This is a genomic window from Pseudomonas sp. TMW22080, assembly GCF_022496745.1.
Taxonomy (GTDB): Bacteria; Pseudomonadota; Gammaproteobacteria; order Pseudomonadales; family Pseudomonadaceae; genus Aquipseudomonas; species Aquipseudomonas bubulae.
Genome location: NZ_SCFF01000001.1, coordinates 457,519 through 515,189, shown reverse-complemented (window position 1 = coordinate 515,189; position 57,671 = coordinate 457,519). Strand labels below are relative to the sequence as shown.

Here is a 57,671-nt window from a genome sequence, read left to right as displayed (position 1 = left end):
GGTACGGGAACGGGCCACGTTGGCGCCGAAGGTCAACTGGTGCTCGCGGCCGCCCAGGCTGAAAGGCCCGCTGAACGAGAGGTCGCCATCCAGCTCGCGGGTCTTGCCTTTGTAGTTGGAGGCCAGCCCGGTATAGCCGGTGCCAGAGGCGCTGTTGGCATAGATGTAGAACATGTCGGTGTCTTCGCGATGCTCCATGGCGGTTACGGTCAGCGTGGACTTCCAGTCATTGGCGAAGTGGTGCTGCCACTCGGCGAAGGCGCGACTGGTGCGTACATCCCAGTACACCCAGGGCTGGGCAATGTTGGCACTGGTGGTGCTGTAGTGCAGGGCGTTGCCGCTGCTGTCGGTCAGCGGCAGGGAGCCCCAGCTGGCACCGTTGGCATTGCTTTTCTGGTCTTCATAACCGACGGTCAGCGTGTCGTCGTCACTCAGGTCGAAGGCGAGCATGCCACTGAAGATGTTCTTTTCCCGGGAATAACGATCCAGATAAGAGTTGCCCACTTCGTTGGCATAGATCACTCGCCCGCGCACATTGCCCGCATCGGTCAGCGGCCCGGAGACGTCGAGATCGACCCGGCGCTTGTCCCAGGAGCCGGCGCTGACGCTGACCTTGGCCTCAGGCTCATAGGTGGGGCGTTTGCGGATAAAGTTAACCGTGGCCGACGGGTTGCCAGTGCCGGTCATCAGGCCGTTGGCGCCGTGCAAGACATCAACCTGCTCGTAGGGTGCGGTGTCGATATCACCCACCAGCACGCCGCCGGTGAGCCCCATGCCCATGCCGTCGTACTGGAAGTTGGTGATGTCGAAACCGCGGGCAGTGAAGTAAGTCCGGTCGGTCTCGACCTTTTGCACGTTGACTCCGGGGGTACTGTCCAGCACATCGCGAATACTGTTGAGCTTGAAGTCGTCAAGTTGCTCGCGCTTGATGCTGGTGATGCCCTGGGGTGTTTGCCCGGCGGTGAGGTTCAATCGCGTCGTAGTGGCGGCGGGTTTGGCTTGATAGCCCGGTGGTGCATCTTCACTGTCGGCGGTGCCGGTGACGCTGGTGGAAGGCAGGTTCAAGGTGTATTCGTCGGCTGATGCCGAATTGAGCATGCCCAGTGCGACAAGTGTAAGGGCGGACGTCGGAAGGCTGAACAGTGAGCGCATGATCTGCGGATACTCCGGGCTGGAACTGCGTAAACGAGAATTAGTTACAAAGTTTTACATTTGTGCAAATGATAATCAATGCTCTTAACTATTCTTTACGCATTGTTGCAAAATCCTTGCTGCGGTCTTTTTATCGGGCACCTCGGCGCCTCGACCAAACGCCGCCTGCCGAGTATCTGCAAAATCTCGCCAACGGCTCTGCGTGAAGGCTATAAACTGTCAGCCTGTGTGGTTCCGGCTTGAAGCGTCGGAGCCGGTTCATCATCGATAGCGAGTAGTGCATTCATTAAATGAGCAACCCCACCTCTACCTCTAAAGCCAACTGGCAGCCTGTAATCGCGCTGGCGCTGGCCGCTTTTGTGTTCAATACCACCGAGTTTGTGCCGGTGGGGCTGCTGAGTGCGATTGGCGCAAGTTTTGACATGGCCACGGCCCGGGTCGGGCTGATGCTCACCATCTATGCCTGGGTGGTGTCACTGGCTTCCTTGCCGATCATGCTGGTGACGCGCAACGTTGAGCGGCGCAAGTTACTGCTGGTGCTGTTCGGGTTGTTTATCGCCAGTCATGTACTGTCGAGTCTGGCGACCAGCTTCGGCATTTTGTTGCTTAGCCGGATCGGCGTGGCGCTGTCCCATGCGCTGTTCTGGTCGATAACAGCCTCTCTGGCGGTGCGTCTGGCGCCTGAGGGCAAGCAGGTGCAAGCGCTGGGGTTGCTGGCCACCGGTACTTCGCTGGCGATGGTGATGGGGGTGCCCCTGGGCCGTTTGCTGGGCGAGGCCATGGGCTGGCGTACCACTTTTCTGGTGATCGCAGCGCTGGCGGTGTTGCTGGTGCTGTGGTTGGCGCGCACTTTGCCGTTGCTGCCAAGCCAGAATTCCGGCTCGCTCAGAAGCTTGCCGGTGCTGTTCAAGCGCCCTGCGCTGGTGGCGGTGTATCTGTTGACGGCGGTGGTGATCACGGCGCAATTTACCGCGTACAGCTATATCGAACCCTTTGTGCAGAACGTGGCGGGTATGAGCGGCGCTACAGTGACCCTGATCCTGCTGCTCTTCGGCGGTGCGGGGATTTTCGGTTCGCTGTGTTTTAGCTGGTTCCACAAATACAGCCCGCTGGGCTTCCTGCTGACCGCTGTGGGCCTGATCGCGCTGAGCCTGCTGTTGCTGTTGCCGGCCAGCAACTGGATTGAATCCCTGGGGGTGTTGAGCATCATTTGGGGGATGGCGATCATGGGCTTTGGCCTGGCGATGCAGTCCAAAGTACTGACCCTGGCGCCGGACGCGACGGATGTGGCGATGGCGATGTTTTCCGGTATCTACAATATCGGCATTGGCGGCGGGGCATTGCTGGGCAGTTCGGTGGGCAGCCATTTCGGTTTTGCCTGGATCGGGCTGGCAGGTGGTTCGCTGGCGGGGCTGGCGTTGGTGTTCTACGCCTGGACCATGTACCGGCTAAACCGCAGCGCCGCACAGGCCTGACATACCGGGGCTTTGGCGCAAGGCCAGAGCCCCGGCAGGTTTACACGATGATCAGCACCCTCCCGATCGCAGCCTCGTTCCACTCGTCAACGACTACAACATGGAGTAGGTGGCGAGGCAGAAGAGACAACCCCTGATCTCAGGATTCAAACCTTTGAATCCTGAGATCGGCAGAACCTGAACAAACACGCTGTCGAGATGCTCCAGGCCATAGAGTGCAGCCTGGAGTTACTTGTCAGCGGCCACAAAGTCCCGGTTTCAGGCTTGCACTTTGATTGGCACGGGTAATCACCGTGATGACCGCCAATGCCGCAATGACCAGTCCCGGTGAAGTCGCCAGCAGCACCCCGGTCGTTCCGGCCCCGGCGGCGAGGATCTGACCTGCTGCCAAGGGACCTGCAACCGAACCCAGGCGCCCGATAGCGACTGCAGCGCCGACGCCGGTTGCCCGTACGGCTGTCGGATACAGCGGCGGAGCCATTGCATAGAGCACCAACTGCGCCGCCATTACAAACAGGCCCACGGCAAAGCCTGCAGTGGCCACGGGCACAATCCCTACCGAAAAGCCGATCCCGGCCAGTGATGCGAGTAGCCCGGCATAGACGCCCAGAACCACCTTGATCGGGTTGCAGCGGTCCAGCAGCAGGCCACCGAGCAAGGAGCCCAAAGCACCGCCTATGTTGAACAGCATTTGCACCATGCCCGCTTGCGGCTTGGTAAAACCCTGGGCGAGCAGCAGTGTGGGCAGCCAGTTCAGCAACATGTACATCACGGTCAGGGTAAAGAAGTAACTGAGCCACAACGCCAGGGTCGAACGGCCACGACCTTCACCAAACAGTGCCTGACCCGTAGACACGCGCAAAGCCTGGCTGGCGTCCTGGCGGAAAACCCGGGACTCGGGCAGCAGGATGATCATCAGCGGCACGACAAGCAACGGGGCTAGCCCGCCGATGATAAAGGTGGTTTGCCAGTGGTCATGGGAGAACATCGCCACTACCGCTGCCATTGCGCCACCCAGTGGCACGCCGCAATACATGATGCTGATCGCTGTGCCACGACGGCGTTCGTCTACCGCTTCAGCACATAGGGCGATCAGGTTGGGCAGGGCAGCTCCCAGACCAAGGCCCGTCATGAATCGCACCAGCAGCAAGTGGTAGTAGCTGTCTACATAGGCGGTCAGCAGAGAGAAGACGCCAAACAGGATGACCGCGCCGATGAGGATCTTTTTACGGCCGACTCGATCGGCAATCCAGCCGCCGAAGAATGCACCGGGCAGCAGGCCGATGATCCCGACACTGAACACCCAGCCCATCATTTTCGGGTCCAGGTCAAAGGTTTGACGCAGGCCGGCGGCGGCAGTGCCCGCGGCTTGCAGGTCAAACCCTTCGATAAGCGCAACGATAAAGCACAAAGCGATTGTCAGCGTCGAACGATGCTGTGGAGTGTTCATGGACGAACCTCGTTATTGTTTTTGTAGGGGGGCTTTCAGCGAGCCAAATAAAGATTAACAAAGATAACTAAAAAAAGAAGCTGCGAAGGTATTTGCTAAAAAATCAGCTTAAACGTGTTTAAAACAGGCTTTTAGCCAGTGCGTGCCTGTAATTATCAAAAATAGATAAGAAACATAATGTTCGATTATCGATCATTTATGATTGACGTTGCTTTGACTTGTTTCCATTCTCTGGCCCAGGAAACGCCATGAGAGCGTTCTGGTTCTGTCAAAAACAACAATAAATGGACATTCAATATGCATACGCTCAACCAAGGCGCCCTGCGCTTGTTCCCGCTTTCGTGCATTGCCCTGTGCCTGCTCAGTACCCCTGTTTTGGCCCAGGGATTTATCGAAGACAGTCACGCCACCCTGACCTTGCGCAACTATTACATGGACCGTGATTACAAGGACGATGGCGCCAAGACCGCAGCGCGGGAATGGGCCCAGGGCTTCATTGCCAACATGGAGTCGGGCTTTACCGAGGGCACGGTCGGTTTCGGGCTGGATGTGCGTGGTCTGCTGGGGGTCAAGCTGGACTCTTCGCCTGACCGCAGCGGCACCGAACTGCTGCCGGTCAATAGTGACAAACAGGCTGCGGATGAGTACTCGCGACTGGCCTTCACCGGCAAGCTGCGTTTTAGCCAGACCACGCTCAAGACCGGTGATGTGTCGATTTTTCTGCCGTTTGCCTTTGCCAGCCCGTCGCGGCTTTTGCCCCAGACCTTTCGCGGGACCACCGTCAGCTCCAAAGAAATTGACGGTCTGACCTTCAACACCGGATATATCGACGCGATCAACAAACGTGACTCCACCAACTACCAGGCCATGACTATCGCGTCGCCCAATGGCCGATTCAAGGGCTCGGCTGAAACCTCGCACCTGGCTTACGGCGGTGGTGATTATCAGGTCAACAAGAACCTGAGCGTGCGCGCCTACCATGTCGAGGTGGCGGATTTGTACAAGCAAAGCACCCTGGCATTGCTGCACGATCTGCCCCTGGGTGATGGCGTGCTGACCACCGACCTGCGCAGTTTTTTCAGTGATGAGGCGGGCAGTGCCAAAGCAGGCAAGGTCGACAACATCAACGCATCGGCGCTGTTGGGGTATCGGCTGGGAGGGCATCGTTTAAGTGTGGGCTACATGCATTCCAGCGGTGATACGGCGACGCCTTACATCTCGGGTACAGAGTTGATGGGCATGAGCGAAATGACCATGAGTTCGGATTTTCTCAATGCCAAGGAGCGCACCTGGCAGGCTATTTACGACTACGACTTCACGGCGGTGGGGGTAGTGGGATTGAAAGGGCGGTTGCGTTATGTGCGCGGTGACAATATCGAACTGGCGTCCTTGAATGCGGATGATCGCAAGGAGCGCGAGTTTCAGATGGAGCTGGGGTACGTGATTCAGAGCGGGCCGCTGAAAAACCTGGGCCTTTTGGCGAGGAAGTCTATTTACCGCAATGACTTCCCGGCAGGTGCGGCCTTTCGCGACGAAAACCAGACCCGCTTCCTGGCCATCTATACCTTGCCGATTTGGTAGGGCCAATTGTCTAGTTGCTGGAGAGCCGTGCGAGGCCCTGCGCGTGTTGCGGTTTTGCGACCGCTTCACGCTCGAACGTAGCCTCGTTCTACTCGTCAACTGCTACGCAGTGGCATGAGTTGTGAAATACGTAGCAGCTGACGAGCCGTGCGAGGCTGCGTTCGGCAGCGCAGAAGTCGTGAAATCAGCTTTCACTATTGATCAGGCACTGCGCATGTTGCGGATTTGGTAGCTACAGCGCTGGGCTATTCCTGATACACCTTTTTCAGCAGGCGCAGCAGTTCTTCACGCTCGGCGCTATCCAGCGCCGAGGTCGCGTCGATGTCGCTTTGCGCAGCAATAGCCTTGAGCTCTTTGAGCAGGGCTTCGCCGGTCTTGCTCAGGAATATGCCGTAGGAGCGCTTGTCGGGTTTGCAACGAACCCGTACCGCCAACGCCCGACTCTCCAGCTTGTTCAACAATGGCACCACTTGCGGGGGCTCAATCGCCAGCGCCCGGGCCAGGTCCGCCTGCATCAGCCCGGGATGCTGGTCAATGATCGCCATTGCCGAAAACTGCGCCGGACGCAGGTCGTGGGTCGACAGCCGGCTGATCAGGTTGTGGAAAAGCTTGAGCTGGGCGCGGCGCATGGCATAGCCGATCAGTTCGTCCAGCGCGGTGTCCAGAGGAGCCTGTACGTCCGGGCTTTCAGGCATGGCCTCTTGGGCGACGACAGGGGTGGCTGGCTTGGCCATAAATAGAGGGGTCCTTGCTCGAATGAAGTTAATAAACGTATCTAGTTTGCCGCGGTTGCTGGTTGATAGCCATCGCTGCGTTATTTTACGAGCGTTTGCCGCAAAAAAAATTGGTTAATTTAATTAATGGTTAATTGACATAACTAATTATGCCGGTTAGTTTTCACTCATCTTCAAGCGAACAACAAGAGAGCAATCGCTATGAGCCAATACGAAGGCCGCTGGAAAACCGTCAAAGTCGAAATCGAAGACAGCATCGCCTGGGTGATACTCAATCGTCCGGAAAAACGCAATGCCATGAGCCCGACCCTGAACCGTGAAATGATCGACGTGCTGGAAACCCTCGAGCAGGACCCGCAGGCGGGTGTTTTGGTGTTGACCGGCGCGGGCGATGCCTGGACGGCGGGCATGGACTTGAAGGAGTACTTTCGCGAAGTGGACGCCGGCCCCGAGATTCTTCAGGAGAAAATCCGCCGTGAAGCGTCGCAGTGGCAATGGAAGTTGCTGCGCATGTACGCCAAGCCAACGATTGCCATGGTCAATGGCTGGTGCTTTGGTGGTGGTTTCAGCCCGCTGGTGGCGTGCGACCTGGCCATCTGCGCTGACGAGGCAACGTTCGGCCTGTCGGAAATCAACTGGGGCATTCCACCGGGCAACCTGGTCAGCAAGGCTATGGCAGACACCGTAGGCCATCGCCAGTCGCTGTACTACATCATGACCGGCAAGACCTTCGACGGGCGTAAAGCCGCCGAGATGGGCCTGGTCAATGAGAGCGTACCGCTGGCGCAGTTGCGTGAAGTCACCATTGAGCTGGCGCGCAATCTGCTGGAGAAAAACCCGGTTGTACTGCGTGCGGCCAAGCATGGCTTCAAGCGTTGCCGCGAACTGACCTGGGAGCAGAACGAAGATTATCTGTACGCCAAGCTCGACCAGTCGCGACTGCTGGATACCGAAGGCGGGCGTGAGCAGGGCATGAAGCAGTTCCTCGATGACAAGAGCATCAAGCCAGGCCTGCAAGCCTACAAGCGCTAATCTCGCTGTTCAGGGTGCGCCGGGCGCACCCTGTAAATGAATTCCCGATAACGACAATAAAGAGGAATCACCATGTTGGACGTGCCCCTGCTCATTGGCGGAAAGTCGTGCCCGGCCCGTGATGGTCGAACGTTCGAACGCTGCAACCCGGTGACGGGTGAGGTGGTGTCACGCGTGGCCGCCGCCACCCTGGAAGATGCCGATGCCGCAGTTGCCGCGGCTCAGGCTGCTTTTCCCGTTTGGGCCGCGTTGGCGCCCAATGAACGGCGTACCCGGTTGCTCGCTGCTGCCGAGTTGATGCAGGCACGGGCGAGCGAGTTTATCGAGGCAGCGGGTGAAACCGGGGCTATGGCCAACTGGTACGGGTTCAACGTCAAGCTGGCGGCCGGCATGCTTCGTGAAGCCGCCTCCATGACCACCCAGATCAACGGCGAAGTAATCCCCTCCGATGTGCCCGGCAGTTTTGCGATGGCCTTGCGCCAACCCTGTGGCGTCATCCTGGGCATCGCGCCCTGGAATGCCCCGGTGATTCTGGCAACCCGTGCTCTGGCCATGCCGCTGGCGTGCGGCAACACCGTGGTGCTCAAGGCTTCCGAGCTGAGCCCGGCCGTTCACCGGCTGATTGGCCAGGTATTGCAGGACGCGGGACTGGGCGATGGCGTGGTCAACGTGATCAGCAATGCTCCGGTAGATGCGCCGGCGATTGTAGAGCGACTGATCGCCAATCCGGCGGTGCGTCGGGTCAACTTTACCGGCTCAACCCACGTGGGGCGCATTGTTGCCGAGCTGGCAGCCCGTCACCTCAAACCGGCCCTTCTTGAGTTGGGGGGCAAGGCGCCGTTTCTGGTGCTGGATGACGCTGACCTTGACGCCGCAGTCGACGCCGCAGCCTTTGGCGCTTACTTCAATCAGGGCCAGATCTGCATGTCCACCGAGAGGCTGATCGTGGACAGCAAGGTGGCGGATGCCTTTATCGACAAGCTGGCAGCCAAGGTTGCCACCTTGCGCGCCGGTCATCCCCAGGCGGACGACTCGGTACTCGGCTCGCTGGTGGACGCCAGCGCCGGTGTGCGGATCAAGGCGCTGATCGACGATGCGGTCGGTAAAGGCGCGCGGCTGGTGGTGGGTGGTCAGGTCGAAGACAGCATCATGCAACCAACGTTGCTCGATGGTGTGACCCCGAGTATGCGCCTGTACCGCGAAGAGTCTTTTGGCCCGGTTGCCGTGCTACTGCGCGGGGACGGCGATGAGGCCTTGCTGAGTCTGGCCAACGATTCGGAGTTCGGTTTGTCGGCGGCGATTTTCAGTCGGGACACCGGGCGTGCCCTGGCACTGGCCCAGCGGGTCGAATCGGGCATTTGCCATATCAACGGCCCTACGGTCCACGATGAAGCGCAAATGCCCTTTGGTGGGGTCAAGTCCAGCGGTTACGGCAGTTTTGGCGGCAAGGCGTCGATCGAGCAATTCACCCAGTTGCGCTGGATCACCTTGCAGAACGGGCCGCGCCACTACCCGATCTGATTGTCTGCACAAGGCATAACAATAATAAGGAGTCATGCCTGCGCCATGCCGCTTAAGTGTCGGACGGGCCGCGCATGCCTTGTTGGAGGAGCATGACGTGAGTATCGAATTCAAATCCCCGGCCAAGTCCCCTACGTCCCCGGCACGTTATCGCGAGGTGGCCATCGGTCACCCGGCGGTCGAAGTGCTTGAGGTCGGCGGCATCTTGCACATGCGCTCCCTGGAAACCCTGGAGCCGATGCCCGAACGCTTGCTTGATCGCCTGGTGCACTGGGCGCAGGTCCGGCCCGAGCACACCTTTATCGCTGCACGGGACAGTGATGGCGAGTGGCGTCGCATCAGCTATGCCCAAATGCTGGAGGACGTTCGCGCCATTGCGCAAAGCCTGCTGGTGTATGGTCTGGGGGCAGAGCGTCCGCTGGCAATCCTGTCAGGCAACGATATTGAGCATTTGCAGATGGCGTTGGGGGCGATGTACGCCGGTATTCCTTACTGCCCGGTTTCACCTGCCTATTCGTTGCTGTCCCAGGATTTTGCCAAGTTGCGCCATGTCTGCGACCTGTTGCAGCCAGGCCTGATCTTTGTCAGCGATGCGGCGGTCTATCAACGTGCCGTGCACGCAGTATTGCCCGCAGGGACGCCATTGGTAGCGGTACGTGGCGAGATGGCGGGGCGGCCCCAGGTGAGCTTTGCCAGCTTGCTGGAGCAGGCGGGCGGCGCCGAGGCCCAGGCTGCGTTCATGGCGTCAGGCCCGGACACCATCGCCAAATTCCTCTTCACTTCAGGCTCTACCAAACTGCCCAAAGCGGTGATTACCACCCAACGCATGCTCTGTGCCAATCAGCAAATGCTGTTGCAGACCTTTCCGGTATTTGCCGAAGAGCCCCCGGTGCTGGTGGACTGGCTGCCCTGGAACCATACGTTTGGCGGCAGTCATAACCTCGGTATCGTTCTGTACAACGGCGGTACGCTGTACCTGGATGGCGGTAAACCAACGGCTCAGGGCTTTGCCGAAACCCTGCGCAATCTCAAGGAAATCTCGCCGACTGCCTACCTCACCGTGCCTAAGGGCTGGGAAGAGCTGGTCACTGCGCTGGAAACTGACAGCGACTTGCGGGCACGATTTTTTGCCCGCATCAAACTGTTCTTTTTCGCCGCAGCGGGCCTTTCGCAAAGTATCTGGGACCGGCTCGACCGGGTTGCCGAGCAACACTGTGGCGAGCGCATCCGCATGATGGCCGGGCTGGGCATGACCGAGGCTTCGCCTTCATGCACCTTCACCACCGGGCCGTTGTCGATGGCCGGTTATATCGGTCTGCCGGCGCCGGGCTGTGAGGTCCGGCTGGTGCCGGTGGACGGCAAGCTGGAGGGGCGCTTTCGTGGCCCGCACATCATGCCCGGTTACTGGCGCGCCCCCGAGCAGAGTGCCGAGGCGTTTGACGATGAGGGCTTTTACCGCTCAGGTGATGCCATCAAGCTGGCCGATCCTTGCAATCCGCAGTGGGGGTTGATGTTCGATGGACGACTGGCCGAGGACTTCAAATTGTCCTCCGGGGTATTTGTCAGCGTGGGGCCGCTGCGAAACCGGGCCGTGCTCGAGGGTTCGCCCTATGTTCAGGATCTGGTGATCGCAGCGCCGGATCGCGAGTGTCTGGGTGCGTTGGTATTTGCCCGTCTGTACGAGTGCCGACAGTTGTCGGGCTTGCCTGCGGACGCCAGCGATGCGCAGGTGTTGGCCAGTGAACCGGTACGCCAGTGGTTTGCTGACTGGTTGCAGCGGCTCAATCTCCAGGCCAGTGGCAATGCCAGTCGCCTGGAATGGATCGCGCTGCAGGATGAGGCCGCGTCGATCGATCGCGGTGAAATCACCGACAAGGGTTCGATCAATCAGCGTGCAGTGCTGCAATGGCGAGCGGCGCATGTGGAAGCACTTTATCGCGGGCAGGCGCCTTCGATCCTGCGTGCAGGCAAGCCGTCGTGAGCCCTGGAGGGCAGTACTCGGCATTCACCGATGTCGCCATTCTTGAGGCGGTTCGTACACCATGGGTCGACCTGGGTGGGGCATTGGCCCAGGTTTCACCGATCGATATGGGGATCAAGGTCGCCCGTGAAGTGCTGGCCCGTGCCGGGCTGGACGGGCAGGCAGTGGACTCGGTACTGGCGGGTTCAATGGCTCAGGCCAGTTTTGATGCGTACATGTTGCCGCGTCATATCGGCCTCTACAGCGGGGTGGCACAACAGGTGCCTGCCCTGGCGGTGCAGCGTATTTGCGCCACAGGGTTTGAACTGTTGCGCCAGGCTGCCGGGCAGTTGCATGACGGCATTGAACTGGCGCTGTGTGTGGGCACCGAGTCCATGTCCCGCAACCCGATTGCCGCCTACACCCATCGTGGTGGATTCCGCCTGGGGGCGCCGGTCGAGTTCAAGGATTTTCTCTGGGAAGCGCTGTACGACCCGGCTCCCGGCGTGGACATGATCGCCACGGCGGAAAACCTGGCCAAGGATTATGGCCTGAGCCGTGAGGCAGTGGACGGCTATGCCCTCAATAGTCACCAGCAGGCACTTCGCGCCCAGGCCAGCGGCTGGCTGGGGGATGAAATCGTCACCCTGCGCAATGAAGTGTTTGAGCTGGAGGGCTGTCAGCCGCGTGGTATCAGCCTGCCGCGTCGATGTGAGTCTGTCAGCCTCGACAGTCATCCGCGTGCCACCGACGCCGTGGCCCTTGCCAGGCTGGGAGCCATTCACCCAGATGGTGTGCAAACGGCGGGTAACAGTTGCGCAGTGGTGGATGGCGCCGCTGCCGCGCTGGTCGCCCGTGCATCGGCGGGGCAGCCGGGCCTGGCAAATTTGCTGGCGACGGCGGTGGTCGGTGTTGCGCCACAACGGATGGGTATCGGCCCGGTACCTGCGATCCAGTTGCTGCTCAAGCGCAGCGGTTTGGCGCTGGACGCGATTGATCTGTTTGAAATCAACGAGGCGCAGGGCGCACAGATTCTGGCAGTGGCACAGGCACTGGAACTGGACCGGCAAAAACTCAACTGCCGTGGCGGCTCCATTGCTCTGGGGCATCCCCTGGCTGCCACCGGCCTGCGCCTGGTGCTGACCCTGGCGCGGCAGCTGCGCGAGCAGAATCTGCGTTATGGCATTGCCGCTGCGTGTGTCGGGGGTGGGCAGGGCATGGCGGTACTGATCGAGAATCCGCATTTTTCCAAGATTTGAGGTTTTCCCATGTGGCAATACCAGGCACCGCTGCGCGACATGCAATTTGTCATTGAACACTGGCTCGAGGCCCCGCAGGCCTGGGCACAAACAGAGCGATTCCAGGATCTCGATCTGGCGCTGGCCCGCCAGGTGCTTGAAGAAGCCGGGCGGTTCAGCTCCCAGGTGCTTGCGCCGATCAACAGCAGTGGCGACCGCCAGGGGTGCAGCTTCGAAGCTGGCCGGGTGACAACGCCAGCTGGCTTTGTCGAGGCGTATGTTGCCTACACCGAAGGCGGGTGGTCAGCCCTGGCCTGCGATGAGGCCTACGGCGGTCAGGGCTTGCCACAGCTACTCGACGCGGCGCTGCAGGAGATGCTCTATGCCAGCAACCATGGCTGGGCCATGTACACCGGCATCGCCCACGGTGCCTATCTGTGCCTCAAGGCCCATGCCCCGCAGTGGATCAAGGCGCGTTATTTGCCGCAGATTGTCAGCGGTGAAGTCTTGCCCACCATGTGCCTGACCGAACCGCAGGCAGGCAGCGACGTCGGCCTGCTGCGCTGTCGTGCCGAACCGCAAGACGACGGCAGTTATCGGGTAAGCGGCAGCAAGCTGTTTATCTCTGGTGGCGATCATGACCTGAGCGCAAATATCCTGCATCTGGTGCTGGCACGATTGCCCGGTGCGCCTGCTGGCAGTCGGGGCATTTCGCTGTTTCTGGTGCCCAAGCTGCTGGACCACCATCAGGTCAACAGCGTGCGTTGCGACGGTATCGAACACAAGATGGGGATCAAGGGCAGCGCGACCTGTTCGCTGGTGTTCGAGCAGGCACAAGGCTGGCTGATTGGTGAGGCCAACCGAGGCTTGGCGGCGATGTTCGTGATGATGAACTCGGCGCGGCTGCATGTGGGGCTGCAGGGGTTGGGGCACGCCGAAGCGGCGTGGCAGAACGCTCGCGACTATGCCCTGGAACGCAAGCAGATGCGTGCGCCGGTTCGGCCTGCCGGGATCAGTGCTGACGCCGCCGACCCGATCCATTTTCACCCGGCCATGCGTCGTACCTTGCTGGAGTTGCGCGCCTGTACCGAGGGCATGCGGGCCGTGGGCTATTGGGTGGCGCATCTGCTCGATGAGGCAGAGCACCAAGGGAGCCAGGCTGACCGTCAGCACGCCCTGCAGCTGGCAGAAATGCTGACGCCAGTGATCAAGGCGTTTTTCACGGATCAGGGGTTTCGCCAGGCCAGCAACGCTTTGCAGGTGTTCGGCGGCTACGGCTATGTCAGCGAATTCGCTATCGAGCAAACCCTGCGCGACAGCCGTATTGCGATGATTTATGAGGGCAGCAACGAGATCCAGGCCAATGACTTGCTGTTGCGCAAAGTGCTGGGCGATGACGGTCGGGCGTTTGCCGCGTTGCTGGCGGTGATGCGCCAGGAGTCCGCGCTGGCCCTGGACGCCTCGGAGTGTGCCGGTTTTGCCGCTGAGCTGGAGCGACTGTGCGACAAGCTTGAAGCGGTGGTGGCTGCAGTTCGTGAGCGCGCTGGCGAGGACGTCGAGTATCCCTATCGGGTTGCCGGGGACTTTCTGCGGTTGTGCGGGGTGGCCCTGCTGGGGTTTGCCTGGGTACGAGGGGCGCGTGTGTCCCGTTTGCTGCCCGACAGCGACCCGGTACGGGCCAGTAAACTACAGACTGCGCAGTTCTTTTTTGCCTATGTATTGCCAGAAGCCGACTACCGCATTGCCTCCATCCGTGGCGCAATGGCGAGGCTGGCGTTTGTCGAGTGATACCCGGAACGCATGGCCTCAGTGGATCCAATAAGCGGTTTTAAGAGTGAGTAATAATGGGTTTCTGGCCAGAGAAGATTTCTGGCCACGAGATTGGTCGATAATCGCACCCTAAAGTTTAGCTGGTCCTGATGCGCTAACACATTGAATTCAAAAGATAAAAACAATTTATATGTGTTGGTTTCTGTATCTGATGGACCGAATTATTGAGATTCTGACAAACCCTCATATTGCCTGTGGATCCATTAACGGGTTGACTAGCGCCCTGGCGTTGGCTGGATTTCTTCCTGACCGTCGCCCATAAAAATTACAAAAAAGGGTCTCGTCATGAAAGGCTTATCCAGAGCACAGAACTGTCACAGTTCTGTCCGCTTTATGTCTGCGCGTACTGCCGTGTTTTGCGCTTGCCTTGCCCGGGTTGCTTGCGACAGGCAGGTGCAATGATGGATATCAATCTGAAAGCTCGCGTTGATAACGGTCCGATGGTGCGATTTCAATGGCTCGCCATCGGGATCTGCATTGTTTTGAACATGATCGATGGCTTTGATGTGCTGGTGATGGCGTTCACGGCGGCTTCGGTGTCGGCCGAGTGGGGCCTGAGTGGAGCGCAGATCGGCATGTTGCTCAGTGCCGGGTTGTTTGGCATGGCGGCGGGTTCACTGTTTCTCGCCCCCTGGGCGGATCGCATTGGTCGACGCCCATTGATCCTGTTGTGCCTGGTGGTCAGCGGCACGGGCATGCTGCTTTCGGCATTGAGCCAGACACCGGTGCAGTTGGCGTTTCTGCGCGGGCTTACGGGGCTGGGGATTGGCGGGATTCTGGCCAGCAGCAACGTGATTGCCAGCGAGTATGCCAGCAAGCGCTGGCGTGGCCTGGCAGTGAGTCTGCAATCCACCGGCTATGCCCTGGGCGCAACGCTGGGGGGGTTGCTGGCAGTCTGGTTGTTGACCCATTGGGGCTGGCGTTCGGTGTTTGTTTTCGGCGGGGTTGTGACCTTTGCGGTGATCCCGCTGGTGCTGTTGTGGCTGCCCGAGTCGCTGGACTTTTTGCTTGCGCGCCGCCCGGCCACGGCCTTGCAGCGTATCAATAGCCTGGCCCGGCGCCTGGGGCAGCCAGTCTTGAGCCAGATGCCTGCTGCAGTGGTGAATCCGGCGGGTCACAGTACCGGCCTGAGCAAACTTCTGGCGCCTGCCTTGCGCCGCACTACGCTGCTGATCTGGCTGTTGTTCTTCTTGGTAATGTTCGGCTTTTACTTTGTGATGAGCTGGACGCCAAAACTGCTGGTCTCGGCCGGGCTTTCGGCGCAACAGGGCATTACCGGTGGCGTGCTGTTGAGCGTTGGGGGGATCTTTGGCGCGGCGCTAATCGGCGGCTTGTCATCGCGCTGGCCGCTGACCCGGGTATTGTCGCTGTTCATGCTGATTACCGCGGGCTTGCTGGTGCTGTTTGTCGGCTCGGGGTCTTCGGTCATGGCCGCGTTGGGGCTTGGGTTGCTGATCGGGCTGTTTTCCAACGGCTGCGTTGCCGGGCTCTATGCATTGTCGCCAGTAGTGTATGACGCATCCGTACGAGCGACGGGCGTGGGCTGGGGGATCGGCATTGGTCGTATCGGCGCTATCCTGTCGCCCATTGTGGCCGGTTTTCTGCTGGATGCCGGCTGGCAGCCCCTGCACCTGTATGGCGTGTTTGCAATCGTCTTCGTGATCGCGGCCGGTTGCTTGCTGCTGCTCAAGCCGTCTACTTCGCAGGCCCAACCGGCGCTGGCGCAGGCCTGATTCAACCTTCTGATCAAAGCCCGGCCTGGCCGGGCGCATACCCATGTCTATCTATCTATCTGTCTGGGCGGGCTGTGTCCGCTGCGGGGAGCGGCTGCGCCCAAAATTCGGAGAACAATAATAATGAAGATGCTTACAGGTGTGCTGTCGTTGTCTGTTTGTGCCTCGGCAATGGCCGAGGGTGAAGGTTTTTTTGACGGTGCGAAAGCAGATTTGATGTTGCGCAACTACTACTTCAATCGAGATTTTCGTGACCACAGCGCAGGCAAAAGCAAGGTGGATGAATGGGCGCAGGGCTTTATCCTGAAATTCAGCTCCGGTTACACCCCGGGGCCTGTGGGTTTTGGCCTGGAAGGGATTGCCATGCTTGGGATCAAGCTCGACAGCAGTCGCGTGGCCAGGGGTTCAGAACTGCTGCCGGTGAACAGCGATGGTCGCGCGGCCGATAACTTTGGCCGGGCAGGGCTGGCGGCCAAGGCGCGTTTTTCGCAAACGGAAATGAAGGTTGGCGAACTGCTGCCGGATGTTCCGGTGTTGCGTTACGACGATGGGCGACTGCTGCCGCAGACCTTCCGTGGCGCCATGCTGGTGTCCAGGGAGATTGAAGGCCTGGGGCTGCAGGCAGGGCAATACCGGGCCGTGAGTTTGCGCAATTCTTCGGACATGCAGGATCTCGCGGCGTGGGCTGCGCCGGGTGTGACCTCGGACCGATTCAACTACGCGGGGGCTGAGTACCGTTTCAATGAACAGCGTACCCAGGTGGGGGCGTGGCATTCGCAGTTGGCGGATATTTATCAGCAGAGCTATTTCAATCTGCTGCACAAACAGCCGGTGGGTGACTGGGTGCTGGGCGCCAATCTGGGGTACTTCATTGATAAGGACGATGGCAGCGCGCGTATCGGTCGGGTCAGCAGTCGCACAGCGTACGGATTGTTCTCGGCGGCTACGGGCGGACACACGTTGTACCTGGGGTTGCAGAGGGTCAGCGGGGATAGCGGCTGGATGTCGGTGTACGGCAGTAGCGGGCGCACGCTAGGCAACGACATGTTCAACGGCAACTTCAGCAATGCCGACGAGCGCTCCTGGCAAGCGCGTTACGACTACAACTTTGCCGCGCTCGGGGTGCCCGGGTTGCTGGCGATGGTTCGCTATGGTCATGGCGACAACGCCACCACCAAACAGGGGGCTAACGGCAAGGAGTGGGAGCGCGATACCGAGGTTGGCTATACAGTCCAGAGCGGCACGCTGAAGAACCTCAGCTTGCGCGTCAACAACGCCACCAACCGTCGCAGCTTCAACAGCGACTTCGACCAGACCCGTGTGATCGTGAGTTATCCGTTGTCGATGTAGGGGGGGCTGCGATGCAGGCAGCTCGGAATGTCTGCCGAATTGCGTCGATGCCCTCGCGAGCAAGCCCGCTCCCACAATGAGGTGTGCCAGGCAGTAGGTTTTGAGAGCGGCGCACTGCCTGTGGGAGCGGGCTTGCCTGCGATGGCGTGCTCGCCAGGGCCGATTTGTGCGCCGCTCAATCTCTATAGCTGCTCATGCGTTACTATGGCCGCTCATGTTTTCTGGATGCTGCCTGGATGAGCAAACCCGGTCAATTGGTGCTGATTGCACTGCGCAAGATGATTGCCTCAGGCGAGCTTGCCGCTGGCGAACGCCTCATGGAAATTCCCACTGCCGAGTTGTTCGGCGTCTCCCGCATGCCGGTACGCATGGCCTTTCGCACGCTTGAGCAGGAAGGCTTGCTGGTGCGTTTCGGCGGGCGCGGTTTTCAGGTGCGTTCGGTCAGTGCCAATGATATCGCCGGTGCGGTGGAGGTACGCGGGGTGCTTGAAGGTCTGGCGGCACGTTTGACGGCTGAGCGCGGGCTGTCGGGAGATGCGCGGGCCGCCCTGGAGTTGTGCCTGCTGCAGGGGGATGAGCTGTTCGATAAAGGCTTCGTCACCGAGGACGATCTTGAGATCTATCACGACCTCAATATGCGTTTTCATCAGGTTATCGTTGAGGGCAGTCACAACCCGGCCATAGCCGATGCCCTGGCACGCAATGATCATTTGCCGTTTGCATCAGTGACGGCGCTGGCGGTTGATCGCAAAGACATGGTCCGTGAATACCGTCGCTTCAACTATGCCCATATGCAGCATCATTCGGTGTTCGATGCGCTGATCAGTCGTCAGGGCGCTCGCGCCGAAGCCATCATGCGCGAGCACGCCAACGCGACGTTGCGTTATGCCGAAATCTTCGGTTCGGCCACCGCCAATGAGCGGATGAAAGTGATCCACCGCTCCGATTGAAGCTTAGATATCCAGCACCAGCAGGGGCGATTTCGAGCGCGAACAGCACGGAGTGAACTGATCGTTGCAGGCTTGCTCATCTTCGGTAAGGTACATGTCGCGATGATCCGGAACGCCTTCCAGCACGCGGGTCAGGCACGTGCCGCACACCCCTTGCTCGCACGACATGGGTATATCGATGCCATGACTTTCCAGGACCTGGACCACGGTTTTGTCCGCCGGTATATCGAAGACCTGGCCGGTGCTGCCCACCTTGACCGAAAAGCTGCCATTGTTGCTGCTGTCAACCGGGGCGGCGGCGAAGTACTCCCGGTGCAGGGCGTGCTCCTGCCAATCCTGGGCGCGCGCACTGTCGAGAACATGTTGCATGAAACCACCGGGGCCGCACACGTACAAATGGGTGCCGGGCTGCGGGTTGGCCAGTACCTGGGCTGCATTCATGGCGGTCTCAGGCTGCTCGTCGAAGTGCATAAACACCCGGTCAGCAAAAGACGAGTTGCGCAGGCGTTCGACAAAGGCCGCTCGCTCGCCGGACCGTGCGCAGTAATGCAGTTCGAAATCTGCGCCGTTGTGGGCCAGACGCTCCGCCATGCACAAAATCGGGGTGATCCCTATGCCCCCTGCAAACAGCAAGCTGCGCCGGGCTTCGTGGGCCAGCGGAAACAGGTTGCGCGGTTCACTGATGCGCAGGCAATCGCCACTATTGATCTGTTCATGCAGGCTTTGCGAGCCGCCCCGTGAGGCTGGATCCTTGAGCACGCCGATCAGGTAGCGATGCTGTTCGTCAGGATGGTTACACAGGGAGTATTGGCGAATCAGTCCGCCGGGCAGGTGCACATCAATGTGCGAGCCTGCACTGAAAGCGGGCAGGGCGCTGCCATCGGTGCTGGCCAATTCATAGGTGCAAATGCCCTGCGCTTCGTTGTTGCGAGATACCACCACCACATCAATCATGCTGCTTCCTCAAAGCGTTGCCATTGAGGGGGCTGGCCCAAGTGTGCTCGCCCCCGTGCGGAAATTACTGCGCAGTGGCGATCAGTTGTGATTCGGACGTGCGTTCGCTGGCGATGATGCGGTCCAGGACGCGGCGTGACTGCACGCCACCCGAGTCGATATTGAGCTTGAGCAGTGCGCGTTGCGGGTGGTCCAGCAGGTTTTGTTGCTGTTGTTCGAGCATCTCCAGGTCTTCGCTGAAGATTTTGCCCTGGCCCTCGCGGATGGTCGCGGTAAGCGCATGATCCTGCGGGTTGAAGTTGCGTGCCATCCCCCAGAAGTACCAGATCGAGGTGTCTGTTTCCGGGGTGATGAAGTCGACCACGATGCTCGATGCCTTGAACTCGGGAGCTGCGTGATAGCCGCCTTTGCCCGCGTGAGCGACCCCGACTTCGATCAGGACGTGGCTGGGTGGCGAGAAGCGGCATATCTGCCAGCGGTCTACCGGCACATCGTCGGCTAGATTATTGCCGCGCAATGCCATGCGCCAGAACGGCGGAGCCATGATGTTTTCCATGTGCCGCGCCGTGACGACTTCGTTGCCTTCAACCGTGGTGTTCGGTGCGACTTCGTCGATTTCCTTCTGGCCAATGCTGGAGGCGTGTACGTAGGTTTCGTGGGTCAGGTCCATCAGGTTGTCGATCATCAGGCGATAGTCGCAGCCGATATGAAACAAGCCGCCGCCATAGGCCCATTCATCGCTCACCGCCCACTCCAGGTGGTGGATCAATGCAGGATCGGCTTGATCCTGATCACCGGGCCATACCCAGATAAAGCCGTAGCGTTCGACCGCGGCATAGGTTTTGTTGCACGGGAAACCGCGTACCCGTTGCCCGGGCATCTCGACGGTTTTGCCGTCGCAGCCCATGACCAGGCCGTGATAGCCGCACACCAGGTTGCCGTTTTCGACATAGCCCAATGACAGAGGGGCGCCGCGGTGCGGACAAAAGTTCTCGACAGCGGCGACCTTGTTTTCATGGCCGCGATAAAAAACCATTTTCTCGCCGCAAATCTGCCGGCCTAAAGGCTTGTCGGTGATTTCATCGGGGGTGCATGCGACGTACCAGGTGTTTTTTGGGTACATGACCAATCTCCAGATCAGGTGTTATTGCTCTTATGGATCCATTAGGCGGTATAGGGATCTTTCAAGTCAATTTTGCTCTGGAGTAATATCGGGTTTTAATAGGGTTTGTGGCGATTACCGAACACAAAATGTAAAGGTGGTCGCTGATAGTGGATCCATTAGAGGTTTTTGATGGCGTGCATGATGCCTGCGGCGCTATATGGGTGACCGCCAGAATTCAGAAGGAGTGTTGTGAGGGCTTGTCTTCAAGTTTGTCTTCATCGGGCTTCACCCCGTTGTAGATCATGGACAGGCCCAGGTCCAACAGGTGCAGGAAAGGTAAAAGGGTATATTTTTCACTGCTGGTTCGTACCCCTTCGGCAGCACCTACGGGGGATTGTCAGGCCGATGTGCTGACCATCGACCCCGAACTGCCACTGCCCTGGGCCGTCAATGCTTGCAGCAAGGCTGCCGTCGCCGCCTGCAGCGCTGCTGCTGTCGCAGTCACCTGGGCCTGGGCTCCGGCCACGGCGGCGGCTTTACTGGCTTCGTTCTGGTCGCTGGCCTGGATGCTTTGCAGGGCCTGCATCTGCTGCTGAAGCTGCTTTTGCAGCTGCGCGATCTGTTTTTTCAGCTGCTTGACCGTGTCCGAACTGTCGTCATCACTGTCAGCCGCAGGCGCCGCATTAGCGTCTCGGGCCGCCCGTGGCTTGACCTGCTCGGTGGCCGTCGCGCCGGCATCACTCACGGCCGTGCTGTCCGTCGCCTTGCTGGCCGTGGCGGCGGGGGTGCTCTGAATATTCAGGCTCGATGCCAGGGGATTGATGCTGCCAACCATGTCGATGTGTCCTTTAGACTCGTTGTCCTACAGGACATCGGCAGGTTGCGCTGGCTCTTTAATAGCGCGGCGGAAAAAAGCCGGGCAAGCGCTCATATGCTTATGCAATAAAAGTATTTAAATTTAATTTCTTATATCTATAAAGTCATACCCCTGCGTACAGGTCGACCAATCGACGCGCCGCACGAAATGAACCAGCACGGGGCCACCGTGAGTTTCTGATCGATCTGCGCGCCATTGGGCGTGCCCTGCGTGGGAGTGATTTATGTCTGCACCGTCTGCCTCTGGGATTGCCGCGAGCATCGCGCCTCAAGCCTTTGAAATCCGTCCTTTCAGCGGCGCCGTGGGTGCCGAAATCATGGGTCTGGATCTGGCTTTGCCGGTCAATGACCAGGACTTTGCGCGTATCCATCGTGCTCATCTGCAGCATCACGTGGTGGTGTTTCGTGATCAGTGCATTACCCCGCAACAACAGATCGACTTCAGCCGTCGCTTCGGCATCTTGCAGATCCATGTGCTCAAGCAATTTCTGCTGACCGGTCACCCGGAAATCCTTATCGTCTCCAACATCATCGAAAACGGCCAGTCCATTGGTCTGGGCGATGCAGGCAAGTTCTGGCATTCGGACCTGTCCTATAAAGAGCTGCCAAGCCTGGGCTCGATGCTGCATGCCCAGGAGCTGCCTGCCGAGGGCGGCGACACTCTGTTCGCCGATATGCACAAGGCCTGGGATGGCCTGCCTCAGGCCTTGCGCAAGGCGGTTGAAGGGCGTTCGGCTGCACATTCCTATACGGCGCGCTACAGCGAAAGCAAATTCGAGGGTAACTGGCGTCCGACCCTGACCCCGGAGCAACTGGCACAGGTGAACGAGGTGGTGCATCCAGTGGTGCGTACCCATCCGGAAAACGGCCGCAAGGCGCTGTTTGTCAGTGAGGGCTTTACCACTCGCATTGTCGGCCTGCCCGAGGACGAGAGCCGGCAGTTACTGGCCGAGCTTTACGCCCATAGCGTGCAGGAGCAGAACATCTATCGCCATCAGTGGCAGCCCCATGACCTGGTGTTCTGGGACAACCGTTCGCTGATCCATCTCGCCGCCGGATGCCCAAGCCATCTGCGCCGCAAGCTGTATCGCACCACCATCCAGGGCAACGCGCCTTTCTGATTGACTCATTTCAAGGAGCATTGCCATGCCCGCATCCATCAAAACCGTGGCCGCAAGTCTGGGCCTGAGCCTTAGTCTGCTTGCCGGCAGCCTTGTGGCACCGAACGTCGCCCATGCCGAAGGCGAAATCCGTATCGCCGAGCAGTTCGGCATTGTTTACCTGTTGCTCAACGTGGTGCGCGATCAAAACCTGATCGAGAAGCACGGTAAGGAGGAGGGCATCGATATCAAGGTCGACTGGACTCAGTTGTCAGGTGGCGCGGCAGTCAATGATGCCTTGTTGTCCGGCTCCATCGATATTGCCGGGGCCGGAGTCGGCCCGCTGTTGACCATCTGGGATCGCACCCATGGCAGGCAGAACGTCAAGGCCGTGGCCTCGCTGGGCAACTTCCCGTACTACCTGCTGAGCAATAACCCGCAGGTCAACACCATCGCCGACTTCACCGAAAAAGACCGTATCGCGGTACCGGCCGTGGGCGTTTCAGTACAGTCGCGCTTCCTGCAATACGCCGCTGCCAAACAGTGGGGCGACAAGGACTTCAACCGGCTGGACAAGTACACCATCGCCGTCCCGCATCCGGATGCCACCGCTGCGCTGATCGCCGGTGGTACGGAGCTGAGCGGGCATTTTTCCAACCCGCCGTTCCAGGATCAGGCGCTGAAAAATCCAAACGTGCATGTGGTGCTCAACACCTATGACTTGCTGGGTCCCAACTCGCCGACAGTGCTGTTTGCCACCGAGAAGTTCCGTAGCGACAACCCGAAAACCTACAAGGCCTTTATCGAGGCCCTGGCTGAAGCCGCCGAGTTTGCCCAGAACGACAAGGGCGCGGCCGCTGACACTTATATCCGCGTGACCAAGGCCAATATCGACCGCGCCGAGTTGCTTAAAATCATCGACAACCCGCAGTACGAGTTCAGCGTAACGCCGAAAAATACCTATCCGCTGGCCGAGTTCTTGTACCGCGTGGGTGCGATCAAAAATAAACCTGACTCCTGGAAGGATTACTTCTTCCAGGACGCAAAACCGTTGCAGGGGAGCTGACAATAATGAATGCCTCGGTGCAAGGCCACACGGCCAGCCACTTGAATGCAACAGGGCCAGCCCTGTTGTCGGTCGAGCAGGTCAGCCTTGAATACCGCACGCCGCAGCGTGTGGTGCGGGCGACTCATCAGGTCAGCTTTGAAATCGATCCGGCCGACCGTTTCATCCTGCTTGGACCTTCGGGATGCGGCAAGTCGACCTTGCTCAAAGCTGTGGCCGGTTTTCATGCCCCCTGTGAAGGGCAGATCCGCCTGCAGGGCCAACCCGTCACCGCCCCGGGGCCAGACCGCATGGTGGTGTTCCAGGAGTTCGACCAGTTGCCACCCTGGAAAACGCTCAAGCAAAACGTGATGTTCCCGTTGCTGGCGTCGAAAACCTTGCCTCGGCGCGAGGCCGAGGAGCGGGCTCTGCATTATCTGGACAAGGTCGGTCTGGCGGCATTTGCCGATGCTTACCCGCACACCTTGTCCGGTGGCATGAAGGCCCGGGTGGCGATTGCCCGTGCCCTGGCCATGCAGCCGAAAATCCTGTTGATGGACGAACCCTTTGCAGCTCTCGACGCCCTGACCCGACGCAAGATGCAGGAAGAATTGCTGCTGCTCTGGGAGGAGGTGCGCTTTACCTTGCTGTTTGTCACCCACTCGATCGAAGAGGCGCTGGTGGTCGGCAACCGTATCCTGCTGCTGTCGCCGCATCCGGGGCGGGTGCGGGCCGAGATCAACAGCCATCAGTACAACCTGCACAGCCTTGGCGGTGCGCAATTTCAGCACACGGCGCAGCGCATCCATCGGCTGCTGTTTGATGAAGCGCACGCCGGTACCGACGAACAACCGCTGAATTTCGCCGATATCCGTATCGCATATTGAGCTGTGGAGGATTGTCCGATGAATCAATCATCATCTGTACGCCAGGAATATGAAGTGGTCCTGGAACCGCTGCTAAGTGTGCCGCTGGAGCGCCAATTGCCGTTGAGCCAGCGTCTGTGGCAGCAGGGCTGGTTACGTAAAAGCCTGATCCTGATCGTGCTGGCTGTGCTTTGGGAGCTGGTGGCGCGCTATCAGGACAACGACCTGCTGCTGCCGACGTTTTTGCAAACAGCCAGTGCGCTGTATGACGGCCTGATCAGCGGCGAGTTGCTGAGCAAGGTGGGTATTTCCCTGGTGGTACTGCTCAAGGGCTATCTGATCGGCATCGTGCTGGCGTTTGCCCTGACCACGCTGGCGGTTTCGACTCAGTTGGGCCGTGATCTGCTGAGTACCCTGACTTCGATGTTCAACCCGCTGCCGGCGATTGCCCTTTTGCCGCTGGCGCTGCTGTGGTTCGGCCTGGGGCAGAACAGCCTGATTTTCGTGCTGGTGCATTCGGTGCTCTGGGCCCTGGCCCTGAACACCTATGCCGGGTTTCTCGGGGTGTCGGAGACCCTGCGCATGGCCGGGCGCAATTACGGGCTGAAGGGAATTCGCTTTGTGCTGTTTATTCTTATTCCGGCGGCGCTGCCTTCGATCCTTGCCGGTCTGAAAATCGGCTGGGCCTTTGCCTGGCGCACGCTGATCGCCGCCGAGCTGGTGTTTGGTGCCACCAGCGGCAAGGGCGGCCTGGGCTGGTATATCTTCCAGAACCGCAACGAGCTGTACACCGACAAGGTGTTCGCCGGGCTGGCGGTGGTGATTCTGATCGGCCTGCTGGTGGAGAACCTGGTGTTCGATACCCTGGAGCGGGTCACGGTCAAGCGCTGGGGCATGCAACGCTGACCAGCAAAACCGAGTGGGAGCGAGCCTGCTCGCGAACGACCTTCGCGAGCAGGCTCGCTCCCACAGGAGGGCCTGATCGTCAACCGAGTTTCTACAGGCTAAGCCCCACCCCGCGCAATATTACCGAGGTGATGGTCTGTACCGCCTGATGGTATTGCTGGTCGGACAGCGGCTGATGGCCGTTGAGTGCGCAGACCTGATAGTCGAAGTCGGCATAGTGCTGGGTCGAGGCCCAGATCATGTACAACAACGCTGAAGGCTCCACCGGGTTGATGCGTTTTTCGTCCACCCACTGGCGTATTTTCTGCTCCATGAGTTTGGCGCCCTTGGCCATATGCTCATCGAGCATGTCCTGGAACATCGGTGCACCGCGCATGATTTCGTTGGCCCACAGTTTGGAGCCGTGGGGACGGGTGCGTGAATGGTTCATCTTTTCCATGATGTAGCTGGTGAGCACCACCCGCGGGTCGTCGAACTTTTCGAAACAGGCACCTTCCAGCCCCCAGGTGTCCAGCAGGTTGACCAGAACTTCGCGGTACAGCTCGTCCTTGGTGGAAAAGTAGTAGTGCAGGTTGGAGCGCGGCAGTGCGGCTTGCTTGGCAATATCGGCCATCTTGGTCCCGGCATAGCCTTGTTCGGCGAAGACTTTCTCTGCGGCCAAAAGGATTTTTTCGACGTTTTTGCGGCGGATCTTTACTTTCGGGTTGCTCATCGAGTACCTGATTTATCACGACAGGAGAGGGCTGCGGCTGACGACACAGCATAGGTCAATTGCCAGGGGGCGCTGTGCGGAAAATCTCGGCGTACAACGGCCAGTGATCCGATACGCCCTGGGCATGACGGGCGCCATCGAAGCGTGCCGGGGTGCCCCAGCGGTTGACCTGATAAGGGCTGCTGTACACCAGGCGAATGCTCTGCGGATCAACCTGCCAGCCATTGAAACCGCTGGCAGCGGTCATCTGTGGCGGGAACAGAAGCATGTCGAAGAACGACCACTCGCGTTTGCTGTGGTAGTAGTAACTGCCTTTGCAGCCCGCGCAGCCGATGAACTGGGACACCGCCCAGGTGCTGGCCAGGTCTTTGGCGATATAGCCGTGCTGCTGTTCTTCGCCGGCATTGATATTGAAGTCGCCGCCGACAATGGGCAGTACATCGTCCGGCAGTTCGCGCTTGAGCCGGGCCAGGTAGGCGACGGCCTGCTGGCGCAGGTAGCCCGGGGCACCGCCTGAGGGCAGGTGCAGGGAGAAAATCGCCGCTTTCTGGCCATCAGGCAACAACAGGCGAACTTCGAGAATGCCCCGGGTTTTGCTCACCCGTGCCGGGTCATCATTCCCCAGCGCCTGGTAGGGCACTGGATGCAGGCGGGCGGTGTCCCATTGAGGCAAACGGCTGAGTACTGCGGTGTCGATACCGCGCTCGTCCCAGCCCTCGATCAGTACGCGGGTCTGGTAGCCGGACGTGTTCAGGCGGGCATTGAGTTGCTCGACAACCTTGATGTTCTCAACTTCGTTGAGCATCAGGATATCCGGCCCGCGGCCTTGATTGATCTGTTTGATCACGGCGCTGAGGCGCTTGAGTTTTTCATCGAGCAAAGTCGGGGTCCAGTCGTTTTCTTCACACTCCTTGCGCCACGCCGGGACCTGGATTTTTGCGCAGCTGGCCAGGTACTCCGGGTGCGCGCGCTTGACGCTCAGGGGCAGGTAGGCGAAGTCGTCCTTGCCGTTGTCGTGCTCGGTGTCGAACAGGTTTTCGACGTTCCAGGTCATTAGTGAGACCCGGCCAGCTTCAGGCTCGACATGATTGGCGCAGGCGGTCAGCAGCAGGGTGCAGACGACGATCAGTAAATGGGTACGCAGCAGTTTCATTGGCAGTCTATCCAGGCATAAAGGTCTGTGAGGGGGGATGCAGGCTTGTTTATGGGGGCGGGCTTCACAGGGAAATAAACACCCCCGCCAACGCAGCACTCATCAGATTGGACAGGGTGCCGGCAATTACTGCGCGCAGGCCCAGGCGAGCAATATCCTGACGTCGCGAGGGCGCCATGACGCCCAGGCTGCCGAGCAGGATGCCGATCGACGACAGGTTGGCAAAACCGCACAGGGCAAAGGTGACGATCACCTGGGTGGGCCCCGACAGTATCTGGATGCCTTTGGCAGCGGCTTGGACCGGGTCAAGATAGGCCGCGAAATCGACATAGGCGACGAACTCGTTGAGCACCAGTTTTTCGCCGATAAAACTGCCTGCCGTCATGGCCTCGCTCCACGGTACGCCGAGGACAAAAGCCAGTGGCGCAAACACATGCCCCAGGATCAGTTCCAGGCTCAGGTGGGCAAAACCGAACCAGTTGCCCACCCAGCCCAGGATGCCGTTGAGCATGGCTATCAGGGCAATAAAGGCCAGCAGCATCGCGCCCACATTGAGGGCCAGTTGCAGGCCGTTACTGACTCCCAGTGCGGCGGCGTCGATGACATTCGCCGGTTTATCGTCGGGGTATACCTCGATGTCACTGAAGTTGTCGCGCGGTTCAGCGGTTTGCGGCTCCATCAGCTTGGCCATCAGCAAGCCGCCGGGGGCAGCCATAAAGCTGGCGGCAATCAGGTATTTAAGCTCCACGCCCAGGCTGGCATAGCCGATCAGCACCGAACCTGCGACCGAAGCCATGCCGCCGACCATCACCGCGAACAGTTCAGAGCGGGTCATACCGTCCAGAAACGGGCGCACCACAATGGGCGCTTCGGACTGGCTGACAAATATATTCGCCGTGGCCGACATCGACTCGGTACGGCTGGTGCCCAGCACCCGCTGCAAGCCGCCGCCAATCACGCGGATCACCACACTCATGATGCCCAGGTAGTAAAGGATGGCGATAAAACTGCTGAAAAACACAATCAGCGGCAGCACCTTGATCGCAAAAACAAAGCCCTGGCTGCCAAACACTTCGCTCATTTTGCTACCTGCCAGAGGGCCGAAGACAAAGCTGATGCCTTCATTGCCATAGTCTTGCAGCAGGGCAACCGAATCGCTGATCGCAGCCAGCGTTGCCTGGCCCCATGGCACATAGAGGGCGAAGGCACCCAGGCCTGCCTGCAATACAAATGCCCCGACTACGGTCTGCAACTTGATTGCCCGGCGGTTGCTGGACAGCAGCACCGCCAGGAGAATCAATACCACCACTCCAATGAAACTCATTGACCAGATTCCCGTATGTCACGCATCAAGGTCGCACCGGTTCAGAAACCGAAGGCACCGGGCAGCAATTGCTCGACCGTCCACTCGCGTGCCGCCGCCGCTTCGTGGCCGACGCAATACACCACGCAGTGAGGGCTCATCAGATCGTGCATGACCTGACGGCAGGCGCCGCACGGGGAGATCAGCGCCACGTTCGGGGCATACACCAGCATCGCCTTGAAGCTGGCAGGTGCATGGCCCTGGGCAATGGCGCTGAACAGGGCGCCGCGTTCGGCACAGTTGGTCAGGCCGTATGAGGCGTTCTCGACGTTGCAGCCGCGAATGATCCGGTCATCGGCGGTGAGTAGCGCCGCACCCACCGGGAAGTTCGAGTGCGGGCACCAGGCTGCCCGGGCTGCGGCGATCGCTTCAGGTAACAGGCGCTCGTACTGCGCCTGAGCTTCGGGGCTGCGGTTCATGGGGCGTTGCTCGCGGTGACGTCAGCCAGGGTCTGGGCAACTTTTTCAATCCGTTGTTGTGGCGTGCTTGCTCCCGCTGGCTGCCCGGCGCGGTCCTGGGCTTGCAGATAATCGACCAGTGCCTGGAGATCGTTGAGGCCGGTATCCACCCGTTGACTGGCTTGGTTGAGTACGCTGAAGTTGTCACCGCCCCCGGCCATAAACGAGTTGACCGTGATCCGGTAGGTCTGCTCGGGTAGCACCGGTTTGCCATCGATTTTCAGGCTGTCGGCGATGATCCGCTGGCCCTGGGGCCTGCTGGCATCCCAGCGATAGCTGAGGGTGGCCGATGGCTGCAGGGGATAAAAACCGAAGCCGTTGTTCTGCCATTGCTGCTCCAGCAATTGCTTGAGCTGGGCACCGCTGAGGGTAAGGATGTTCAGGGTGTTGTTGAACGGTTGCACGGAGGCTACCTGGCCATAGGTCAGGTGCTGCTGGCCGGGTTCGAGCATCAGGTCGGTGCGGATGCCGCCCAGGTTGGTCAGTGCCACCTCGGCGCCCAGGGCGCGGGTGGCGTGCAGTTGCGCATCGGCAATCAGGTCGCCCATGGCCGACTCGCCGGCGTCGTTGAGGGTGCGGTTGATTTCGCGGGTGGCGATACGGGCCACGGGTTTGTTCAGGTGTTCGTTGCTGCGCGCTTCAATATCGGCCTGCAGCGCGGCAATTTCTGGCAGCGGCGTGTAGCGCGCGGGGTCGACCACGATGTTTTGTGCCTTTGCATCGAGCAGTTGGTGGTTGACCGGGTCCACAGTGAGGGTGATATGGGTCAGCAGGCGGCCGAACGAGCTGCCCTGGGTGATCAGCTTGTCGCCCAGGCGGCACAGGTAGCCCTGGTGGGTGTGAGCGGTGACCACCACTTTGATTTGCGGGTCCAGACGCCTGGCCACATCGACGATATCGCCCTTGAGCTGGCTGCAATCCTGCTGGTCGAAGCGTTCGGTGGTTTCACCGCCCTGGTGGATCACCGCGACCACGGCATCCACCCCTTGTTTGCGCAGTTCGGGCAGTTGCGCGTTGATCGCCTCGGCCTCGTCAATGGTGTACAGACCGTCCATGCTCTGCTGGCTTACATAGGCCGGGAGGTCGCGCAACACCGCGCCGACAAAGGCGATTTTGGCGCCGTTGGCCTGCTCGATACGGTAAGCAGGCAGCAGTGGTTTGCCGGTTTGCGCGTCGATCAGGTTGGCCGCCATATAGGGGAAGCGCGTGCCGCTGTAGTTGTTGTCAAACTGGCAGGCCTTGTCCGGGCGCGGCGACACGCAGCCGCCATTGATCTGGCGTTGCAACTCCAGTTTGCCCAGATCCAGTTCATGGTTGCCAACCACACTGAACTTCAGCCCCAGTTCGCCGAGGGCTTCGAGCGTCGGCTCATCGGCCCACATCGAAGACATCGGCGGGCTGCCGCCGATCATGTCGCCCGCACCAATCAACAGCAGTTGCGGGTCCTGTTTGCGCAGTTCGCCAACCACGCCGCTCAGGGCGTTGATACCCCCCGCCTTGAGCGACACTTTGCCAGCCGGTGCCGTGGCATCGGTGTAGGTGAACGGGGTGGCGGCCAGATTGCCGTGAAAATCGTTGATCGCGGCAATATTGATAGCGACCGGCTTGACCGGTTGCTGGCAGGCGGCCAGCACCAATGCTGCCGGGATGACCATACTGGCACTGCGCAGACGCGAGAGAAGATTCGACATGCAAGCTCCTTGGTGCCGGTCAGGCGGTACGTGGCTGGCCAGCAGTGGCGGCGGCAGGTGCTGACGAGGTGACGTATTGCGTGCCCAGGCCTGCGCGCAGCAAAAGCATCTTGAGGTGGTCGTTGATCAGTTCAAGGCGATCTTGCAGATGGCTATTGAAGACCATGCCCACCAGCGCGATGGAGATCCCCAGTGCGGTGGCATACAGCGCCGTACCGATGCCACGGGACACTTCGCCCGGGTCGGAAACACCGGCCTCGGCCAGTGCCTTGAAGGTGTCGATGATGCCCATGATGGTGCCGAGCAGGCCCAGCAGCGGCGCACCGGCGACCACGGCTTCGAGGATCCACAGGCTGTGGGACAGCTTGCCGCGCATGGAGATGTAAATGGCCTGGCCGAGGTCTTCAAGCTCCTGGTGCGAATGCAGTTGGCGACGGCCGTCGTAGATCTGCGAGAGCAGTTGCAGGGGCAGGCTGTCGCGCGCGGTCAGCCCGGCAGGCAGGTCGGCGATGCTGCGGACTTTGCCATTGACCGCAGGCACCAGCTGACGCGCCTTGCGCAGCGAGTAGCTGAAGAAGATGCAGCGTTCGACGACCACAAAAGCGGCCAGGGCTGCGGCGCCGTACATGACGTAGAAGGTGATGTCGTGGAGCAGATTCATGTTCATGCGAGTAATCCTCCAGATGCGTTTATGGTCCGGGCCTGCCGTGCAGGCAGGCCCGGGGAGCAAGGTCAGAAGCTGGCTTCGAAAGAGACCATGGCAGTGCGTTCTTCACCGACGTTGTAGTAAGGCGTGGCGGCGCTGACGCCGTTGACCGGTGCAGCGTTGAGCACCACGGTACGCGCCGATGACAGGTACTCCTTGTCAAACACGTTGAGCATCGAAACGCGGATGGCCGCCGACTTGAGGATCTTCTTGTCCACCGGCAGGCGCACCCCGGCGTTGATATCGAAGGTGGTACGCCCGGAGATTTCCTGGTCGTTGGTCAGGTCGCCGTAGTAGCTGCCCACATACTTGGCGGCCACGTTGCCGTAGTAGCGCTTGTTGTCGTAACCCAGGCTGGCGTTGAGCATGTTTTTCGGCACGTTGGCCAGTTGCTTGCCGGAGGTGGGCAGTTCCTTGTTGCGTGTGGTCACGTCATCCTGCTGCTCGGCGCTGGTATAGGTGTAAGAGGTGTAGTAGTTGAAGTTGTAGGGCAGCAGGCCGCTCCACTCCAGTTCCAGACCCTTGTTGACCACGCTGCCGACGTTGAGCATTTCGTAGTCACCGTCCGCATTGGTGGTCGACAGCTGACGATCCTTGTACGAGATATGGAACAGGGTGGCGCTCAGCAGCATGTCGTCCTGGGTGAAACGCCAACCCAGTTCCTGGTTCCAGCTCAGTTCCGGGGCCAGGCTGATGGAGTCGCCGGCGTTGTAAAGCACGTAGTTGGGCGGCGTACGCATATTGCGGGTGACGTTGTAGAACGCCTGGTGCTGCTCGTTGATCTGGTAGCGCGCACTGAAGTTGGGCAAAAACTCGTGGTACCTGGCATCACGCTTTTCGGGAGCGCTGTACAGGCTGCCGAGGTTGTTGCCATCGCGTTCGACGTACTGGTAGGCAATGCCGCCGGTGAGGGTCAGGTCAGGGGTGACCGTCCACACGTCCTGGGCCCAGATTTTCTGTGCCGGGGTGACGGTGTACTGGTGACGGCCCTGTACCGTGGCGCCATTTTTGTCGGTGAGCTGGTTGCCACTGTTGTAGTCGCCCCAGATATCATCCGGCGTACCGTTTTCGGTGATGCTGATAAAAGGCTGGGTCTGGCGCTGGCGGGCACGTTCATACCAGTAACCGACATCGATGCTGTGGGCTTCGTTGAAGTCCCATTTCAGTTTGGTGGTCACGCCAGGGCGCCAGCTCTCGGTCCATGATGGGCGGTAGTAGGTGTCGTAGGCCAGTCCGCTGAGGTCAAAGTTGCCGGCCTTGTCGCTGGTCGAAGACAGCCCGGTCGCCGATTGGCCGCTGAAGCTGCCGCCATTGGACCAGAAGTAGTAGGGTGCGATGGTCAGCGCCAGGTCGTCACGCAACTGAAAGCGCTGGGTCAGGGTGGCTGATGCGTTTTCAAACGGGTTGCGGTTGATCTTGTAGTACTGGGTCAACTTGCCGCTGCTGTTGTAGATCGGGATTTCGGCATAGTCCAGGCCACGGCCCGACTTCTGAAACTGTGCCTTGCTCAGGGTGTTGTAGTTGTAGTTTTCCTGGGTGCTGTATTTGAAGATGGCATTGGTCGAGTTGCCGTTGCCATCTTCGAACAAGGTGTTCCACTCAACTCTGTCGGCGCGTACGGTGCCTTTGCCGCGCCACTTTTCGCCTTCTGTATGGGACGCCGAGACAAAGGTTTTAAAACCATTCAAATCGCCGGTGTTAATCCGCGCGAATGATTTGTTCAAACTGTTGGAACCGACCGACTGTTTGACAAAGACGCCGAAGTCCTTGGTCGGGCGCAGGGTCACCAGGCCAATGTTGCCGCCACTGGAGCCGATATGCGGGCCGTCGATTTCCGAAGAACCCTGGGTGACAAAGACTTCGCCGAGGTTTTCCGGGTCGCCGAGCAGGTTGGCATACACCGCATAGTCCCCGGAATCGTTGATCGGGATACCGTCCGAGGAGACGCCGACCTGGTCGGAGTTCATCCCGCGCATGGTGAAGCTGGTGCCGCTTACCCCTGATGCGTCGGTGCTGGAAACGTTGATGCCGGGGGTGTACTTGAGCTTGTCGATGGCGTTGGCAGTCGGTGCCATTTCGTCCATCGCTTCCTTGGTTACGGTCGAACGGCCTTTGGCGCTGTCTTCTTCGACCATAAGCCCATTACCCAGACTCTGTCCGGTGACATTAACCTTGCCTATATCAACGGTATCTTCTGCGAGCGTTGATAACGTCCAGCCGCCAACCCCAACGGCCAGTAGCGTTGCGAATAAAGTATTGAGTTTCAAAACAGTTTCCCCTAAGCGTAAGTGTCAGAGCTGACGTGCTTTAGTTATGGCTCTGTGTTGTATACAAGCGTGGCGCTGAAACGGTATTTATCCTTGCCCGAGAAACTTTCCTCGGGGAAGGGCACAACTTTATCGAGGCGTTGCAAGCTGGTTTGTGCGGCGCGATTGAGCAGCATATTGGTCGCCTTCTTTTCAATGCCCGAGTCGAGCACCTTGCCGCTACGGTCAACCAGCAACCACACCACCACATTGCCTTGCGGGCGTTGCAGTGAAGCCTCGCGACCTCGCGGGTATTGCTTGTATTTCTCCAGCTCCGCCAGCAGCCGGGCGATATAGCGGCTCTCCAGGTCTGCCGGGTTGGCGCGCGGGGCCTGGGCAATCGGTCTGGCTGGCGCTACAGGGGGGGCCGTAGCGGGTGCAGGCGTGGGCGCTTGCAGCACAGGCTGAGGCCTGGGTGGTGTCGGTACGGCCTTGACCACCTGCGGCTTGGGCTTGGGTGGCGGCGGCCTGGGAGCTGGCGGTTTGGGTTTGGGTGGTGGGGGAGGCGCGATTTCCACGGCTTCGACCACTTCCTCCTCCGGTGGTGGCAACTCGGCGACCTGCTCGGGCTCCGGTTCAGGCTCGGGAGGGGGAGGCAGCAGTTCATCCAGATTTATCAGGGCCACTTCGACGCTGCTGTCGTCGTATTTGGGCGTGATTTTCAGGTCCGTGTCCATGCTGCTATGGACGGCCACCGCCAGCAGGCAGATGGCCGGCAAACAGGCGATGGCTTTGCGTGATTTGAAAAAAACCGACATGGCCTACAGCTTCCGCGTCGCAATGGAGACAGACGAGAAGCCGCTGCCCTTGAGCACATCCATCACGCTGACCAGACGCGCCACCTCAACACCTGCATCGCTGTTGAGGATGATCACCATCTTTTCGTCAGGGTTTTCCATGGCCTTGAGTTGAGCCACCAGATCGCTCTGGTTCAGATCCTTGCCATCCATTTGCAGGCGCTCGTCCAGGCCCAGGGTGATGACCGCCTTGTTTTGCGGCTTGAGCTGCTGCGCATGAGCGGCACCTGGCAACTGGGTCTTGATGCCGAGTGCGGGTATCACGTTGAGACTGATCAATACAAAAAACACCAGCAGGAACATCATCACGTCGATCATCGGGATGATTTCGATATGCAGACGCTTTTTCTTGGGTTCTTCCCAGCTTCGCATTTCGTGTACTCCAATCCACAGAGGGGATCAAAAAGCTGAACATCCGTTCAGGTTTTCACTTGCGGTTTGCCAGGACGCAGAAGAAATGCCCAGAACCTGTCTCAAGTGACAGGTTGCAAAGGTAGAGGGGTGCTGTTTCATTTTGATTTCAGATTTTGTGTATTTTTTTGTTTTTTTTAATATCGAAACTAAACTGATTTTTGTGGTTAAAAGCGCCGTCTTTTCAGGATTTTGCAGGCATTTACTTGAAAGAGTATTTCGTTGCAGGGTGGCCAGGATAAATTTTTATAAACTTGACAGGCCTGTCAGCTTATAGATTTGGCATCAGGAATCATTCGCCATAACGCTGTTTTTCCACGGTTTTGGCTGTGAAGATGTCAAAGTGCTACTAATCTATTGTTGTTATGCAAAGGCATTGGCATGATGATATTAATCTGAAGTGCCGGCTGTTGAGATCAAGGGTTTAGCGGAGCGAACGCCATGCAGTTATTCAAAAAGCTGTTGAATATTTTGGGGCAGGCTGAGCGCAGCCGTGCTCACGTGGATAACCCTTTTCTGGTACCGCTTGAATTTGAAAGCCTCAAGCGTGAGCTGAATATCGTCGAGCAAGCCCGGCGCCATGGCGAGCAAGGCTATCCCCCTGTGGAAGCCACCCGGCTGACGGCCATTGAAGAACAGATCCGCACGACCCTTGAGTCAGAACGGCACAAGGTGCTGGCCTGGGCCGAGGCGCGCATCGCCCTGGTGCAAACCCGCCTGACAGCACTGGATATTGTTGGCACGGTAAAACGTTGCGGCGAATTTGATCAGGCGTTCGAGCGGGCGGCACAGGACCTGCTGAACAATTACGCCGTACGCCTGCAACGTCTGGAATACCGCGCACGGGAGCGCGAGGCTGAATTGTGCGCCTTGCGTGCGCAAAATCACGCCGGGTATGGCAAACAGCAGAAGCGTCGCAACGAAGCACTGGGTGTGTACCAGGACGAAATTGCAGATGTACGCAACGAACTGATGGCACTCAAGCATGAGTTCCTTGAACAGCTGGAGTCCGATGTGCTGGCCTGCAATGAGCAACTGGTGAGGTATCAGTCAGTTCTGGACGAAAAACGCAATCTGAAACCGCGCCTGGCCAGTGGCCTGAACAAGGCCGAAATGGTCATGGCGGGGCTTGTGCAATGCTATCGCGCCGAAAACCAGCTGCACCGTAATGGTCGGCGGGTGCCGGCTTACTTCAGTGACAGTATTGTGTTGCAGTCGCTGGCACTGCCCGACAGCAATACGGCCGAGGATGAAGTGAACCTGGCTTTGCAACAGCAGGCACTGACGCAGCTGATTGAACAGCTTGAGCCGATTCGCGGGCGGATCCAGTCCTCGTTCTTTCAAAAGTACAATCAGCTGATGCCCCTGTCCTGGCTGCCTGAATACCCTCCGGCCATGGAAAACCGCATCGCCGCAGAGCCGGTTTGACACCCCGCTGGCTGGTTGTCTAGGACCAGCCCAGGGTTGCCGCGGTCAGTAGCAGGTACCGGGTACCTTTGGCCAGGGTGACGATCAGCACGAAACTCCACAGCGGTTCGCGCATGACCCCGGCGATCATGGTCAGCGGATCGCCGATAATCGGCATCCAACTCAGCAGCAGTGACCAGCGCCCGTAACGCAGATAGAACTGCTGGGCCCTGTCGAGCTTTTGCTCGCTGACCGGAAACCAGCGCTTGTGCCGAAAGCGTTCCACCGAGCGGCCCAACAGCCAATTCAGTACCGAGCCCAGCACATTGCCCAGGGTGGCGATAGCCAGTAGGGTCAGGGCTGCATATTTGCCTGACAGCAGCATGCCGACCAACACGGCTTCCGACTGCATGGGCAGCAGCGATGCTGCGCCAAAGGCGGCGAGGAACAGACCCAGATAGCTGGTTAATTCAAACACGTAAACTTCCAGGGTAGATGGACACCGCCGCATACCTTGTGGGAGCGGGCTTGCTCGCGATACAGGCGCTGCAGTCTGCCAGACCAACCGAGGCGCTGCCATCGCGAGCAAGCCCGCTCCCGCAAAAGTTGGCTGGGCTGGCAGCGGCTAAAAGTTTTGCAATACCCGCCGCAGCGAAGCCGGCAGGGTTTCGCCGTGGCTCATGCCGTCGAATGTCTGATAGTCAACCGCCAGTCCCGGGATATCACTCAGTTCACCCGCCAGTTGGCGGATCAGTCTGTCTGGCTCGCCGTCGCTCGGGCCGCGCGGGTTAGCGGGTTCGGCCGTGCCGCGCATCAACAGCAAATCGGCCTTGTGCCCGTTCATGCGTTGCTTGAAGTCCGCGCCGGGGTGGATGTCGGCCCACCACAGCGACGGGCTGGCCGCTGCGTAACGGGCAAATTCTCCGGGGCGGGTGAGCAGGGCGTGCAGCACCAGCAGGCCGCCATAGGAATGGCCCCATAAGATTTGCTCCTGCAGGTTGATCGGTGCCTTGGCCGCCACCGCCGGGCGCATGCGCTCGCGCAATAGGTCCAGGAAGACATCCGCACCGCCACTGGGCAACCCGCTCAGCGGGTCGGTTTGCACGGTCAGGCCAGGCCTGTTCGGGGTGTAGTCGTAAATGCGGGCAGTGCGCTCGATGCGCAGTGGTGTCTGGTAGCCGATGGCGACCAGTAATGGTGCCTTGCCACGGGCAAGATCCCGCAGCAGGTCGGCATCTAGTGCGCCGATGGCGGCATTGCCGTCGAGCATCCACAGCACCGGGAAACCGTTTTTCGGCGGCGCGGCATTGGGTCGACCGATCCATAGCTGATAATGGCGCTGGCCATCGGCGGAGTCGATCAGCAAGCGGCTGAAGCGGTAGTCCATATCTGTACGCTGCAGCAGGCGGGTATCCATCAGCTGGTCAGGCGCGGGCCGGGCCTGGGCGGCTTGCCCGGGGAGGGCCAGGGCAAGCAGCAGCGTCAATGGCAGGGTCAGGTTTCTCATCAGGCGATCTCGTTATGCTTTAAAACGACGCGGTCAGGCTGGTGTAGAGCGTACGCCCCGGCTCGTTGTAAGTCGCCGCCCCGGCCCCGGCGATATTGGTCACACCCTGGGCGTTGCCCTCACGGAACAGGCGCTTGTCGAACAGGTTATCGATACCCGTGGTCAGGCTCAGGTTGGCGGTAATGGCGTAGGTACCGCTGATGCCGGCAATGGCATAAGGCGAAAGCTGGTTGTTGGCGGTGCCGGTGACGCGGTCGCCGTGGTAGTCGAATTTTTTCGGTGTCTGTTTGCCGTACCAGGCCACGCTCGCTTGCAGCGACAGGTCATCGGTTGCCTGCCAGTCCAGCATGGAGTTAAGGGTGTAGCGCGGGGTGACGGACAGGGCGTCACCGGTCTGCTTGTTTTTCGATTGCAGCATATAGGTGAAGTTGTTGGTCCAGGTCAGTTGCGGCGCCAGGGGCAGGGCAAGGGTGCCTTCAAGGCCTTCGACCAGTGCCTTGGGTACGTTTTCCCACTGGTAGATCGCGGCATTGGCATAGGTGCCTGTTCCGCCCACGGCATTGCCGATGGGGCTCATGCCGGATTCGATCTTGTTTTTGTAATCGTTGCGAAAGTAAGTCAGGCCAGCGACGACGCCGTTCTCCTTGTACTCGATGCCCAGTTCCTTGTTGACGCTGGTTTCGGCTTTCAGGTCGGCGTTGCCTTGCAGGTAGCAACTGGTGCTCTGGCCATAGCAACCCTGGCCGCGGCTGTAGAGCAGGTAATCGGGGTTGAGCTGGTACAGGTTAGGCGCTTTATAGGCGCGGGCGATGCCGGCCTTGAGGGTGACTGTTTCGGTCAGGGCATGGGACAGGTTAAGCGACGGGCTCCAGTTGTTGCCGACCACGCTGTGGTGGTCCAGGCGCAGGCCGGGGGTGAGCATGGTGCCGGGTAGCAGCTCGATATTGTCGGCGGCAAACAACGAGAAAATCTGCGCCGAGGAGGTGGTGCTGCGATTGCTGCTGCTCAGGCCGCTGACCGAACCGCCTTCGCTGGTGGACTGGGTGTTGGCGCTGGGGTCGTCGAGCTTTTGCTGGGTCCATTCGCTGCCCAGGGTCAGGGTCTGGTCGAAACCTGCGTGCAGCGGCAGATTGACCTCGCCGTGGGCGGTCAGGTCGCGCAATACCGCAGTATAGAAATCACCACTGCTGAAAATGCCCTCGGTGCCGCCTGCCAGGCCTTCGTTGATCCGCGTATTACGGGTTTTTTCGTATTGCAGGTAGGCCATGCTGTTACCAAAGTCCCATTCACCACGGTGGGTCAGGGCATAGGTTTCGCGGTAGGTACGGTTGGTCTCGTGGCCCAGCAGGCTTTTGACGTAGGCGTTGCTGTTGGTGTTTTGCGTATCGCCGGTATAGAGGTTGCCCTGACGGCTGTAACCAGCCTCGAAGTCGAGGGTCTGCTGCGGGGTCATGCGCCAGCTGAGCAGGCCGTTGACATCCTTGTTGCGCACGCCTTCGCGGCCAGCGGGCAGGGTGCCGGCCTGGTTGCCGGTGCGCTCTGATTCATGGCCTGAGTTGATGTCCCAGTCATCCGGGTCGGTCTTGGCGATATTGCCGTATACGCGATAGCTCAGGTTGTCGGTGAGCGGGCCGTTGAGGCCGAAACTCACGCGCTTGCTGGCGCCTTCGTCCTTGTGGGTCGGGAAGTTGGAATAGACCGTGACGTTGCCGTGGGTTTCGGCCCCGGCCTGCTTGGTGATGATATTCACCACGCCGCCAGCCGCGCCGTTGCCATAGAGGGCCGCGGCCGGACCGCGCAGTACTTCGATGCTCTCTACCTGATCGGCAGGTACCCAGTTGGTATCGCCACGGCTGTCACGCTCGCCGCGCCAGCCGTAGCGCACCGAATTGCGGCTGTTGACCGGTTTGCCGTCGACCAGGATCAGGGTGTTTTCCGGGCCCATGCCGCGGATGTCGATCTGACGGTTGTTGCCGCGCTGGCCGCTGGTGGAGTTGCCCGTGAGATTGACCCCGGGCATGGTGCGGATGATCTGCGACAGATCGTTGGACGGTGGGCGTTTCTTGATGTCCTCTGCGGTGATCACCGAGACCCCGGGTGCCTGTTTGGTTTCTTCCAGGGCGGTGGCAACCACGTTGGTGTTTTCCAGCTCCAGCGCGGCAGCGGCATGCACGGAGCTGGCCAGCAAGCAGCAGCCGGACAGAACGAAGGGAGCGATAGGGCGCAGCGCATGTTGCAACATCGGGTGATCTCCGGGACAGCCTGATACAGGAAGATCACGAATGATAATGACTGCTAATTGAGAGTAAAGCGCATTAACTTTCTAAACACTTCACTGTGGGAGCGGGCTTGCCCGCGATGGGATCGCCGCTGTTTGTCTGTTGAACCGAGTTGGCGGCATCGCGGGCAAGCCCACAGGGTTTTCTGTTTCAGTCAGGAGGACGCGCCACCGGCAACAGCACATGCATGCACAGCCCCGGCTGGCCATTGCTGGCCCACAACCGGCCCTGTTGCAGTTCAATGGCACGTTGGGCGATGGCCAGGCCCAGGCCGAAGCCTTCGCCTAGCGAACCCTTCAGGCGCTGGTAGGGCACGAACAGGCTGGCCAGGTCCTGCGGATCGACGCCGGGGCCTTGGTCGCTCAGGCACAGGTGCCAGGCATCACCTTCACGCCAGCCGCTCAAAGTCACTTTGCCTGCAGGCGGTGAATAACGTATTGCATTGCGCAGCAGGTTTTCCAGGGCCTGGGCCAGGCTGTCGAGATGCACTTGCACGTAACAGTCTTCGCCCAGCAGACAGGGCAGTCGCTCGACCGGCCAACCGCTTTCAAAGCAGGCGTCTTCACACAGGGCTTCCCATACGGACAGTACCAGCACCGGCTCGCTTGCCAGTTGCGGGCGCTCGGTGTCCATCCAGGCGAGGTTGAGGGTGTCTTCCAGCAGGCGCTGCATATCGTCGATCTCGCGATCGAGTCGCTGGCGCATGTGCTCAGCCGGTAAATGGCTGTCGTGGGCGATGCGCAATCGTGCCAGGGGGGTACGCAGTTCATGGGACAGGGTGCGCAATAACAGGCGTTGCTGGTTGAGGCTCTGGCGCAGGCGGCTGGCCATGTGTTCGAAGGCCTGGGCCAGTTCCCCCAGTTCATCCCTGCGTTTGATCAGCGGCAGCGGTGCTTCACTGTCCAGGTCATCGGCACGCAAGGCGTCGGCGCGGTCACGCAAACGGTTGAGTGGCAGCACCAGGTGGCGGTAGATCAGCAGCCCGAGGAGCGCGGCCAGCAGCGTTGGCATCACGCCGTGACTGAGCACATGGGTCCAGGGTGTCAGGCCTCCGGGCAACAACCGCTCGGGAAGCTGGATCACCAGCTGGCCTTGTTGCGGCTGCCCGGGAAAGGGGATGCTGACATAGGGCAGCTCGTCCTGCAGACGTCGGCTCATGGGCCAGTTCAGTTGGCGCATAAAGGTCAACTGGTGATAGTTGTGGGCGGTGAGAGGGGTATTGCTCAGGCTTTGCAGGTTTGGCCCCAGTACCGTTACCCAGGTGTCCTCCCTCGCCATCAGCTCTTCGCTAAAACGTGCCAACCCGGCCGGGCCCTGGTTGTGCCAGATGCCTTCAGCCTGCTGTGCGTAGTCGGCCAGGTACTGCTGGTCGGCGGCCGAAAGAAAATAGGTGCGACGTTCGGCCGATACTCCCCAGATCCAGATGATCCAGGTCAGCAGCAGGCAGAAAGCGATTTGCAGCAGGGCCAGTTTCCATAGCAAGGGATGGCGGCGCATCAGGGGTTATCCATGCTGACCAGGATATAACCCTGGCCACGCACGGCCTGGATCTGCACATGCCGCACGCCAATGGCCGCCAGCTTGCGCCGCACATTGCACACATGTACATCCAGGCCGCGGTCCAGCCGGGTGTAGATGCGGTGAAGCACCTGCTGGTAGAGAAACGCCTTGCTCAAGGCCTCGCCGTCATGTTCGTGCAGGATGCTCAGCAGGCGGAATTCGGAGTGGGTCAGGCCTGCACTCTGGCCGTTGTGCACCACGTCCAGAGCCTCTTCATCAAAGCTCAGCCGCGGCTGGTGCGGCAGCCCCGGCGGGCGCTGGAACATGGCCATGCGCCGCAGCAGGGCATCGGTGCGGGCGTCCAGCTCGGCGAGGCTGAAGGGTTTGGGCAGATAGTCGTCGGCACCTCGGGTAAACCCGGTGATTCGGTCTTGCTCGTTGCCCAAGGCCGACATCAGCATCACCGGGACGTTTTGTTGCAGGCGCAGGGCTTCCAGCAGCGCCAGACCGTCCATGCCGGGCAGCATGATATCGAGCAGCACCAGGTCGAAACACTGCGACTGCAAAGCGCTCAGGCCCTGGATGCCGTCGATGCAGGATGTCACGGCAAAGCCGCGTTGCAGCAGATGTCGCTCCAGATCGTGGCGCAGCCTGAAGTCGTCTTCTACCAGAAGTAGCCGGGGGGATGTGTGCATAGGGGTTCTAATGAGAATATTTCACATTTGCGAATATCCCATCATTGGCCATGCTGCGCAAATGCTATCAAGGATAGAGGGCAAGATTGCACAGCGGATCTGATCAACTACAGGTCGGATTCGCGCAAAAAAGCCGTGCCTGTATCTGTTCGAATGTTCCTCAACGACCCGCCTGCCGGCGGCTCCTGACGCTCGATCAATGACAGGGACATATGCCATGCAAATGCCGAAAACCATCCAGATAAAGAACGGCGAAAAGGTCACTCCGACGTTCTCGGCCCAGGAGTACGCCAACCGCCAGGGAAAACTGCGGGCCTATATGGCGCAGAACAACATCGATGCTGCTGTGTTCACCTCGTACCACAACCTCAACTACTACAGCGATTTCCTGTATTGCTCATTTGGCCGCAACTACGCGCTGGTGGTGACCCAGGACAGCGCGGTGACCATCAGCGCCAATATTGACGGCGGGCAGCCGTGGCGCCGGACCATGGGCACCGACAACATCGTGTATACCGACTGGCAGCGCGACAACTACTTTGTGGCGATCCAGCAGGCGCTGCCCAAGGCGGGGCGCATCGGTATCGAGTTCGATCACATGAACCTGCTCAATCGCGACAAGCTCGCCAGCCGCTATCCCCAGGCCGAGCTGGTGGACATCGCCGCGCCGTGCATGCGTATGCGCATGATCAAGTCGGCGGAAGAACACGCCATCATTCGCCACGGCGCACGGATTGCCGATATTGGTGGCGCGGCCATCGTCGAGGCCTTGCGCGATCAGGTGCCGGAATATGAAGTGGCGCTGCATGCCACCCAGGCGATGGTGCGTGAAATTGCCCGTACCTTTCCCGATTCGGAGTTGATGGATACCTGGACCTGGTTCCAGTCGGGGATCAACACCGACGGCGCCCATAACCCGGTCACCAGCCGCAAGGTGAACAAGGGCGATATCCTCAGCCTCAACTGCTTTCCGATGATTGCCGGTTACTACACGGCGCTGGAACGCACCCTGTTTCTGGGCCATTGCTCCGACGAGCACCTGCGCCTGTGGGAGGTCAACGTCAAGGTACACGAGGCCGGCCTGAAGCTGATCAGGCCCGGCATGAAGTGTTCGGACATTGCTCTGCAGCTCAATGAAATTTTCATGGAACACGACCTGCTGCAATACCGCACCTTCGGGTATGGTCACTCCTTTGGCACCCTCAGTCATTACTATGGCCGCGAGGCCGGGCTGGAGTTGCGTGAAGATATCGATACGGTGCTGGAGCCGGGCATGGTGGTGTCGATCGAGCCGATGATCATGATCCCTGAAGGTCGTCCGGGAGCAGGTGGGTATCGCGAGCACGATATCCTGATCGTCAACGAAAAGGGCGGCGAGAACATCACCCACTTCCCGTATGGCCCGCAGCACAACATCATCAAAAAATAGTCATTGCGCGGCATTGTGGGAGCGGGCCTGCCCGCGAAGGTATCACCGCGGCGCCTCGTCAATCCGGGGTGATACCTTCGCGAGCAGGCTCGCTCCCACTCCGAGCTCGATACCAACGTATGCGCACACAGATTGCGCAGCGTTTTCTGACCTGTTTACCCCTGCCAAAAAGAACACAATGAGGGTATCTGTCATGTCCCATGTCGCGACGTTGCTTGCCATTTTTCCATCACGCATCTCTTTCTCAGGAGGTGCTCAATGAGTATCCCCAGCGCAACTATCGCTTTGCCCCTGACCCCCGAACAGCAGGTCGAGCGCCTCAGTGAGCGCAAGGCATTGCGCCGTGCCGCCACAGCCAGCTTTATGGGCAACTTTGTCGAGTGGTTTGACTACGCTGCCTATGGTTACCTGGCGACGGTGATCGCCCTGACGTTCTTCCCGCAAACCGATACCACCACCGGGCTGCTGGCCACTTTCGCGGTGTTCGCCCTGTCGTTTATCGTGCGCCCGTTCGGTGGTCTGGTCTGGGGGCATTTTGGCGACAAGTACGGGCGGCGCAGCGCCTTGTCCTGGTCGATCCTGATCATGACCGTGGCGACTTTTTGCATCGGCATGCTGCCCACCTATAACCAGATCGGCCTCTGGGCACCGGTGTTGCTGTTGTTGATTCGTCTGGTGCAGGGCTTTTCGGCCTCAGGGGAATACGCGGGCGCTTCGGCGTTTCTGGCCGAGTATGCACCTGAGGGCAAGCGCGGTTTTTATACCAGCATCGTACCGGCGAGCACGGCGGCCGGCCTGTTGTTTGGCGCGGTATTTGTCGCGGGCATGCATGCCTTGATGACGGTTGAAAACCTGCACGACTGGGGCTGGCGCCTGCCGTTCCTGCTGGCGGCACCCTTTGGCCTGGTGGGGCGCTATATCCGTGTGCATTTGCAGGACTCACCCAAGTTCCTGGAGATGGAAAAGCGTCTGGAAGCCAAGGAGTGTGCGACCCATGCCCCGGTTCGTGAGTTGCTCACGGTGCATCGTCGGCCGGTATTGATCGGGATTGGCGTGACCTGTCTGAATGCGGTGGCCTTCTACCTGTTGCTCAGTTACATGCCGACCTACCTGTCGACGGAAATGGGCATGAGCGAGAGTGATTCCTTTATCGCTTCCACGGTGTCGCTGGCGACCTATATCGGTCTGATTTTTTTGATGGGCAAGCTGTCGGACCGCTATGGCCGCAAGACCATGCTGGTCAGTGCCTCGGTGATGTTCCTGCTGCTGACCTTTCCGCTGTTCGGGATGCTGGGCAACCCGTCACTGCTGGTGATCCTGATGATCCAGATTGCCTTCGGTGCCATCCTGGCAATGAACGACGGCACCTTGCCGTGCTTTCTGGCCGAGATCTTCCCGACCCGGGTGCGCTTCAGCGGTTTTGCCTTCAGCTTTAACGTGGCCAACGCCGTGTTCGGCGGGACTGCGCCGTTTATTGCCACCTGGCTGATTCAGATGACCGGCAACAAAATGGCCCCGGCCTGGTACCTGCTGGCCGCCGCGGCAGTGGCACTGGTGGCGATGCTGGCCAGCCGCGAGACGGCGTACAAGGCGTTGCAGGATTAACCTGCCGCCTCCTACCTCCGTAGCAGCCGGACGCAGCCTCGCTCCGCTCCTCAGCTGCTACGGGTGATGTTTTAGTGCAACGCCACCTGCTTGCGCTCACCAATGGGCGATACACCAAACAAGCGGCTATAGCACTTGGAAAAATGCGCCGCCGAGACAAAGCCACAGGCCAGGGCGATATCCCGCACTTGTGATTCGCTGCGCAGCAACAGGCTCCGGGCCCTGGCCAGGCGTAACTCCAGGTAGTACTGGCTGGGTGTGCGTTGCAGGTGTTTGTGGAACAGGCGTTCTAGCTGACGTACCGACACTTCGTTCAACCGCGCCAGGTCTTCCAGGCTGACCGGCTCTTCCAGATTGGCCTCCATGATTGCCACCACCTGACTCAGTTTGGGCTGCGATGTACCCAGCTTCTGGCGCAGCGGTACGCGCTGTTGCTCTTGCGGCCCGCGGGCTCGGTCACACAGCAGCAACTCGGCAGCGTGGGCCGCAATCTCGCGGCCACCCGGTTCGCGGGCAATCAATTGCAAGGTCATGTCCATCGACGCCACGCCACCCGAGCAGGTATAGCGGTCGCGATCCAGTTCGAATAACTGATTGGAAATAATGATCCCCGGGAAATGGTCCTTGAGGGTTTCGATATCTTCCCAGTGGATGGTGCAGCGATAACCCTTGAGCAGCCCGGCGCGGGCCAGCCAGTAGCTGCCGGTGCAGATCCCGCCCAGCGCCACTTGTTCGTGGGCCAGTTTGCGCAGCCAGTTGAGCACCGGGCGGCTGCTGAGGTGGGAGACGATCGGGTTTGAACCCACCACCAGCAAAATGTCCAGTTTTGGTGCATCGCCGATCACATAGTCGGGCAGGATGCGCATGCCGTTGCTGGCCATGACCGGATCAAGGGTGGGGGCAATGATAACGCTGCGAAACATTTCACAACGCGCTGCCATATTGGCCATGCGCAAGGTTTCGATGGCCGAGGCAAAACCGATGGTGGTGAAGTTTGGTATCACCAGAAAGCCCACGGTCTTCACGGCAGGCATATTTATCGGTGACGCTGTAACAGGCGTTGCCATCCTTACGCTCCTTATTATGATCCGGGACGCGTCTGGCGTCGGGGTTCACCCAGGTTGTTGCAGCGCCAGAGCGGAGCCGGCGGTGCAAGGCACTGTGCTGTAGGGCGTAACGAAGCATTTGTTGTGCCAGTGGCTAACAGCTTGTTATTGCGGCAAAAATTTATCGCTGACAAAGGTTGAATAGTCGGGCAGAACGCCTTCGATCTTGCCCTGGTCCTTGAGGAACAGCGCAGTCTGGGCGATATCTCTGGCCGTGCCGCCACCCAGCAACTGCGCCGATTTTTGCTCGGCTGTCGAAGGGAAGTGCGCGCCGTGCAGCAACTCGGGGATGTCTTCGGGGCTGGCGCCGGTCAGCCGGGCGATTTTCTGTACCTGCGGCGAATCGGTAGTCCAGGCGGTCTGGTGGGCGTTGTAGTCGGCGATGGCATCGAGGCTGACTTTGGCGAATTTAGCGACGATTTCCGGATGTTTATCCGCGAAATCCTTGCGTGCGACCCAGACTTCAAAAGTCGGTGCGCCCCATTCGCTGACCTGGCCGGCGTCGGTGAGGATTTTCCCGGTCTTGCGAATTTCCCCCAGGGCAGGTGACCAGGTGAACGCGCCGTCGATATCGCCACGCTTCCAGGCTGCGGTGATTTGCGCAGGGCTCAGGTTGACCACCTTGACCTGCTGCGGGGTGAGGTTCCAGTGTTTCAGCGCGCCCAGCAGGCTGTAGTGCGACGTCGAGACAAAGGGCGTGGCGATGGTCTTGCCGATCAGGTCCTGCGGGCCGTTGATACCGCTGCCGTCACGCACCACCAGGGCTTCGGAACCCTTGATCTGCGCGGTGACGATAAAAGTCACCAGCGGCACATTGCGCGAGGCCGCGGCAGCCAGCGGGCTTGAGCCCAGATTGCCGATCTGCAGGTCCCCGGAGGCCAGGGCCGACACCACCGCCGGACCCGAATCAAAACGGCGCCAGTCAATCTTTTCACCGATGGCTTTCTCGTAACTGCCCTCGGCCTGGGCCAGTTTGGTGGGGTCGATGCCGGTGATATAGCCGATGGTCAAATCAGCTGCCTGCGCGCCGAAGCTGAGGCCTGCGAGGGAAAGAGCAATCAGGAGTGTGCGCACGGACATGGCTTGGACCTTGTTGTAAGAAGATAAGAAGGGGCTGTCCGGCGGTCCGGTGCAGCGAATCTAAGTGCTTTAAATCAAAGGGGAAAATACCGTTTTGGAACTAGCTTAGAGCGCCCGGCCACACACCCTGGTTGCGGCGTGCATGATCCGGGTCAAACGTCGTGGCGATAAAAGCCGGTACAAGCGTCCTGTGAGGAGTCCATAACAAAACCAGCACGGCCCGTTTCGAGGGGACCACCCCAGATCGACGCCTTAAAGGAATAACGCGATGCTTTCTACCTTTCCACGTCTGGCATTAGCCGGCCTGACGTTGCTGTGTACCCTTGAGGTGCAGGCCAGCGAGCCGACCCCGGCAGCCAACCCCGAGAAAAACCTGATTGAACGCGGCCACTATGTGGCCCGGCTCGGTGACTGCATTGCCTGCCATACCGCCATGGGCGGGGCCGAGATGGCGGGCGGGCTCGAGCTGAAAACGCCAATGGGCACGATTTACTCGAGCAATATCACCCCGGATCCCGAGACAGGTATCGGCCAGTACAGCTTTGAACAGTTCGACAAGGCCATGCGCCAGGGTGTGACACCTGCGGGGAAAAACCTCTATCCGGCGATGCCGTATCCGTCTTACGCGAAGATGAGCGAAGACGATATGCGCGCCCTGTATGCCTACCTGATGCACGACGTGGCCCCGGTAAAAATGGCCAATCTGGAAGCCGATATGGGCTTCCCGTTCAACCAACGCTGGGGGCTGGCGCTGTGGAACTGGGCGTTTGTCGACAATCAGCCGTTTGTTCCCGACCCGGACAAAAGCGTCGAACTGAACCGTGGCGCCTATCTGGTGCAGGGCCTGGGGCATTGCGGCTCGTGCCATACGCCGCGTGGTATCGCCTTTCAGGAAAAGGCCATGAGCGATGACGGCAGTGCCGGCAAGCACTATCTGGCGGGGGAAACCGTCGAGCACTGGCGCGCCTTGAGCCTGCGCAACCTGTGGACGGTGGAGGACACCGTGCAGTTGCTCAAGACCGGACAAAACCGTTTTGCTACGGTGTCGGGCAATATGGCTGATGTGATCCACCACAGTACCCAGCACTTTACCGATGCAGACTTGACTGCCATCGCCAGCTATTTGAAATCGCTGCCTGCAGGCAAGGATGATTTACCGATGCCAACCGTGGCGATCACACCCGCCAAGGCACCGGATACGTTGTACAGCAGCCGTGGCGGGTTGGGTTACACGCAGTTCTGCGCTGATTGCCATCGCCCGGACGGCGGCGGGGTCAAAGGCATGTTCCCGCCGTTGAACGGCAACCCGGGGATCGTTGCGGCCAACCCGACGACACTCCTGCATATCACCCTGACCGGCTGGAAAACCCCGCAAACAGCAACGCACCCGCGGGTGTACACCATGCCTGGTTTCGCCCGGCTGGGCGATGATGAAATTGCCGAGATCCTCAGCTTTGTGCGCAGCAGCTGGGGCAACGCGGCTCCAGCGATCAAGCCAGGGCAAGTCGCGAAGATGCGCAAGCAGTTGAACCCCGAGACTGTCGACGAGACCGCCTTTGTCACCCCGCGCCTGGCCAATCTGCTCAGTGCCGCCAATGCCGATCAGGTGGTGCGCGGCATGCGCCTGCATCTGCAAACCAAGGCGCTGTTACCGGATAACGTCGGCAATGCCCTTAACTGCACCAGTTGCCACTTGAACGCAGGCACCGTGGCCGATGGCTCGCCTTTTGTCGGGGTCTCGGCGTTCTTCCCCGGCTATGCGCCACGGGCGGGCAAGGAAGTGACACTGGAGGAGCGGATCAATGGTTGTTTCCGTCGCTCGATGAATGGCCAACCCTTGCCCGTAGCCTCGCCGGATATGCAGGCGATGGTGGCGTATTTTGACTGGATGAAAATGAACACGGTAGCGGGCGACAAGGTCGCGGGCCGGGGGGTGGGCAAGGTCGATCCGAAAATCGTCCCCGATCCGGAAAACGGCAAACTGATCTATGCGCAGCAATGTGCGGTGTGCCACGGTGACAACGGCCAGGGCCTGAAACAGGCCGATGGCAGCTTTGTGTACCCGCCGTTGTGGGGTAACGAGTCGTTCAATATCGGCGCGGGCATGGCGCGCACTTACACGGCGGCGGCGTTTGTGAAACGCAATATGCCGATCGGCTTCCACGAGAAATTCCCGTTAGGGCAGGGTGGATTATCGGATCAGGAGGCAGTGGATGTAGCTGAGTACTTCTCCCATCAGCCACGACCTGATTTTGTCGACAAGGCCAAGGACTGGCCCAAGGGTGGCAAACCGGTGGATGCACGGTATTAAGGGCAAGCACTCCTTACCTCAAGACAGCGTTCGTGTTTGTGTGTTTGCCGGGCTTCAGCGAAGCAAAAAAAAGCCCCGCGACCGAATGTACGCGGGGCCAAAAAATGGTTGGTTGCGGCCAACCAAAAGAGCTCGTTGAATCAGTGCGCGCTGGCGACAGTCTCGGCTTGCCAGCCGCCGCCCAATGCTTTGTAAATAGCCACTACGCCGCGATACAGCTCAACCTCGGCCTGGGCCTGGCTGTCTTCTGCCGCAAGACGCTCGCGCTGGGCATCGAGCAGCACCAGAAAGTCCACCGTGCCTTCGCGATAGCGAATGGCTGCGAGGTCAGCTGCTGTACGACTTGACTCACTTTGACGTATTAACGACAGCAAGCGCTGTTGGCGTTTGCCGTAGTCACTGAAGGCGTTTTCCGACTCTTCCAGCGCCAGCAGTACTTGCTGCTCGTAACTGGCCAGAGCGCCATCGGCCTCTGCATCGGCACCGCGCAGTCGTGCTCGCACGCTGCCCAGGTCAAATGCAGGCCAGGTAATGCGTGGGCCCAGTGCCCAGGCATTGGCTGCTGCTGAACCAATTTGCGAGCCACGTCCGGCAGTAAAACCGAGGAAGCCGCTGAGGCTGACCCGCGGGAACAGGTCGGCCTTGGCCACGCCGATACGGGCCGTCGCCGCTGCCAGCTTGCGCTCGGCACTCATGATGTCCGGGCGTCGTTGCAGCAGGTCGCCGGGATTGCCGATATTCAGCGCCTTGGCAATGGCCGGTAGCTGTTTGGGGCTCAGATCCACGCTCAATTGCTCAGGTCGCTGGCCCAGCAAAGTGGCGATACGATTGCGCTCGCGCACCTGCTCGGCCTGCAATTGCGGCACGCTGGCTTCAACCGAGGCAAGGCGGGCGTCAGCGCGCACCACGTCCAGCTGATCGCCAACTCCGGCGTCACGCAGGCTTTCAGTGATGGCCTTGGAGTCCTGCTGGTTTTTCAGGTTGTCCAGGGCGATGCGCTCGCGCAGCTGTGCACCCCGTAGTTCACCATAGGCATCCACCAGTTCGGCAATCATGGTCACTTGCAGTTGATACAGATCGGCCGCAGCCGCCTGTTCATCGGCATCGCTGGCCTCCAGCTCGCGCTGGATACGGCCAAACAAGTCGATTTCCCAGGCCATGTCCAGGCCCAGGTCGTAGCGCTCACTGTTGACGCGCTTCTCGGTGGTGCCCGGGATCTGGCCCTTGCCCAGATCACTGCTGGCGCGGCTGGTGATGGTCGGCATGATGTCGTTGCTGACATCATCGCGAATCGCCCGGGCCGCCCGCAGGCGGGCAAATGCCACGCGCAGCTCGCGGTTGCCAGCCAGAGACTGGGTCACCAGCTGGTTGAGGGTCGGATCGTCAAACTGTTGCCACCAGATCCCTTCAAAATGTGCCCGGTCAAAGCCCTTGAGGTTGTCGGCACTGATCTGTGCCGGGGCCGTGGCCGGGGTCTTGTAGTCCGGGCCCACGGCGCAGGCGCTCAGGGCCAGCACCAACAGGCTCGGCAGAAAAACTTTCACGCTCATTGTTGCGACTCCAACGTGAGGTGCTTGGCCGCTTTGCGCGCTTCACTGCGCTCTACATAGCGGCGAATCAATACATAGAACACCGGCGTCAGCAGCAGGCCGAAGAAGGTCACCCCGAGCATCCCGGAGAACACCGCAACACCCATCGCATGGCGCATCTCTGCACCGGCACCGCTGGACAGCACCAGAGGCACCACACCCATGATAAAGGCGAAGGAGGTCATCAGAATCGGCCGCAGACGCAGACGGCAGGCTTCCAGCACCGCTGCCAGCGGGTCGAGGCCTTCTTCCTGTTTGTCCTTGGCAAACTCGACGATCAGAATCGCGTTCTTGCACGCCAGCCCCACCAGTACGATCAGGCCGATCTGGGTGAAGATGTTGTTGTCACCCCCCGAGATAATCACCCCGGTAATGGCTGAAAGCAGGGTCATGGGCACGATCAGGATCACCGCCAGAGGCAAGCTCCAGCTTTCGTATTGAGCGGCCAGTACCAGGAACGCCAGCAGTACGCAGAGCGGGAACACAAACAGCGCGGTATTACCCGAGAGGATTTGCTGATAGGTCAGCTCAGTCCATTCGTAGGTCATGCCGTTGGGCAGTTCTTCCTTGAGCAGTTTTTCCATCGCCGCCTCGGCCTGGCCCGAGCTGTAACCCGGTGCTGCGCCGCCGTTGATTTCAGCGGTGACAAAGCCGTTGTAGTGCATTACGCGGTCAGGACCTGCGGTGTCGCTGACCTTGATAAAGGTCGCCAGCGGGATCATTTCGCCCTTGTTGTTACGCACCTTCAGCTGGCCGATCTGCTCGGGTTCGAGACGGAACTGCTGCTCGGCCTGCACATTCACCTGATAAGTCCGACCGAAGCGGTTGAAATCGTTGGCATACAGCGAACCCAGGTAGATCTGCAGGGTATCGAAGATGTCGCTGATGGCAACGCCGTGGGTCTTGGCCTTTTCGCGGTCGATAGCGGCATCGACTTGCGGCACGTTGACCTGATAGCTGGTGAACAACCCGGCCAGTTCCGGCACGTTATGGCTCTTGGCAATCACGTTCTGCACTTCTTTGTACAGCTCGTCATAGCCCAGACCACTGCGGTCTTCGACTTGCAGGCGGAAACCGCCAATGGTGCCCAGCCCCTGTACCGGCGGCGGCGGGAAGATGGCGATATAGGCGTCCTGAATGTCGGCAAACTGTGCGTTCAACGCGGCGGCAATCGCCGCTGCCGACTGACTTGGGTCCTTGCGTTCATCAAACGGCTTGAGCGGGGTGAACACGATGCCGCTGTTCGGGCTGTTGGTAAAACCGTTGATCGACAGGCCGGGGAAGGCCACCGAGTTGGCAACGCCAGGTTGCTTGAGAGCAATTTCGGACATGCGTTTTATCACCGCTTCTGTGCGGTCCAGGCTCGCGGCGTCCGGCAGTTGGGCGAAGGCCACCAGGTATTGCTTGTCTTGCGGTGGTACAAAGCCGGTGGGCGTGTGGGCAAAGCCAGCCCAGGTCAGCACCATCAAACCTGCGTAAACCAGCATGGCGATGCCGCTGCCACGGATGATCCGTCGCACGGTACCGACATAGCCGTTACTGGCCTTGACGAAGAAGCGGTTGAACGGGCCGAACAACCAGCCACCGAACATACGGTCCAGCAGACGAGTGAAGCGGTCTTTCGGTGCATGATGGCCTTTAAGCAATACTGCTGCCAGTGCAGGGGACAGGGTCAGCGAGTTGAAAGCCGAGATCACCGTCGAAATGGCAATGGTCAGGGCAAATTGCTTGTAAAACTGGCCGGTCAGGCCCGAAATAAATGCGGCCGGGATAAACACCGCACACAGTACCAGGGCGGTGGCAATGATCGGTCCGGTTACTTCGCGCATGGCCCGCTTGGTTGCATCGACGGGGTTAAGCCCCAGCTCGATATTTCGCTCGACGTTCTCCACCACCACAATCGCATCGTCCACCACGATACCGATGGCCAGCACCAGTCCGAACAGGGACAAAGCGTTGAGCGAGAAGCCAAACATATGCATCACTGCAAACGTACCGATCAGCGATACGGGCACAGCGACCAGCGGGATAATCGAAGCGCGCCAGGTTTGCAGGAACAGGATTACAACCAGTACTACCAGGATCAGGGCTTCAAACAGGGTGTGGACTACCGCTTCGATCGAACCACGAACAAAGATGGTCGGGTCGTAAACGATGTCGAAATCCATGCCCTCCGGGAAGTTCTTTTTCAGCTCGGCCATCTTGGCGCGAACGTCATTGGAGATCTGGATGGCGTTGGAACCCGGACGCTGGAAGATCGGGATCGCCACCGCCGGCTGGTTGTTCAGCAAGGAACGCAAGGCGTACTGGCTGGAGCCCAGCTCAACCCGGGCAATGTCCTTGAGGCGGGTGATCTGGCCATCATCACCGGAGCGGATGATGATGTTCTCGAACTCCTCCTCAGTGACCAGGCGGCCCTGGGTGTTGACCGACAGCTGGAAGCTGGTGGCATTGGGGGCGGGCGGGGCACCGAGGGCACCGGCAGCCACCTGGCGGTTTTGCTCGCGAATGGCGGTCACTACATCAGTGGCTGTCAGGTTGCGCGAGGCAGTTTTGTTTGGATCGAGCCATACCCGCAGCGAGTAATCGCCCATGCCGAACATCTGCACATCGCCAATACCGTTGAGGCGCGCCAACTCATCCTTGATATTGAGGATGGCGTAGTTGGACAGGTAGAGCATGTCGTAGCGCTTGTCCGGCGAGGTCAAGTGCACAACCATGGTCAGGTCTGGCGAGGCTTTGTCCACCGTGATGCCGATGCGCGTCACTTCTTCCGGCAGTTTGGGCTGGGTGCGGGTCACCCGGTTTTGCACCTGCACCTGGGCGTTGTCCAGGTCCGTGCCCAGGGCAAAGGTGATGGTCAGGGTGATCTTGCCGTCAGCGGTGGACTGCGAAGACATATACAGCATGTTCTCGACACCGGTGATGGCCTGCTCCAGTGGTGCGGCCACGGTGTCACCGATCACCTTGGGGTTGGCACCGGGGAAGTTGGCGCGCACCACAACGGTAGGCGGAACCACTTCAGGGTATTCGCTGATCGGTAACTGGAACAGCGAAATGCCGCCCGCAATCAGGATAAGCAAGGAAAGCACAGCGGCGAAAATCGGCCGCTGAATAAAGAACTGGGAAAAATTCATCGGAGTTATCGTCCCTTAACCGCGAGGAGTCGCGACGCTGGCCAACTTCGGCGCGCCAGTGGCGGGCTTGATTTGTGGCAGGTTGCTGGCTTCCAGGGCTTGTCGTTGTTGTGCCAGGGCGGCGAGGGTCTGTTCGTTGGCCATCGGGATCACTTCAGGCGTTACCGGCGAGCCGGGGCGCACTTTCTGCAGGCCCTTGACGATAATGGTGTCGCCCTTGTTCAGACCGCTGCGAACAATGCGCAGGCCTTCGATTTTCGGGCCCAGGTCCACGGCGCGGTAGGTCGACTTGTTGTCGGCGTCCATCACCAGCACGAATTTCTTGCCCAAGTCGGTGCCCACGGCTTCTTCATTGATCAACACGGCGGAGTAGGTGGCGCTACCGACCAGTTTCAGGCGTGCATACAGGCCGGGGGTAAAGCTGCCGTCGGCGTTGTCGAACACGGCGCGGCCACGGATGGTGCCGGTTTGCGGGTTGACCCGGTTGTCGACGAAGTTCATCTGGCCCAGATGCGGGTTGCCGTCTTCGTTGGACAGGCCCAGGTACACCGGTGTGGTCTGGCCGCGTTGACCCTGACGGGCAAGCTGGTTGTACTTGAGGAATACGCGTTCGTCGGCATCGAAGTAGGCGTACACCTTGTCAGTGGACACCAGGCTGGTCAGCGGCGTGACATCGGCGGTGACGATGTTGCCCGCAGTGATTTCGGCACGGCTGACGCGGCCACTGATCGGTGCAGTGACGCGGGTAAAGCTCAGGTTGAGTTTGGCCAGGTCCAGTTCTGCCTGGATGGCCGCGACGCCGGCACGGGCTTGCTGGGCAGCGGTGGTGCGCGAGTCGGCCAGCTCTGCCGAAATGGCATTGCTCTGGCGCAGACGTTCGCCGCGCTGGGCTTCGTTGTCGGTACGGCTGGCATTGGCGCGGGCCTGTTGCACCTGGGCTTCAAGCTGACGCACGGTGGCCTGGAACGGTCGCGGGTCGATCTGGAACAGCAAGTCGCCCTTTTTCACCAGGGCGCCCTCGGTAAAGGCGACCTGATCAATCTGGCCCGACACGCGTGGACGAATTTCTACAGTCTCTGGAGCTTCCAGGCGACCGGTGAATTCATCCCATTCGTTGACCGGTTGCTCAAGCACCTTGGCCACACTGACTTTTGCAGCAGGAGCCGGAGCAGTCGCTTGGGGAGTTTTGCCGCATGCGCTCATCACCACAATGGCCAGGGCCGCAAGTGGGAAGCGCAAATGTTTAAGTGACTGTTCCATGAGGGGAGTCCGCCGATCTATTGAGATGGGCGGATAATGCTGGCGCGAGTGCTGGCGCACGAATCGAACCCAGCGAAGATCAATATCATCCGGAATGATACAAAGCGTTACCAAGCTCTCTAGCCTGCGCTTTTTGTTAGGAAACTATCAATTAAATTCTGTGTTATTGCCAGCGTAGGGTGTGTTGCACGACGGGTAATAATAACCAATATGTACCACCTGCCACGCTGATTGCTTGCCTAGGCTGCGTGCGTCTATGTGCCAGTCAGGTCACGCATCCATGTCTTCCCTTCATCGATTCACACCTTTACTCACGGCCTTCGATTCCCGGGGCTCAACTGTGCGCACGGTGGCATACCACCGGCAGCGTGCTGGGGACGAACCCCAGGCGCGGCTCCATGCGGTTGATGTTTCGCCACCTTGGCGGGCCGCGCTACCGGGTGGTCGGGGTGCGCAACCCGCACTGATGATGCCCTCGCGAGCAAGCCTGCAGGATGACTATTTTCCTCCGGGCCCGGGCTTGCATCGCGATGTGGTTGGTCAGTTTGAACCAGGCTCCCAGGTGTCGTTTTCATCTTCGCTGATGCTGTACCAGGTGCAATGGGTCTGGCGGCTTAGATGCCCCCTGGCGTTGAGCTTGCTCGTCATACGGCCCAACGGGTCATAGAACAGCTGATCGCAGTAGCCATCCTTGCGCCGGGCTTCATCATCGATAAAGCGATAGTGATCGGCGAAGTAAGGCCGATAGTTTCGAATGGCCAGGCCCTTGTTGTTGTATTCGACCCTGCCGCTGACCCGCCAGCGATGTTCGCTGAACGCACGCAGGGGCTTGCCGTCACTGTCAAGGCTCAGTCGCCCCGACGGGGCAACCACATACGCTTCACCCGCCGAGGTTTTCTGCTTGGTTTGCAGCTCACGTCCAAAGCCATCGGTGAACGTCAGGCTGATCCGGATTTGCCGGTTAACGCTGTCGTCGCTCGACGGGTAGTTATCGGCTTGCAGCACAGCGGCATAGACCGGTTCGCGGCGTGCCTGGAGGATCTGTTCGTTCAGTTGGCGATTCGCCGTGATGCTCATGTCCAGTGTTGCCAGGCGCATGCGGCCGCTGGCACGAATATATCCGTCCGGAGTCAGATATCCCTGCGTTACCCATTGTGTGCCCGGGGGGGCTGCCGGGATGTGGCCCATCCAGTTGAAAGGGGCGTGGAAGCAGGCGCTGGCAGCATCGAGCAGCGCTGTTTGAGGGTTGTCGATGGCAAAAGCGGGGCTGTCATTGGCTGGGCGCCTGTAGTCCGTCAGCGGGGCGAACCCTGTTGGTTTGCCATTTTCCTGGCCGTAAACGCTGGTAACTTGCAACTGGCCGAATGCATCGTAGCGCGCTTGCCGAACAGTCCCCTGGGGGTCGGTGATTTCGATGGGCAACATTAACCGGTAGTCATAGACGGCTTGGGTGCTGCAACCGTCCACGGCCGTTACTGCGGCGATATGGCAACCGTAACGGTCATGGGTGAGTGTGGTCGCTGAGTGGCTTTCAGAGGCTCGCAACTGATTGGCCCGGTAGAAACCATGCACGTCGGTGTAACGGGTAAAGCCCTGTTTGAGTGACCACAGGGCTGGCGCTGCGCGGGTGTCTGTTGGCTCAGGCAGGAACAGGCTCATGGGATGGTAATGCTCCTGGACGAGGGTGCTGGCCAGGTCGAACGGGGTTCCTCCGGGCAGTGCAGGTACATCGTCGTAGGCGGCAAGTGCCTGGTCGTCGAGTTCGGCCGACTCTTTGAAGGCCGTCAGCGCCTGAAAGCTGGCCTGGCCCGCCGGTAACGGGGCGTCACTCTGCGCCAGGCAGTAATATTGCACGGACAACCCCCCCAGAGTGCGCTGTGCCTGCGGTCGCACAGGGTTGTCAGAGGTGTTACCGATTAACAGTTCATAGCTGGCCTGCGCGCTGTTGAGGGCTTCTTTTTCAAGCACCAGTGCATTGCTGCGTTGCCGGTAAGGCAGTTGCAGGCGCCAGCGTTGAGGATTGTCCAGATGAATGAACTGCGCCCGGATTTCACTGATGTAGTGCATCTGCTGGGCCGGGTCGTGGGTATCGCGCCACCAGGTCTGTTGATGGGCCTCATCGAATGGCGGCAGGTCGGATGCGCGCTTGCGCCGGGCGTAATTTATGGTTACCCCGTGTGTCAGGCTGCCATAACGATCCCGGCGCAGATTGATGCTGTGCTGGCAGGCGGGGTCGGTTGCCTCGCGTTCGTAGCGGTAGACCCGTGACTCCAGGGCAAGTACCAGCAGGGATTCGGGCGTCTGCAATTGA

At 59.7% G+C, this 57,671-nt stretch carries 44 protein-coding genes (2 of these 44 only partly in view); 18 read left to right on the top strand and 26 right to left on the bottom strand.

Going from position 1 to position 57,671, the window contains the following annotated elements; all coding sequences use genetic code 11:
- Window positions 1-1,152: the 5' portion of a TonB-dependent siderophore receptor gene (locus EQV96_RS02230; RefSeq protein ID WP_240881198.1), read on the bottom strand. 963 nt of this gene lie to the left of the window's left edge; 1,152 of the gene's 2,115 nt are visible here — the first part of the coding sequence; it begins with the start codon at window positions 1,150-1,152; the stop codon falls past the left edge of the window.
- Between the two features lie 290 nt (window positions 1,153-1,442).
- Between EQV96_RS02230 and EQV96_RS02225 the strand changes: the two genes are divergently transcribed.
- Window positions 1,443-2,627, top strand: a complete 1,185-nt coding sequence (locus EQV96_RS02225) for a sugar transporter (RefSeq protein WP_095000379.1) — start codon at window positions 1,443-1,445, stop codon at window positions 2,625-2,627.
- A 235-nt stretch (window positions 2,628-2,862) separates the two neighbouring features.
- Here the strand turns inward: EQV96_RS02225 and mhpT are convergent, their stop codons facing one another.
- Window positions 2,863-4,077, bottom strand: coding sequence for a 3-(3-hydroxy-phenyl)propionate transporter MhpT (gene mhpT / locus EQV96_RS02220; protein WP_095000378.1), 1,215 nt, complete (start codon window positions 4,075-4,077; stop codon window positions 2,863-2,865).
- A gap of 297 nt (window positions 4,078-4,374) precedes the next feature.
- Between mhpT and EQV96_RS02215 the strand changes: the two genes are divergently transcribed.
- A complete protein-coding gene (locus tag EQV96_RS02215) occupies window positions 4,375-5,658 on the top strand; it encodes an OprD family porin (protein WP_095020017.1) in 1,284 nt (427 codons plus the stop codon).
- A 245-nt stretch (window positions 5,659-5,903) separates the two neighbouring features.
- Here the strand turns inward: EQV96_RS02215 and EQV96_RS02210 are convergent, their stop codons facing one another.
- A complete protein-coding gene (locus tag EQV96_RS02210; RefSeq protein WP_240881196.1) occupies window positions 5,904-6,392 on the bottom strand; it encodes a MarR family transcriptional regulator in 489 nt (162 codons plus the stop codon).
- Window positions 6,393-6,593: 201 nt separating this feature from the next.
- Between EQV96_RS02210 and EQV96_RS02205 the strand changes: the two genes are divergently transcribed.
- The 8 genes from EQV96_RS02205 (at window position 6,594) to EQV96_RS02170 (ending at window position 18,006) form a co-directional block, all read left to right on the top strand.
- Window positions 6,594-7,424 (top strand): p-hydroxycinnamoyl CoA hydratase/lyase, encoded by an 831-nt coding sequence (locus tag EQV96_RS02205; protein WP_019822412.1) that lies wholly within the window; start codon window positions 6,594-6,596, stop codon window positions 7,422-7,424.
- A gap of 72 nt (window positions 7,425-7,496) precedes the next feature.
- Complete coding sequence (locus tag EQV96_RS02200; RefSeq protein ID WP_240881194.1) at window positions 7,497-8,945, top strand: aldehyde dehydrogenase; 1,449 nt, start codon at window positions 7,497-7,499, stop codon at window positions 8,943-8,945.
- A gap of 97 nt (window positions 8,946-9,042) precedes the next feature.
- Complete coding sequence (locus EQV96_RS02195) at window positions 9,043-10,926, top strand: feruloyl-CoA synthase (RefSeq protein ID WP_095026478.1); 1,884 nt, start codon at window positions 9,043-9,045, stop codon at window positions 10,924-10,926.
- On the top strand, window positions 10,923-12,164 hold the full coding sequence (locus tag EQV96_RS02190) for a thiolase family protein (RefSeq protein WP_138738034.1): 1,242 nt from the start codon (window positions 10,923-10,925) through the stop codon (window positions 12,162-12,164). The genes EQV96_RS02195 and EQV96_RS02190 overlap by 4 nt, the downstream gene beginning before the upstream one ends.
- A gap of 9 nt (window positions 12,165-12,173) precedes the next feature.
- Complete coding sequence (locus tag EQV96_RS02185) at window positions 12,174-13,931, top strand: acyl-CoA dehydrogenase (protein ID WP_095000372.1); 1,758 nt, start codon at window positions 12,174-12,176, stop codon at window positions 13,929-13,931.
- Between the two features lie 443 nt (window positions 13,932-14,374).
- Entirely contained in the window at window positions 14,375-15,706 is a 1,332-nt protein-coding gene (locus EQV96_RS02180) for an MFS transporter (protein ID WP_095023600.1), read from the top strand.
- A 123-nt stretch (window positions 15,707-15,829) separates the two neighbouring features.
- Window positions 15,830-17,056, top strand: a complete 1,227-nt coding sequence (locus EQV96_RS02175; protein WP_240881193.1) for an OprD family porin — start codon at window positions 15,830-15,832, stop codon at window positions 17,054-17,056.
- Between the two features lie 236 nt (window positions 17,057-17,292).
- Complete coding sequence (locus EQV96_RS02170; protein ID WP_095020009.1) at window positions 17,293-18,006, top strand: GntR family transcriptional regulator; 714 nt, start codon at window positions 17,293-17,295, stop codon at window positions 18,004-18,006.
- Between the two features lie 3 nt (window positions 18,007-18,009).
- Here the strand turns inward: EQV96_RS02170 and EQV96_RS02165 are convergent, their stop codons facing one another.
- The 3 genes from EQV96_RS02165 to EQV96_RS02155 form a co-directional block, all read right to left on the bottom strand.
- Entirely contained in the window at window positions 18,010-18,960 is a 951-nt protein-coding gene (locus tag EQV96_RS02165) for a PDR/VanB family oxidoreductase (protein ID WP_095000369.1), read from the bottom strand.
- Window positions 18,961-19,024: 64 nt separating this feature from the next.
- Window positions 19,025-20,083: an aromatic ring-hydroxylating dioxygenase subunit alpha gene (locus tag EQV96_RS02160; RefSeq protein ID WP_095000368.1), complete on the bottom strand. Its 1,059-nt coding sequence runs from the start codon at window positions 20,081-20,083 to the stop codon at window positions 19,025-19,027.
- A 379-nt stretch (window positions 20,084-20,462) separates the two neighbouring features.
- Window positions 20,463-20,900: a hypothetical protein gene (locus tag EQV96_RS02155; RefSeq protein WP_095000367.1), complete on the bottom strand. Its 438-nt coding sequence runs from the start codon at window positions 20,898-20,900 to the stop codon at window positions 20,463-20,465.
- Between the two features lie 265 nt (window positions 20,901-21,165).
- Here EQV96_RS02155 and EQV96_RS02150 point away from each other — a divergent pair, with 265 nt between their 5' ends.
- Genes EQV96_RS02150 through EQV96_RS02135 form a run of 4 tightly spaced genes read left to right on the top strand, consistent with a single transcriptional unit; the run spans window position 21,166 to window position 24,858 of the window.
- The gene (locus EQV96_RS02150) at window positions 21,166-22,062 is read left to right on the top strand and encodes a TauD/TfdA family dioxygenase (RefSeq protein WP_138738032.1); all 897 of its coding nucleotides are present in this window, start codon (window positions 21,166-21,168) and stop codon (window positions 22,060-22,062) included.
- A gap of 25 nt (window positions 22,063-22,087) precedes the next feature.
- Window positions 22,088-23,107 carry an ABC transporter substrate-binding protein gene (locus EQV96_RS02145; RefSeq protein WP_240881192.1) on the top strand — a complete coding sequence of 340 codons (1,020 nt, stop codon included), beginning with the start codon at window positions 22,088-22,090 and terminating at the stop codon, window positions 23,105-23,107.
- Between the two features lie 5 nt (window positions 23,108-23,112).
- Complete coding sequence (locus EQV96_RS02140) at window positions 23,113-23,973, top strand: ABC transporter ATP-binding protein (RefSeq protein ID WP_240881191.1); 861 nt, start codon at window positions 23,113-23,115, stop codon at window positions 23,971-23,973.
- Between the two features lie 18 nt (window positions 23,974-23,991).
- Window positions 23,992-24,858, top strand: coding sequence for an ABC transporter permease (locus EQV96_RS02135; protein ID WP_095023836.1), 867 nt, complete (start codon window positions 23,992-23,994; stop codon window positions 24,856-24,858).
- A gap of 91 nt (window positions 24,859-24,949) precedes the next feature.
- Here the strand turns inward: EQV96_RS02135 and EQV96_RS02130 are convergent, their stop codons facing one another.
- The 9 genes from EQV96_RS02130 to EQV96_RS02090 all read right to left on the bottom strand — a co-directional run bounded on the left by EQV96_RS02130 (window position 24,950) and on the right by EQV96_RS02090 (window position 34,416).
- The gene (locus EQV96_RS02130; protein WP_095018014.1) at window positions 24,950-25,570 is read right to left on the bottom strand and encodes a TetR/AcrR family transcriptional regulator; all 621 of its coding nucleotides are present in this window, start codon (window positions 25,568-25,570) and stop codon (window positions 24,950-24,952) included.
- A gap of 55 nt (window positions 25,571-25,625) precedes the next feature.
- Window positions 25,626-26,723 carry an endonuclease/exonuclease/phosphatase family protein gene (locus EQV96_RS02125; protein WP_240881190.1) on the bottom strand — a complete coding sequence of 366 codons (1,098 nt, stop codon included), beginning with the start codon at window positions 26,721-26,723 and terminating at the stop codon, window positions 25,626-25,628.
- Between the two features lie 64 nt (window positions 26,724-26,787).
- The gene (locus EQV96_RS02120) at window positions 26,788-28,047 is read right to left on the bottom strand and encodes a NupC/NupG family nucleoside CNT transporter (RefSeq protein ID WP_240881189.1); all 1,260 of its coding nucleotides are present in this window, start codon (window positions 28,045-28,047) and stop codon (window positions 26,788-26,790) included.
- A 41-nt stretch (window positions 28,048-28,088) separates the two neighbouring features.
- Window positions 28,089-28,505 (bottom strand): cytidine deaminase, encoded by a 417-nt coding sequence (locus EQV96_RS02115; protein WP_153326205.1) that lies wholly within the window; start codon window positions 28,503-28,505, stop codon window positions 28,089-28,091.
- The gene (locus tag EQV96_RS02110; protein ID WP_240881187.1) at window positions 28,502-30,235 is read right to left on the bottom strand and encodes a bifunctional metallophosphatase/5'-nucleotidase; all 1,734 of its coding nucleotides are present in this window, start codon (window positions 30,233-30,235) and stop codon (window positions 28,502-28,504) included. The genes EQV96_RS02115 and EQV96_RS02110 overlap by 4 nt, the downstream gene beginning before the upstream one ends.
- A 19-nt stretch (window positions 30,236-30,254) precedes the next feature.
- A complete protein-coding gene (locus tag EQV96_RS02105) occupies window positions 30,255-30,902 on the bottom strand; it encodes a MotA/TolQ/ExbB proton channel family protein (protein WP_095000357.1) in 648 nt (215 codons plus the stop codon).
- 65 nt (window positions 30,903-30,967) lie between these two features.
- Window positions 30,968-33,208, bottom strand: a complete 2,241-nt coding sequence (locus EQV96_RS02100) for a TonB-dependent receptor (RefSeq protein WP_095018009.1) — start codon at window positions 33,206-33,208, stop codon at window positions 30,968-30,970.
- Window positions 33,209-33,252: 44 nt separating this feature from the next.
- Window positions 33,253-34,005, bottom strand: coding sequence for an energy transducer TonB (locus EQV96_RS02095; RefSeq protein WP_240881185.1), 753 nt, complete (start codon window positions 34,003-34,005; stop codon window positions 33,253-33,255).
- Between the two features lie 3 nt (window positions 34,006-34,008).
- Window positions 34,009-34,416, bottom strand: a complete 408-nt coding sequence (locus EQV96_RS02090) for a biopolymer transporter ExbD (RefSeq protein WP_133144550.1) — start codon at window positions 34,414-34,416, stop codon at window positions 34,009-34,011.
- 480 nt (window positions 34,417-34,896) lie between these two features.
- Here EQV96_RS02090 and EQV96_RS02085 point away from each other — a divergent pair, with 480 nt between their 5' ends.
- On the top strand, window positions 34,897-35,883 hold the full coding sequence (locus tag EQV96_RS02085) for a hypothetical protein (RefSeq protein ID WP_095018007.1): 987 nt from the start codon (window positions 34,897-34,899) through the stop codon (window positions 35,881-35,883).
- Window positions 35,884-35,902: 19 nt separating this feature from the next.
- On the opposite strand, the gene EQV96_RS02080 is transcribed toward EQV96_RS02085, so the two are convergent.
- The 5 genes from EQV96_RS02080 to EQV96_RS02060 form a co-directional block, all read right to left on the bottom strand.
- Window positions 35,903-36,340, bottom strand: a complete 438-nt coding sequence (locus EQV96_RS02080) for a YqaA family protein (protein WP_095023842.1) — start codon at window positions 36,338-36,340, stop codon at window positions 35,903-35,905.
- 147 nt (window positions 36,341-36,487) lie between these two features.
- Window positions 36,488-37,369, bottom strand: a complete 882-nt coding sequence (locus tag EQV96_RS02075) for an alpha/beta hydrolase-fold protein (protein WP_095026468.1) — start codon at window positions 37,367-37,369, stop codon at window positions 36,488-36,490.
- A 19-nt stretch (window positions 37,370-37,388) separates the two neighbouring features.
- Window positions 37,389-39,611: a TonB-dependent siderophore receptor gene (locus EQV96_RS02070; protein WP_095026467.1), complete on the bottom strand. Its 2,223-nt coding sequence runs from the start codon at window positions 39,609-39,611 to the stop codon at window positions 37,389-37,391.
- 187 nt (window positions 39,612-39,798) lie between these two features.
- Window positions 39,799-41,145 carry a sensor histidine kinase gene (locus EQV96_RS02065; RefSeq protein ID WP_095026466.1) on the bottom strand — a complete coding sequence of 449 codons (1,347 nt, stop codon included), beginning with the start codon at window positions 41,143-41,145 and terminating at the stop codon, window positions 39,799-39,801.
- Window positions 41,145-41,843, bottom strand: coding sequence for a response regulator transcription factor (locus EQV96_RS02060; RefSeq protein WP_240881182.1), 699 nt, complete (start codon window positions 41,841-41,843; stop codon window positions 41,145-41,147). Before EQV96_RS02060 ends, EQV96_RS02065 begins: the two co-directional genes overlap by 1 nt.
- A gap of 217 nt (window positions 41,844-42,060) precedes the next feature.
- Between EQV96_RS02060 and EQV96_RS02055 the strand changes: the two genes are divergently transcribed.
- On the top strand, window positions 42,061-43,272 hold the full coding sequence (locus EQV96_RS02055; RefSeq protein ID WP_095026464.1) for a M24 family metallopeptidase: 1,212 nt from the start codon (window positions 42,061-42,063) through the stop codon (window positions 43,270-43,272).
- 258 nt (window positions 43,273-43,530) lie between these two features.
- A complete protein-coding gene (locus tag EQV96_RS02050) occupies window positions 43,531-44,877 on the top strand; it encodes an MFS transporter (RefSeq protein WP_130871531.1) in 1,347 nt (448 codons plus the stop codon).
- Window positions 44,878-44,948: 71 nt separating this feature from the next.
- Here the strand turns inward: EQV96_RS02050 and EQV96_RS02045 are convergent, their stop codons facing one another.
- Both EQV96_RS02045 and tauA read right to left on the bottom strand, forming a co-directional pair.
- A complete protein-coding gene (locus EQV96_RS02045) occupies window positions 44,949-45,944 on the bottom strand; it encodes a GlxA family transcriptional regulator (RefSeq protein ID WP_095000345.1) in 996 nt (331 codons plus the stop codon).
- Between the two features lie 144 nt (window positions 45,945-46,088).
- The gene (tauA, locus tag EQV96_RS02040) at window positions 46,089-47,063 is read right to left on the bottom strand and encodes a taurine ABC transporter substrate-binding protein (RefSeq protein WP_240881181.1); all 975 of its coding nucleotides are present in this window, start codon (window positions 47,061-47,063) and stop codon (window positions 46,089-46,091) included.
- Between the two features lie 268 nt (window positions 47,064-47,331).
- Between tauA and EQV96_RS02035 the strand changes: the two genes are divergently transcribed.
- Entirely contained in the window at window positions 47,332-49,374 is a 2,043-nt protein-coding gene (locus EQV96_RS02035; protein ID WP_240881174.1) for a c-type cytochrome, read from the top strand.
- Between the two features lie 140 nt (window positions 49,375-49,514).
- Here the strand turns inward: EQV96_RS02035 and EQV96_RS02030 are convergent, their stop codons facing one another.
- The 4 genes from EQV96_RS02030 to EQV96_RS02015 all read right to left on the bottom strand — a co-directional run.
- On the bottom strand, window positions 49,515-50,924 hold the full coding sequence (locus tag EQV96_RS02030; RefSeq protein ID WP_095026460.1) for a TolC family protein: 1,410 nt from the start codon (window positions 50,922-50,924) through the stop codon (window positions 49,515-49,517).
- Window positions 50,921-54,100 carry an efflux RND transporter permease subunit gene (locus tag EQV96_RS02025; protein WP_095000341.1) on the bottom strand — a complete coding sequence of 1,060 codons (3,180 nt, stop codon included), beginning with the start codon at window positions 54,098-54,100 and terminating at the stop codon, window positions 50,921-50,923. The genes EQV96_RS02030 and EQV96_RS02025 overlap by 4 nt, the downstream gene beginning before the upstream one ends.
- 15 nt (window positions 54,101-54,115) lie before the next feature.
- Window positions 54,116-55,360 carry a multidrug efflux RND transporter periplasmic adaptor subunit MexE gene (gene mexE / locus EQV96_RS02020; protein ID WP_095000340.1) on the bottom strand — a complete coding sequence of 415 codons (1,245 nt, stop codon included), beginning with the start codon at window positions 55,358-55,360 and terminating at the stop codon, window positions 54,116-54,118.
- Window positions 55,361-55,900: 540 nt separating this feature from the next.
- On the bottom strand, window positions 55,901-57,671 hold the final stretch of the coding sequence (locus EQV96_RS02015; RefSeq protein ID WP_240881173.1) for a SpvB/TcaC N-terminal domain-containing protein. It continues 2,693 nt past the right edge of the window; only the last 1,771 of its 4,464 coding nucleotides appear in the window; its start codon lies off the right edge, out of view; its stop codon occupies window positions 55,901-55,903.

What these genes read in the sequence shown, in the direction of transcription:
- EQV96_RS02225 (WP_095000379.1), top strand. Translation starts at nt 1,443, where the DNA reads ATGAGCAACCCCACCTCTACCTCTAAAGCCAACTGGCAGCCTGTAATC.
- mhpT (WP_095000378.1), bottom strand. Translation starts at nt 4,077, where the DNA reads ATGAACACTCCACAGCATCGTTCGACGCTGACAATCGCTTTGTGCTTT.
- EQV96_RS02215 (WP_095020017.1), top strand. Translation starts at nt 4,375, where the DNA reads ATGCATACGCTCAACCAAGGCGCCCTGCGCTTGTTCCCGCTTTCGTGC.
- EQV96_RS02210 (WP_240881196.1), bottom strand. Translation starts at nt 6,392, where the DNA reads ATGGCCAAGCCAGCCACCCCTGTCGTCGCCCAAGAGGCCATGCCTGAA.
- EQV96_RS02205 (WP_019822412.1), top strand. Translation starts at nt 6,594, where the DNA reads ATGAGCCAATACGAAGGCCGCTGGAAAACCGTCAAAGTCGAAATCGAA.
- EQV96_RS02200 (WP_240881194.1), top strand. Translation starts at nt 7,497, where the DNA reads ATGTTGGACGTGCCCCTGCTCATTGGCGGAAAGTCGTGCCCGGCCCGT.
- EQV96_RS02185 (WP_095000372.1), top strand. Translation starts at nt 12,174, where the DNA reads ATGTGGCAATACCAGGCACCGCTGCGCGACATGCAATTTGTCATTGAA.
- EQV96_RS02180 (WP_095023600.1), top strand. Translation starts at nt 14,375, where the DNA reads ATGGATATCAATCTGAAAGCTCGCGTTGATAACGGTCCGATGGTGCGA.
- EQV96_RS02175 (WP_240881193.1), top strand. Translation starts at nt 15,830, where the DNA reads ATGAAGATGCTTACAGGTGTGCTGTCGTTGTCTGTTTGTGCCTCGGCA.
- EQV96_RS02170 (WP_095020009.1), top strand. Translation starts at nt 17,293, where the DNA reads ATGAGCAAACCCGGTCAATTGGTGCTGATTGCACTGCGCAAGATGATT.
- EQV96_RS02165 (WP_095000369.1), bottom strand. Translation starts at nt 18,960, where the DNA reads ATGATTGATGTGGTGGTGGTATCTCGCAACAACGAAGCGCAGGGCATT.
- EQV96_RS02160 (WP_095000368.1), bottom strand. Translation starts at nt 20,083, where the DNA reads ATGTACCCAAAAAACACCTGGTACGTCGCATGCACCCCCGATGAAATC.
- EQV96_RS02155 (WP_095000367.1), bottom strand. Translation starts at nt 20,900, where the DNA reads ATGGTTGGCAGCATCAATCCCCTGGCATCGAGCCTGAATATTCAGAGC.
- EQV96_RS02150 (WP_138738032.1), top strand. Translation starts at nt 21,166, where the DNA reads ATGTCTGCACCGTCTGCCTCTGGGATTGCCGCGAGCATCGCGCCTCAA.
- EQV96_RS02145 (WP_240881192.1), top strand. Translation starts at nt 22,088, where the DNA reads ATGCCCGCATCCATCAAAACCGTGGCCGCAAGTCTGGGCCTGAGCCTT.
- EQV96_RS02140 (WP_240881191.1), top strand. Translation starts at nt 23,113, where the DNA reads ATGAATGCCTCGGTGCAAGGCCACACGGCCAGCCACTTGAATGCAACA.
- EQV96_RS02135 (WP_095023836.1), top strand. Translation starts at nt 23,992, where the DNA reads ATGAATCAATCATCATCTGTACGCCAGGAATATGAAGTGGTCCTGGAA.
- EQV96_RS02130 (WP_095018014.1), bottom strand. Translation starts at nt 25,570, where the DNA reads ATGAGCAACCCGAAAGTAAAGATCCGCCGCAAAAACGTCGAAAAAATC.
- EQV96_RS02125 (WP_240881190.1), bottom strand. Translation starts at nt 26,723, where the DNA reads ATGAAACTGCTGCGTACCCATTTACTGATCGTCGTCTGCACCCTGCTG.
- EQV96_RS02120 (WP_240881189.1), bottom strand. Translation starts at nt 28,047, where the DNA reads ATGAGTTTCATTGGAGTGGTGGTATTGATTCTCCTGGCGGTGCTGCTG.
- EQV96_RS02115 (WP_153326205.1), bottom strand. Translation starts at nt 28,505, where the DNA reads ATGAACCGCAGCCCCGAAGCTCAGGCGCAGTACGAGCGCCTGTTACCT.
- EQV96_RS02110 (WP_240881187.1), bottom strand. Translation starts at nt 30,235, where the DNA reads ATGTCGAATCTTCTCTCGCGTCTGCGCAGTGCCAGTATGGTCATCCCG.
- EQV96_RS02105 (WP_095000357.1), bottom strand. Translation starts at nt 30,902, where the DNA reads ATGAACATGAATCTGCTCCACGACATCACCTTCTACGTCATGTACGGC.
- EQV96_RS02095 (WP_240881185.1), bottom strand. Translation starts at nt 34,005, where the DNA reads ATGTCGGTTTTTTTCAAATCACGCAAAGCCATCGCCTGTTTGCCGGCC.
- EQV96_RS02090 (WP_133144550.1), bottom strand. Translation starts at nt 34,416, where the DNA reads ATGCGAAGCTGGGAAGAACCCAAGAAAAAGCGTCTGCATATCGAAATC.
- EQV96_RS02085 (WP_095018007.1), top strand. Translation starts at nt 34,897, where the DNA reads ATGCAGTTATTCAAAAAGCTGTTGAATATTTTGGGGCAGGCTGAGCGC.
- EQV96_RS02075 (WP_095026468.1), bottom strand. Translation starts at nt 37,369, where the DNA reads ATGAGAAACCTGACCCTGCCATTGACGCTGCTGCTTGCCCTGGCCCTC.
- EQV96_RS02070 (WP_095026467.1), bottom strand. Translation starts at nt 39,611, where the DNA reads ATGTTGCAACATGCGCTGCGCCCTATCGCTCCCTTCGTTCTGTCCGGC.
- EQV96_RS02065 (WP_095026466.1), bottom strand. Translation starts at nt 41,145, where the DNA reads ATGCGCCGCCATCCCTTGCTATGGAAACTGGCCCTGCTGCAAATCGCT.
- EQV96_RS02060 (WP_240881182.1), bottom strand. Translation starts at nt 41,843, where the DNA reads ATGCACACATCCCCCCGGCTACTTCTGGTAGAAGACGACTTCAGGCTG.
- EQV96_RS02055 (WP_095026464.1), top strand. Translation starts at nt 42,061, where the DNA reads ATGCAAATGCCGAAAACCATCCAGATAAAGAACGGCGAAAAGGTCACT.
- EQV96_RS02050 (WP_130871531.1), top strand. Translation starts at nt 43,531, where the DNA reads ATGAGTATCCCCAGCGCAACTATCGCTTTGCCCCTGACCCCCGAACAG.
- EQV96_RS02045 (WP_095000345.1), bottom strand. Translation starts at nt 45,944, where the DNA reads ATGGCAACGCCTGTTACAGCGTCACCGATAAATATGCCTGCCGTGAAG.
- tauA (WP_240881181.1), bottom strand. Translation starts at nt 47,063, where the DNA reads ATGTCCGTGCGCACACTCCTGATTGCTCTTTCCCTCGCAGGCCTCAGC.
- EQV96_RS02035 (WP_240881174.1), top strand. Translation starts at nt 47,332, where the DNA reads ATGCTTTCTACCTTTCCACGTCTGGCATTAGCCGGCCTGACGTTGCTG.
- EQV96_RS02030 (WP_095026460.1), bottom strand. Translation starts at nt 50,924, where the DNA reads ATGAGCGTGAAAGTTTTTCTGCCGAGCCTGTTGGTGCTGGCCCTGAGC.
- EQV96_RS02025 (WP_095000341.1), bottom strand. Translation starts at nt 54,100, where the DNA reads ATGAATTTTTCCCAGTTCTTTATTCAGCGGCCGATTTTCGCCGCTGTG.
- mexE (WP_095000340.1), bottom strand. Translation starts at nt 55,360, where the DNA reads ATGGAACAGTCACTTAAACATTTGCGCTTCCCACTTGCGGCCCTGGCC.